At 74.0% G+C, this 54,449-nt stretch carries 56 protein-coding genes and 1 pseudogene (1 of these 57 cut by a window edge); 28 read left to right on the top strand and 29 right to left on the bottom strand.

Annotated features, from left to right (window positions below; translation table 11 throughout):
• Nucleotides 1-172: 172 nt before the first annotated feature.
• Nucleotides 173-724, bottom strand: a complete 552-nt coding sequence (locus AB0B33_RS42945; protein ID WP_360782878.1) for a helix-turn-helix domain-containing protein — start codon at nucleotides 722-724, stop codon at nucleotides 173-175.
• Nucleotides 725-823: 99 nt separating this feature from the next.
• On the opposite strand from AB0B33_RS42945, the gene AB0B33_RS42950 reads away from it, so the two are divergent.
• Nucleotides 824-1,708, top strand: a complete 885-nt coding sequence (locus AB0B33_RS42950; protein WP_360782881.1) for an NmrA family NAD(P)-binding protein — start codon at nucleotides 824-826, stop codon at nucleotides 1,706-1,708.
• A 22-nt stretch (nucleotides 1,709-1,730) separates the two neighbouring features.
• Nucleotides 1,731-2,180 carry an HIT family protein gene (locus AB0B33_RS42955; RefSeq protein ID WP_360782884.1) on the top strand — a complete coding sequence of 150 codons (450 nt, stop codon included), beginning with the start codon at nucleotides 1,731-1,733 and terminating at the stop codon, nucleotides 2,178-2,180.
• Here AB0B33_RS42955 and AB0B33_RS42960 read toward each other — a convergent pair.
• Entirely contained in the window at nucleotides 2,177-2,386 is a 210-nt protein-coding gene (locus tag AB0B33_RS42960; RefSeq protein ID WP_247024022.1) for a DUF2945 domain-containing protein, read from the bottom strand. The two genes, AB0B33_RS42955 and AB0B33_RS42960, sit on opposite strands and share 4 nt — an antisense overlap.
• Here AB0B33_RS42960 and AB0B33_RS42965 point away from each other — a divergent pair.
• Nucleotides 2,301-2,672, top strand: coding sequence for a DUF3140 domain-containing protein (locus AB0B33_RS42965; RefSeq protein WP_360782887.1), 372 nt, complete (start codon nucleotides 2,301-2,303; stop codon nucleotides 2,670-2,672). The genes AB0B33_RS42960 and AB0B33_RS42965 overlap by 86 nt on opposite strands.
• Here AB0B33_RS42965 and AB0B33_RS42970 read toward each other — a convergent pair.
• From AB0B33_RS42970 to AB0B33_RS42980, 3 genes are read right to left on the bottom strand one after another with little or no spacing between them, the layout of a single operon-like run.
• Nucleotides 2,555-3,781 carry an FAD-dependent monooxygenase gene (locus AB0B33_RS42970; protein ID WP_360782890.1) on the bottom strand — a complete coding sequence of 409 codons (1,227 nt, stop codon included), beginning with the start codon at nucleotides 3,779-3,781 and terminating at the stop codon, nucleotides 2,555-2,557. The two genes, AB0B33_RS42965 and AB0B33_RS42970, sit on opposite strands and share 118 nt — an antisense overlap.
• 31 nt (nucleotides 3,782-3,812) lie before the next feature.
• Entirely contained in the window at nucleotides 3,813-6,803 is a 2,991-nt protein-coding gene (locus tag AB0B33_RS42975; protein WP_360782892.1) for a BTAD domain-containing putative transcriptional regulator, read from the bottom strand.
• 52 nt (nucleotides 6,804-6,855) lie between these two features.
• Nucleotides 6,856-7,977, bottom strand: a complete 1,122-nt coding sequence (locus tag AB0B33_RS42980; protein WP_360782895.1) for an epoxide hydrolase family protein — start codon at nucleotides 7,975-7,977, stop codon at nucleotides 6,856-6,858.
• 62 nt (nucleotides 7,978-8,039) lie between these two features.
• Between AB0B33_RS42980 and AB0B33_RS42985 the strand changes: the two genes are divergently transcribed.
• On the top strand, nucleotides 8,040-9,008 hold the full coding sequence (locus AB0B33_RS42985) for a YafY family protein (RefSeq protein WP_360782898.1): 969 nt from the start codon (nucleotides 8,040-8,042) through the stop codon (nucleotides 9,006-9,008).
• Here the strand turns inward: AB0B33_RS42985 and AB0B33_RS42990 are convergent.
• A complete protein-coding gene (locus tag AB0B33_RS42990) occupies nucleotides 8,977-9,456 on the bottom strand; it encodes an SRPBCC family protein (RefSeq protein WP_360782900.1) in 480 nt (159 codons plus the stop codon). The genes AB0B33_RS42985 and AB0B33_RS42990 overlap by 32 nt on opposite strands.
• A gap of 1 nt (nucleotide 9,457) precedes the next feature.
• On the bottom strand, nucleotides 9,458-9,793 hold the full coding sequence (locus AB0B33_RS42995) for a metalloregulator ArsR/SmtB family transcription factor (protein ID WP_247024028.1): 336 nt from the start codon (nucleotides 9,791-9,793) through the stop codon (nucleotides 9,458-9,460).
• 125 nt (nucleotides 9,794-9,918) lie between these two features.
• On the opposite strand from AB0B33_RS42995, the gene AB0B33_RS43000 reads away from it, so the two are divergent.
• A complete protein-coding gene (locus tag AB0B33_RS43000; protein WP_360782905.1) occupies nucleotides 9,919-10,245 on the top strand; it encodes a hypothetical protein in 327 nt (108 codons plus the stop codon).
• Entirely contained in the window at nucleotides 10,242-10,856 is a 615-nt protein-coding gene (locus AB0B33_RS43005; protein ID WP_360782908.1) for an alpha/beta hydrolase, read from the top strand. Before AB0B33_RS43000 ends, AB0B33_RS43005 begins: the two co-directional genes overlap by 4 nt.
• Here AB0B33_RS43005 and AB0B33_RS43010 read toward each other — a convergent pair.
• Nucleotides 10,807-11,994, bottom strand: a complete 1,188-nt coding sequence (locus AB0B33_RS43010; protein WP_360782911.1) for an amidohydrolase — start codon at nucleotides 11,992-11,994, stop codon at nucleotides 10,807-10,809. The genes AB0B33_RS43005 and AB0B33_RS43010 overlap by 50 nt on opposite strands.
• A gap of 78 nt (nucleotides 11,995-12,072) precedes the next feature.
• Between AB0B33_RS43010 and AB0B33_RS43015 the strand changes: the two are divergent.
• Nucleotides 12,073-13,432: pseudogene (locus tag AB0B33_RS43015) on the top strand (ornithine decarboxylase).
• Here AB0B33_RS43015 and AB0B33_RS43020 read toward each other — a convergent pair.
• Together AB0B33_RS43020 and AB0B33_RS43025 are read right to left on the bottom strand one after the other, a co-directional pair.
• Nucleotides 13,429-13,908, bottom strand: coding sequence for a hemerythrin domain-containing protein (locus AB0B33_RS43020; protein ID WP_360782914.1), 480 nt, complete (start codon nucleotides 13,906-13,908; stop codon nucleotides 13,429-13,431). The pseudogene AB0B33_RS43015 and the gene AB0B33_RS43020 sit on opposite strands and share 4 nt — an antisense overlap.
• A gap of 8 nt (nucleotides 13,909-13,916) precedes the next feature.
• Nucleotides 13,917-14,282 (bottom strand): hypothetical protein, encoded by a 366-nt coding sequence (locus AB0B33_RS43025; RefSeq protein ID WP_360782917.1) that lies wholly within the window; start codon nucleotides 14,280-14,282, stop codon nucleotides 13,917-13,919.
• 98 nt (nucleotides 14,283-14,380) lie between these two features.
• Here AB0B33_RS43025 and AB0B33_RS43030 point away from each other — a divergent pair, with 98 nt between their 5' ends.
• Nucleotides 14,381-15,481, top strand: a complete 1,101-nt coding sequence (locus AB0B33_RS43030) for a glutamate--cysteine ligase (protein WP_360782920.1) — start codon at nucleotides 14,381-14,383, stop codon at nucleotides 15,479-15,481.
• Nucleotides 15,482-15,977: 496 nt separating this feature from the next.
• On the opposite strand, the gene AB0B33_RS43035 is transcribed toward AB0B33_RS43030, so the two are convergent.
• The gene (locus AB0B33_RS43035; RefSeq protein WP_360782923.1) at nucleotides 15,978-16,358 is read right to left on the bottom strand and encodes an STAS domain-containing protein; all 381 of its coding nucleotides are present in this window, start codon (nucleotides 16,356-16,358) and stop codon (nucleotides 15,978-15,980) included.
• Nucleotides 16,359-16,468: 110 nt separating this feature from the next.
• On the opposite strand from AB0B33_RS43035, the gene AB0B33_RS43040 reads away from it, so the two are divergent.
• Nucleotides 16,469-17,605 (top strand): glutamate--cysteine ligase, encoded by a 1,137-nt coding sequence (locus AB0B33_RS43040; protein ID WP_360782926.1) that lies wholly within the window; start codon nucleotides 16,469-16,471, stop codon nucleotides 17,603-17,605.
• Nucleotides 17,606-17,614: 9 nt separating this feature from the next.
• Nucleotides 17,615-18,616: an iron-containing redox enzyme family protein gene (locus AB0B33_RS43045; protein WP_360782929.1), complete on the top strand. Its 1,002-nt coding sequence runs from the start codon at nucleotides 17,615-17,617 to the stop codon at nucleotides 18,614-18,616.
• 6 nt (nucleotides 18,617-18,622) lie between these two features.
• Here the strand turns inward: AB0B33_RS43045 and AB0B33_RS43050 are convergent, their stop codons facing one another.
• On the bottom strand, nucleotides 18,623-18,826 hold the full coding sequence (locus AB0B33_RS43050) for a CDGSH iron-sulfur domain-containing protein (RefSeq protein WP_360782931.1): 204 nt from the start codon (nucleotides 18,824-18,826) through the stop codon (nucleotides 18,623-18,625).
• Complete coding sequence (locus AB0B33_RS43055; protein ID WP_360782934.1) at nucleotides 18,813-19,517, bottom strand: HemK2/MTQ2 family protein methyltransferase; 705 nt, start codon at nucleotides 19,515-19,517, stop codon at nucleotides 18,813-18,815. The genes AB0B33_RS43050 and AB0B33_RS43055 overlap by 14 nt, the downstream gene beginning before the upstream one ends.
• A 165-nt stretch (nucleotides 19,518-19,682) precedes the next feature.
• Here AB0B33_RS43055 and AB0B33_RS43060 point away from each other — a divergent pair, with 165 nt between their 5' ends.
• Entirely contained in the window at nucleotides 19,683-19,847 is a 165-nt protein-coding gene (locus AB0B33_RS43060) for a hypothetical protein (protein ID WP_247024038.1), read from the top strand.
• A gap of 56 nt (nucleotides 19,848-19,903) precedes the next feature.
• Here AB0B33_RS43060 and AB0B33_RS43065 read toward each other — a convergent pair whose 3' ends face one another.
• Entirely contained in the window at nucleotides 19,904-21,172 is a 1,269-nt protein-coding gene (locus AB0B33_RS43065; protein ID WP_360782937.1) for an ATP-grasp domain-containing protein, read from the bottom strand.
• Nucleotides 21,173-21,255: 83 nt separating this feature from the next.
• Between AB0B33_RS43065 and AB0B33_RS43070 the strand changes: the two genes are divergently transcribed.
• Nucleotides 21,256-22,758 carry an FAD-dependent oxidoreductase gene (locus AB0B33_RS43070; protein WP_360782940.1) on the top strand — a complete coding sequence of 501 codons (1,503 nt, stop codon included), beginning with the start codon at nucleotides 21,256-21,258 and terminating at the stop codon, nucleotides 22,756-22,758.
• 12 nt (nucleotides 22,759-22,770) lie between these two features.
• Here AB0B33_RS43070 and AB0B33_RS43075 read toward each other — a convergent pair whose 3' ends face one another.
• Both AB0B33_RS43075 and AB0B33_RS43080 read right to left on the bottom strand, forming a co-directional pair.
• Complete coding sequence (locus tag AB0B33_RS43075) at nucleotides 22,771-23,298, bottom strand: DUF1360 domain-containing protein (protein WP_360782943.1); 528 nt, start codon at nucleotides 23,296-23,298, stop codon at nucleotides 22,771-22,773.
• Nucleotides 23,295-23,741 carry an SDR family NAD(P)-dependent oxidoreductase gene (locus AB0B33_RS43080; protein ID WP_360782946.1) on the bottom strand — a complete coding sequence of 149 codons (447 nt, stop codon included), beginning with the start codon at nucleotides 23,739-23,741 and terminating at the stop codon, nucleotides 23,295-23,297. The genes AB0B33_RS43075 and AB0B33_RS43080 overlap by 4 nt, the downstream gene beginning before the upstream one ends.
• Nucleotides 23,742-23,832: 91 nt before the next feature.
• Between AB0B33_RS43080 and AB0B33_RS43085 the strand changes: the two genes are divergently transcribed.
• Nucleotides 23,833-24,846: a DNA topoisomerase IB gene (locus AB0B33_RS43085; RefSeq protein ID WP_360782949.1), complete on the top strand. Its 1,014-nt coding sequence runs from the start codon at nucleotides 23,833-23,835 to the stop codon at nucleotides 24,844-24,846.
• Nucleotides 24,847-24,982: 136 nt separating this feature from the next.
• The gene (locus AB0B33_RS43090; protein WP_247024043.1) at nucleotides 24,983-25,321 is read left to right on the top strand and encodes a hypothetical protein; all 339 of its coding nucleotides are present in this window, start codon (nucleotides 24,983-24,985) and stop codon (nucleotides 25,319-25,321) included.
• Between the two features lie 183 nt (nucleotides 25,322-25,504).
• Here the strand turns inward: AB0B33_RS43090 and AB0B33_RS43095 are convergent, their stop codons facing one another.
• Both AB0B33_RS43095 and AB0B33_RS43100 read right to left on the bottom strand, forming a co-directional pair.
• On the bottom strand, nucleotides 25,505-25,885 hold the full coding sequence (locus tag AB0B33_RS43095; RefSeq protein ID WP_360782952.1) for a VOC family protein: 381 nt from the start codon (nucleotides 25,883-25,885) through the stop codon (nucleotides 25,505-25,507).
• A gap of 4 nt (nucleotides 25,886-25,889) precedes the next feature.
• A complete protein-coding gene (locus AB0B33_RS43100) occupies nucleotides 25,890-26,906 on the bottom strand; it encodes a YihY/virulence factor BrkB family protein (RefSeq protein WP_360782955.1) in 1,017 nt (338 codons plus the stop codon).
• 52 nt (nucleotides 26,907-26,958) lie between these two features.
• Between AB0B33_RS43100 and AB0B33_RS43105 the strand changes: the two genes are divergently transcribed.
• Nucleotides 26,959-27,426 carry an SRPBCC family protein gene (locus tag AB0B33_RS43105; RefSeq protein WP_247024046.1) on the top strand — a complete coding sequence of 156 codons (468 nt, stop codon included), beginning with the start codon at nucleotides 26,959-26,961 and terminating at the stop codon, nucleotides 27,424-27,426.
• Nucleotides 27,427-27,435: 9 nt separating this feature from the next.
• On the opposite strand, the gene AB0B33_RS43110 is transcribed toward AB0B33_RS43105, so the two are convergent.
• From AB0B33_RS43110 to AB0B33_RS43135, 6 genes are all read right to left on the bottom strand, one after another.
• Complete coding sequence (locus AB0B33_RS43110; RefSeq protein WP_360782959.1) at nucleotides 27,436-29,028, bottom strand: NAD(P)/FAD-dependent oxidoreductase; 1,593 nt, start codon at nucleotides 29,026-29,028, stop codon at nucleotides 27,436-27,438.
• Nucleotides 29,029-29,043: 15 nt separating this feature from the next.
• A complete protein-coding gene (locus AB0B33_RS43115) occupies nucleotides 29,044-30,117 on the bottom strand; it encodes an NAD-dependent epimerase/dehydratase family protein (protein ID WP_360782962.1) in 1,074 nt (357 codons plus the stop codon).
• A 34-nt stretch (nucleotides 30,118-30,151) separates the two neighbouring features.
• Nucleotides 30,152-32,176 carry a CocE/NonD family hydrolase gene (locus AB0B33_RS43120; protein ID WP_360782965.1) on the bottom strand — a complete coding sequence of 675 codons (2,025 nt, stop codon included), beginning with the start codon at nucleotides 32,174-32,176 and terminating at the stop codon, nucleotides 30,152-30,154.
• Between the two features lie 20 nt (nucleotides 32,177-32,196).
• Nucleotides 32,197-33,387, bottom strand: coding sequence for a zinc-dependent alcohol dehydrogenase (locus AB0B33_RS43125; RefSeq protein WP_360782968.1), 1,191 nt, complete (start codon nucleotides 33,385-33,387; stop codon nucleotides 32,197-32,199).
• 67 nt (nucleotides 33,388-33,454) lie between these two features.
• Nucleotides 33,455-34,450, bottom strand: coding sequence for an inorganic phosphate transporter (locus AB0B33_RS43130; protein WP_247024051.1), 996 nt, complete (start codon nucleotides 34,448-34,450; stop codon nucleotides 33,455-33,457).
• The gene (locus AB0B33_RS43135) at nucleotides 34,451-35,065 is read right to left on the bottom strand and encodes a DUF47 family protein (RefSeq protein WP_247024052.1); all 615 of its coding nucleotides are present in this window, start codon (nucleotides 35,063-35,065) and stop codon (nucleotides 34,451-34,453) included.
• 84 nt (nucleotides 35,066-35,149) lie between these two features.
• Between AB0B33_RS43135 and AB0B33_RS43140 the strand changes: the two genes are divergently transcribed.
• Nucleotides 35,150-36,091, top strand: a complete 942-nt coding sequence (locus tag AB0B33_RS43140; RefSeq protein ID WP_360782972.1) for a glycosyltransferase — start codon at nucleotides 35,150-35,152, stop codon at nucleotides 36,089-36,091.
• Between the two features lie 23 nt (nucleotides 36,092-36,114).
• On the top strand, nucleotides 36,115-37,323 hold the full coding sequence (locus AB0B33_RS43145) for a glycosyltransferase family 1 protein (protein WP_360782975.1): 1,209 nt from the start codon (nucleotides 36,115-36,117) through the stop codon (nucleotides 37,321-37,323).
• Nucleotides 37,324-37,384: 61 nt separating this feature from the next.
• Here the strand turns inward: AB0B33_RS43145 and AB0B33_RS43150 are convergent, their stop codons facing one another.
• From AB0B33_RS43150 to AB0B33_RS43160, 3 genes are read right to left on the bottom strand one after another with little or no spacing between them, the layout of a single operon-like run.
• Nucleotides 37,385-38,275 carry a glycosyltransferase gene (locus tag AB0B33_RS43150; protein WP_360782978.1) on the bottom strand — a complete coding sequence of 297 codons (891 nt, stop codon included), beginning with the start codon at nucleotides 38,273-38,275 and terminating at the stop codon, nucleotides 37,385-37,387.
• Nucleotides 38,254-39,120, bottom strand: coding sequence for a glycosyltransferase family 2 protein (locus AB0B33_RS43155; protein WP_360782981.1), 867 nt, complete (start codon nucleotides 39,118-39,120; stop codon nucleotides 38,254-38,256). Before AB0B33_RS43155 ends, AB0B33_RS43150 begins: the two co-directional genes overlap by 22 nt.
• The gene (locus tag AB0B33_RS43160; protein WP_360782984.1) at nucleotides 39,117-39,968 is read right to left on the bottom strand and encodes a polysaccharide pyruvyl transferase family protein; all 852 of its coding nucleotides are present in this window, start codon (nucleotides 39,966-39,968) and stop codon (nucleotides 39,117-39,119) included. Before AB0B33_RS43160 ends, AB0B33_RS43155 begins: the two co-directional genes overlap by 4 nt.
• 72 nt (nucleotides 39,969-40,040) lie before the next feature.
• Between AB0B33_RS43160 and AB0B33_RS43165 the strand changes: the two genes are divergently transcribed.
• From AB0B33_RS43165 to AB0B33_RS43200, 8 genes are all read left to right on the top strand, one after another.
• Nucleotides 40,041-41,006, top strand: a complete 966-nt coding sequence (locus AB0B33_RS43165) for a UDP-glucuronic acid decarboxylase family protein (protein WP_360782987.1) — start codon at nucleotides 40,041-40,043, stop codon at nucleotides 41,004-41,006.
• 111 nt (nucleotides 41,007-41,117) lie between these two features.
• A complete protein-coding gene (locus AB0B33_RS43170) occupies nucleotides 41,118-42,785 on the top strand; it encodes a carbamoyltransferase C-terminal domain-containing protein (RefSeq protein ID WP_360782990.1) in 1,668 nt (555 codons plus the stop codon).
• On the top strand, nucleotides 42,785-43,345 hold the full coding sequence (locus AB0B33_RS43175) for an SIS domain-containing protein (RefSeq protein WP_360782993.1): 561 nt from the start codon (nucleotides 42,785-42,787) through the stop codon (nucleotides 43,343-43,345). Before AB0B33_RS43170 ends, AB0B33_RS43175 begins: the two co-directional genes overlap by 1 nt.
• Nucleotides 43,342-44,709 (top strand): PfkB family carbohydrate kinase, encoded by a 1,368-nt coding sequence (locus AB0B33_RS43180; RefSeq protein WP_360782996.1) that lies wholly within the window; start codon nucleotides 43,342-43,344, stop codon nucleotides 44,707-44,709. Before AB0B33_RS43175 ends, AB0B33_RS43180 begins: the two co-directional genes overlap by 4 nt.
• Before the next feature lie 25 nt (nucleotides 44,710-44,734).
• Nucleotides 44,735-45,421, top strand: coding sequence for an SDR family oxidoreductase (locus AB0B33_RS43185; RefSeq protein ID WP_360782999.1), 687 nt, complete (start codon nucleotides 44,735-44,737; stop codon nucleotides 45,419-45,421).
• Nucleotides 45,412-46,362, top strand: a complete 951-nt coding sequence (locus AB0B33_RS43190; RefSeq protein ID WP_360783002.1) for a glycosyltransferase family 9 protein — start codon at nucleotides 45,412-45,414, stop codon at nucleotides 46,360-46,362. Before AB0B33_RS43185 ends, AB0B33_RS43190 begins: the two co-directional genes overlap by 10 nt.
• Nucleotides 46,355-47,671: a UDP-glucose/GDP-mannose dehydrogenase family protein gene (locus AB0B33_RS43195; protein WP_360783004.1), complete on the top strand. Its 1,317-nt coding sequence runs from the start codon at nucleotides 46,355-46,357 to the stop codon at nucleotides 47,669-47,671. Before AB0B33_RS43190 ends, AB0B33_RS43195 begins: the two co-directional genes overlap by 8 nt.
• A gap of 75 nt (nucleotides 47,672-47,746) precedes the next feature.
• A complete protein-coding gene (locus tag AB0B33_RS43200) occupies nucleotides 47,747-47,926 on the top strand; it encodes a hypothetical protein (RefSeq protein WP_360783007.1) in 180 nt (59 codons plus the stop codon).
• A gap of 6 nt (nucleotides 47,927-47,932) precedes the next feature.
• Here AB0B33_RS43200 and AB0B33_RS43205 read toward each other — a convergent pair whose 3' ends face one another.
• Both AB0B33_RS43205 and AB0B33_RS43210 read right to left on the bottom strand, forming a co-directional pair.
• A complete protein-coding gene (locus AB0B33_RS43205; RefSeq protein ID WP_360783010.1) occupies nucleotides 47,933-49,204 on the bottom strand; it encodes an FUSC family protein in 1,272 nt (423 codons plus the stop codon).
• A 272-nt stretch (nucleotides 49,205-49,476) separates the two neighbouring features.
• Entirely contained in the window at nucleotides 49,477-50,814 is a 1,338-nt protein-coding gene (locus AB0B33_RS43210) for an aldehyde dehydrogenase family protein (protein WP_360783013.1), read from the bottom strand.
• Nucleotides 50,815-50,903: 89 nt separating this feature from the next.
• On the opposite strand from AB0B33_RS43210, the gene AB0B33_RS43215 reads away from it, so the two are divergent.
• The 3 genes from AB0B33_RS43215 to AB0B33_RS43225 all read left to right on the top strand — a co-directional run.
• Entirely contained in the window at nucleotides 50,904-52,382 is a 1,479-nt protein-coding gene (locus AB0B33_RS43215) for an HAD-IIIA family hydrolase (RefSeq protein WP_360783016.1), read from the top strand.
• Entirely contained in the window at nucleotides 52,379-53,404 is a 1,026-nt protein-coding gene (locus tag AB0B33_RS43220; RefSeq protein WP_360783019.1) for a glycosyltransferase family 9 protein, read from the top strand. The genes AB0B33_RS43215 and AB0B33_RS43220 overlap by 4 nt, the downstream gene beginning before the upstream one ends.
• 316 nt (nucleotides 53,405-53,720) lie before the next feature.
• Nucleotides 53,721-54,449, top strand: the 5' portion of a protein-coding gene (locus tag AB0B33_RS43225; RefSeq protein WP_360783022.1) for an SDR family oxidoreductase. It continues 96 nt past the right edge of the window; the window shows 729 of its 825 coding nt (coding positions 1-729); it begins with the start codon at nucleotides 53,721-53,723; its stop codon lies beyond the right edge, outside the window.

Raw genomic sequence — 54,449 nt, forward strand, 5'->3', positions numbered from 1 at the left:
CACTCCCCGCACCTCCCCCAGACCACGAGCAGCAAACCCCCGCCACTCAGCCGACCGGGCTGATCCCCCGCACCGCCAACGCCAACAAGCGATGCGCCCCGCCCACCGAACCGCAGGCAAGCAACCCACTCCCCGCACCTCCCCCAGACCACGAGCAGCAAACCCCCGCCACTCAACCGACCGGGCTGATCCCCCGCACCGCCAACGCCAACAAGCGATGCGCCTCGCCTGCCGGGTCGCGGTGGTTCTCCGTGGCCAGCACGATTCCGGTGACCAGTGCGATCAGGTCCGCGATCGTCACCTCCGGTCCGACCACCCCCGCCTCGGCCGCGCGCCGGACCAGGGGGGCGCCGGCCGCGGTCATCGTCGCCGAGCAGGCGTGGGCGTGCTCCGCCGCGGTGTCGTCGCGGACCAGCGCGGTCGCCAAGCCGCGGGCGGTCGCCGCGTAGGTCGTCAAGGCGGCGAGCCAGTCGAGCAGGGCGGCACGGGGATCGGCCGCTCCGGCCAGCTCGCGGGCCTGCGCGGCCAGTGCGTCGACCTGGCCGTGGAAGACCGCTTCCAGCAGCGCCCGCCGGCTCGGGAAGTGGCGGCGCACGGTCGCCGAGCCGACGCCGGCGGTGCGGGCGATCTGCTCCAGCGACGCGTCCGCGCCGTGCGCGGCGACCTCGGCCTCGGCGACTTCGAGGATGCGCGCGTAGTTGCGGCGGGCGTCGGACCGCGGCACGGACCACCTCCTGGACGTAAGTGGCGGGGGCCGCCACTTCACGGCTAGTGTAGCGACCAGGAAGTGGCGGGCCCCGCCACTTATCGCCGAAGGAGTTCCATGTCCCCCGTTCTGGTCACCGGCGCCACCGGCAAGCAAGGCGGCGCCACCGCCCGCGCCCTCCTGAAGGCCGGGATCCCCGTGCGGGCACTGGTCCGCGACCCCGCCCGCGCCCAGGCGATCCGCGAGCTCGGTGCCGAGCTCGTCGTCGGCGACCTCCACGACCCCGATTCCCTTCGCCCGGCCGTGAAAGGCGTGCGGGGCGTGTTTTCCGTGCAGATGCCGGACCTGGCCGACCTCGACGGCGATGCCGAGTGGGTCCAGGGCCGCAACCTCGTCGACGCCGCGCGCGAAGCGGGCGTGCCGCAGTTCGTGCACACGTCGGTGTCCGGGGCCGGACAGCACCGGTCCGTGCCCGGCTGGGCCGAGGGCCGCTGGACCTCGATGGAGCACTACCTCGAAACGAAGTCCGCGCTGCAGGACCGCGTCCGCGACGCCGGGTTCGAGCACTGGACGCTGCTCAAGCCGGGGTTCTTCATGGAGAACTTCCTGCCGCCGTCGTTCCTGCTGCCCCGCGGGCGGCTCGTGACGACCATCAAGCCCGGCACGGAACTCGCGCTGGTCGCGGTGGCCGACATCGGCGCCGCGGCCGCCGCGGCGTTCACCGATCCGGCGCGCTTCCACCGCGTCGAGCTGGAACTCGCGAGCGAACTCATGACCATGACCGACGTCGCCGCGATCCTGTCCCGCGCGCTGGGCGTCGAACTGACCGCGCCGGACATGACCGCCGAGGAAGCCGTGGCCGCCGGGGCGCCCGCGTTCGCCGTGCGGCACGAATGGCAGAACGAGGTCGGCCACCCCGCGCGGCCCGAGTTCGCCCGCGCCCTCGGCATCCCGCTGACGCGGTTCGCCGACTGGGCGGGGAAGCACCTGACAGCGCGATGATCACCCGGCTAGGGTCACCCCCATGGGTGAACTCAAGCGGATGCCGGCGACCACCGACGGCGGCAAGTGCATCTTCTGCGCCATCGCCACCGGCGGCGCCCCGGCGGCGTTCGTGCACGAGGACGACGACTTCGTCGCCGTCGTCGACCTGCGGCCGGTCACCACCGGGCACCTGCTCGTCCTGCCCCGCGCGCACCACGCGGACCTGGCCTCGCTGCCCGCCGAGACGGGCGGCCGCCTGTTCGCCGTCGCGCACACGCTGGCCGCGGCGCTGCGCCGGACCGATCTGCCGTGCGAGGGCATCAACCTCTTCCTGGCCGACGGCAAGGCCGCGGGCCAGGAAATCCCCCACGTCCACCTGCACGTGATCCCCCGCCACGCCGGCGACGGGTTCGTCATGGACGCCGACTGGCGGGTGCGGACCCGCGAGGAGCTGACCGAGGTCGCGGCCAAGGTCAAGGCCGCGCTTTAGGCCTTGTGCAGCTTGTCCGGGTGGTGCACGGCGGTCTTCCCGGTCTTTTCGCTCTTCACCAGGTACTGCGGCTCGTCCGGCGACGCCTTCACGTCCCGCTTGCCGGCGTGCGTGTCCTCGGTGATCTTCTCCTCGACCGTCCCGACCGAACTCTGGTTGCCCGCGTCCCACCGCACGCGGTCGCCCTTCTTGAAGTCCTCGCTCATCGGACACCTCCTGCCGCGGCGAGTACCCGCGATCTTGCCGGGTACCCGTCCGGAAGGGCGGAAGATCATCGCGATCCTCGAAACCAGGGAAGACGACCTCGACGGGGGCGACCTCACCGAGACGCGCAAGGTCGTCGGTTGCGTGCACCGGCACCTGGCGGCATTCGCTCATGAACTGGGGGCACGATCCGCTGAAGCGCTGAACTCCTTCAGCACCAAGGCGTTCGCCGCCTCGCGGATCGGGCGGGCCATCTGCTCCAGCACCCGGTTGCGGCCCGGCAGATAGGGTATCAGCTTGATCATCCGGGTGTTGATCCACGCGAACGCCCGCGACTGCGGGATGATCCCCCGCAGCGCCGACTTCGCCAGTGCCTGGTTCTTCTCGATGAACGGCCGCATTTCCGCCTCGTAGCGGGACAACGCCGAAGTGAAGTCGTCCGAGGCAGCCAGCTCGCCCGCCAAGACGTACGCGCCGGCCAGCGCCAAGCTCGTGCCCTGGCCCGAAGCCGGGGACGCGCAGTAGCCCGCGTCGCCGAGCAGTGTCACCCGGCCGGTGGACAGGCGGTCCATGACGATCTGGCACACCGGGTCGAAGTAGAAGTCTCCCGCCTCGCGCATCGCTTCGAGCAGCGGCGAAACCTCCCAGCCCAGACCCTCGAACTGGCCGGCCACCAGGTCCTTCTGGGCCTCGACGTCGCGCCGGTCGTAGGTCAGCGGCGGGGCGCTGAACCAGAACGCCGCCTTGGCGTCGTCGGCGCGGGCCGTGCTGTAGACGTTGACCATCTTGCCCGGGGCCGCCGAGTGCAGCAGCTCCCAGCGGTCCAGCTCGAACGTGTTGGGCACCGTCGAGATCGAGATGTAGGCGTCGAACCGGCGCAGGAAGTCCTCCTCCGGGCCGAACGCGAGCGCGCGGACGCCGGAGTGCAGGCCGTCGGCGCCGACCACCAGGTCGAACTTCCGCGGGGCGCCGTGGGCGAACGTCACCTCGACGCCGTCGGGGCGCTGGTCGAGCCCGGTGATCCAGTCGCCGAAGACGTACTCGGTGTGCTCGCGGGTCGCGTCGTAGAGGATCTTCGCCAGGTCGCCGCGGAGGATCTCCGTGTCGTCGCCGTGGCGGAAGCCGAACGTGTCGGCGTCGAGGGTGGCGATCTGCTTGCCGCGCTTGTCCACGAACGCCGCGCCCCGCATGTCGGTGCTCGCCGCGTGCACCTCGTCCAGCAGCCCCATCCGGCGGACGACGTCGACGGCGACGCCGCGGATGTCGACCTTGTAGCCACCTTCGCGCAGGCTCGGGGCCCGCTCGACGACCGTGGCGCGGAAGCCGTGGCGGTGCAGCCAGAAGGCGAGGGCGGGGCCGGCGACGCTGGCGCCGGAGATCAGGATGTTCTTCGTCATGCCCCGCAGCTTGGGCGCGGCCGCTCACCGTTCACGAACCGAGCGCGAACCGCCGCTGACCGAGCTCGTGGATGGCCTGGTCAGGGGGCATTTCCCGGCCGCGGCCGAAGGCCTTGGCGTAGGCATCGCCGCCGATCCGCGCCCGGACGCGGGCCGCGACACCCTCGACGTCGGCGTCCCCGGCGACCGGCGCGCCGCGCAGCCCGACCGCCACGCCGAGCAGGAACGCCGCACGCTCGTCCTGTTCGCGCCCGGCGAGCACCCCGGCCAGCCCTTCGATCGCCTGGGCCGCGCCGGGCAGGTTCGCGTGCTCGAGCGCGGTCGCGAGCGCCTCCTGGTGCAGTTCGGTCGCCAGGTCGAGGTCGCCGTCGGCCGCCGCGGTCCAGCCGAAGCCGGTGTGGAGCCGGATGCGCGTCTCGCCGCCGGTCACCGGGCCGGTCGTCAGGCCGAGCGCCGCGGTGTACCAGCGGCGGGCCGCGGCCAGGTCACCCGCGCGGCGCGCGACTTCGCCCAGCCCGCCGCGCGCCCGGGCGAGGGTCAGGGGTGTGCCGCGCGCCTGCTCGGCGGCGGCTTCGTAGTCGGCCTTGGCGGCTTCGGCGTCGCCCGCGCGCAGCACGCCGTCGGCGCGGCGGCAGAGCAGGTCGGCCGCGTCTTCGAAGGCACCGAGCTCGCCGGCCAGCCGGACGGACTCGTCCATCAGCTCGCGGAACCGGGCGTGGTCGCCGCGCCAGTCCGCGAACTCGGCGAGCTTCTCCAGCGCGCTCGCCGCGCCCCAGCGGTCGCCGAGCGCCCGGAACCCGGTCAGCGACGCGGAAAAGTGCGCCTCGGCGTCGGCGACCCGGCCACCGTACTGCGCGCCGAGGCCGTCGCCGATCCGCGCGAACGCCCGCGACCAGGGGTCCGGGCCGATCAGCGCGGCGAGCCGTTCGCCCTCCTTCGCCTTGGGGCGCGCGGAAAAGGCCCACAACAGGAAGAGGTACGGGTGCCGCAGCGGCCCGTCCAGCTGTTGCACGATCGGCTCGATCCCGGTGTCGGTGCCGGAGGCGTGGATGAGGCAGAGGACGTACTCCTCGGCGAGCCCCGGCGGCGGTTCGGGGCCGACGGCGGCGAGCACGGCGTCCGCGAACGGCGCCGCCTCGCTGCGCAGGCCGCGCAGCCACCAGTACCAGGACAGCGCCGCGATCAGCCGCAGGGCGAGTTCCGGGGCCGCGGCCGCACTCCAGCGCAGGGCCGCGTGCAGCTCGGCGTGCTCGGCGGTCAGCCGCTCCAACGCGGCCAGCTGGTCGGCGCCGCGCAGCTGCGGTTCGGCCGCGCGGGCGAGGTCGAGGAAGTACGCGGCGTGCGCGGCCCGCACGTCTTCCCCCTGCTCGGCGCAGAAGGCGCGGATGGTCTCCAGCATCCGGTAGCGGCCGCCGCCGAACTCGACGAAGGACTTCTCGACGAGGCCGGCGAGCACGTCGTCGGCGTCCGGGACGGCGCAGACCCGTTCCACGGCGTCCCGCCGCGCACCACCGGCGAACACCGAGAACCGGCCGGCGAGCCGCTGTTCGCCCGGGTCGAGCAGGTCCCAGCTCCACTCGACGACACCTCGCAGAGTCCGGTGCCGCGGCTCGGCGGTCCGTTCGCCGCGCGAGAGCAGGCCGAACCGGTCACCGAGCCGGGCCGCGACGTCGGCGGCGGTCAACGTCCGGAGCCGGGCGGCGGCGAGTTCGATCGCCAGCGGCAGGCCGTCGAGGGCGGCGCAGATCCGCGTCACGGCGTCGCTGTCGGGGGCTTCGCCGGGAGCGACGGCCGCGGCCCGCTCGGTGAACAGCCGCGCGGCGGCGACGGCGGGCAGGGCGCCGACCGGGACCAGCGTCTCGCCGGTCAGGCCCAGCGCTTCGCGGCTGGTGGCCAGCACGCGCACGCCGGGAGCGGCCCCGAGCAGCCGCCGGACCAGCCGCGCGGCATCGGCGACGACGTGTTCGCAGTTGTCGAGGACGAGCAGCAGCGACCGGTCGGCGAGCCCGGCGGTCAGGCGGTCGGCGGGATCCGCGGGCGCACCCGGCGCCAGGACACCCTGTTCACGCAGCCCCAGCGCGACGAGGACAGCGGGTGCGACCTCGGTCGTCGTGGCCAATTCGACGAAGCAGACATCGCCGGCTTCGCGGGTCGCGGCTTCGACGGCGAGCCTCGTCTTGCCCGCCCCGCCGGGCCCGGTGAGCGTGACGAGCCGTGCCGAACCGAGCGCCGCGCGGAGCCGGTCGAGCTCGCCGCGGCCGACGAACCCGGTGAGCGGCACCGGAACCCGGCGCGCGGGCGTCCCGCGCAGGACGGCCGTGTGCGCGTCGGCGAGCTCGGGTGACGGGTCGGCGCCCAGTTCGTCGGCGAGGCGCTCGCGGACTTCGGCGAACGCGGAGAGCGCTTCGGCGGACCGGCCGCTGCCGTGCAGGGCACGCACGAGCTGGGCGGCGAGCCGTTCACGCAGCGGGTGTTCGCGGACGAGTTCCCGGAGTTCGGCGACGAGCCCGTCGTGTTGCCCGAGCGCGAGCGCCGCGTCGACGCGGTCCTCGGTCGCGGCCAGCCGCAGCTCGGCGAGCCGGGCCGCGCGCGGCGCGTCGGCGAGCCCGTCGAGCGCGGGACCCCGCCAGAGCGCCAGCGCCTCGGTGAAGAGCGCGAGTTTCGCTTCCGGCCCGGCGGTTTCCCGCGCCTGCGCGGTGAGCCGCTCGAAGCGGTGCAGGTCGACGTCCTGCGGGTCGACGGCGAGCCGGTACCCGGCGGGGGTGAACTCGACGAGCCCGTCCGGCGCGCCGCCGTCCTTGAGGCGCTTGCGCAGCCGCGAGACCTGGGACTGCAGCGCCTCGGCGGCCCCCTCGGGCGGGTGGTCGCCGTGCAGGCCGTCGATCAGCCGTTCGGCACCGACGATCCGTCCGGCGTCGAGCGCGAGCAGGGCGAGCAGGCCGCGCAACTGCGGCCCGCCGAGCGCGACGGGTGTCCCATCGGGACGGTGGGCTTCGACCGGCCCGAGGATGGCGAACTGCACACCGCCGATTCTGGCCCACGCACGACCCGCGCGGCGAGGGGCGCGCGGACGTTCACCGCAGGCCGCGGAAGAACGCGCGGATGTCGGCCACCAGCAGCTCCGGCTCCTCCAGCGCGGCGAAGTGGCCACCCGTGGCGAACTCCGACCAGTGCGCGATCTTCTCCTCCGGGTCCATGATCCGCCGGACCACCGGCGAGGCGTCGAACACCGCCCAGCCCGCCGGGACGGCCGACGGCGTCAGCCAGCCGTGCCCGGAATGCGCGGCCTCGTAGAGGAACCGGGCCGCGGTCGCGCCGCCGCGGGTGAACCAGTAGAGGCTCACGTTCGTCAGGAGCCGGTCGCGGTCGACGCCGTCGCCGGTCCACGCCTGGAACTTCTCCGCGATCCAGGCCAGCTGCCCGACCGGGGAGTCGGTGAGCGCGGCGGCGATCGTCTCCGGTTTGTGCGACTGCAGGTCCAGGTAACCGCGGCCGGCTTTCCACGCCTCGCGGGCGGTGTCCAATTCGGACTGTTCGGCCGCGGACAGGTTTTCCGGCACCGGAAGCTGCTCCCCCGCCAGCGCGATCGTCCCGCGGTCGCTGTTGACGTGGGTGCCGATGACGCGCTCCGGGTACAGCGAGGCGAGCCGCCCGGTGATGCCCGCGCCGATGTCGCCGCCCTGCGCGGCGAAGCGGTCGTAGCCGAGCCGCGTCATCAGCTCCGCGAACGCGTCCGTCGTGCGGGCCGGCTCCCAGCCGGGTCCGCTCAGCGGCGTCGAAAACCCGAACCCGGGCAACGACGGGACGACGACGTGGAAGGCGTCCGGGCCCGCCTCGGCCAGCGGGCCGACGACGTCGAGGAACTCGGCGACCGAGCTGGGGTAGCCGTGGGTGAGCAGCAGCGGGACGGCGTCGGCGCGCGGCGACCGGACGTGCAGGAAGTGGATGGTCTGCCCGTCGATCTCGGTCGTGAACTGCGGGAACGCGTTCAGCGCCGCCTCCTGCGCGCGCCAGTCGAAGCCGTCCCGCCAGTACTCGGCCAGCTCCCGGACGACCGCGGTGGGGATGCCGCGGGACCAGTCCGGCTCGTCGCCGGGCACCGGGTCGGCGAACCGCGCGTCGGTGAGGCGCCGGTGCAGGCCGGCCAGCTCGGCCTGCGGGATCTCGATGCGGAAGGAGCGGATTTCGTTCGTCATGCCCAGGACGCTACGAACCATTGCGGAAGACTTCCTTCCGCGATTCATGGGAGGCTCGGGAAATGTTGCAGACCTCCGCCCGCCTGCTCCGGCTGCTCTCGCTGCTCGAAACGCGGCGCGACTGGACCGGCGCGGACCTCGCCGAGCGGCTCGGCATCACCGCGCGCACCGTCCGCACCGACGTGGGCAAGCTGCGCGAGCTCGGCTACCCGGTCGAGGCCGCTCCCGGCGTCCAGGGCGGGTACCGGCTCGGCGCCGGCGCGCAACTCCCGCCGCTGCTGCTGGACGACGACGAAGCGGTCGCCGTCGCGGTCGGCCTCCGCACCGCGACCGGTGTGGCCGGCATCGCCGAGACGTCGGTGCGCGCCCTCGCCAAGCTGGAGCAGGTCCTGCCGTCCCGGCTGCGGCACCGCGTCCAGGCCTTGCAGGCGGCGACGGTCTCGGTGCCCGGCGTGGGCCCGGCCGTCGACGCCGACGTGCTGACCGCGATCTCGGCGGCCATCCGGGCGAGCGAGCGGCTGCGCTTCGACTACACGAGCCACCTGCGCGAGCCGAGCCGCCGCGACGTCGAGCCGCACCGGCTGGTCAGCTGGGGACGGCGCTGGTACCTGGTCGCCTGGGACACCACCCGCGACGACTGGCGCACGTTCCGCGTCGACCGCATGACGCCGAAGGTGCCGAACGGGCCGCGCTTCACCCCGCGCGAGCCGCCCGAGGGCGACGTGGCGCGGTTCGTCCAGCACAGCGTGGGCGCGGCGACGTGGCGCTTCCACGCCCGGGTCCGGCTGCACGCACCGGCCGGCCACGTGCGCGCCCGGCTGCCGATCGCGGTCGACGTGACGCCGGAGGGCCCGGACCGCTGCGTCGCCGAGGTCGGCTCCGACAACGCGCAGATGCTCGGGCTGTACCTGGGCCTGCTCGAAGTGGACTTCGAGGTGCTGGACGCCCCGGAACTCGCCGCGGAACTGGCGAAGACGGGCGAGCGGTTCCTGCGGGCCGCTAACGCAGGGAGTCCGCCAGCTCCTGGATGAGCACGAACTGCTCCCGGACGCCGACCTCCATGCCCGACTGGTGGATCAAGTCCCGCAGTTCCTTGCTGCCGGTCACGGTCAGCAGGCTCAGCAGCGTGCGGTCGCCCTCGAGCGCGGTGAAGGTGACGGTGTTGAGCGGCCCGTCCACCGCGTCGAGGGGCACGCCCGGCAGCTCGAACACCTCGGTGTAGACGAGTCGCTCGCCGGGCACGATCTCGCGGTATTCGCCGTGGAAGCCGACTTCAGTGCCCTCGTCGGTCTTCAGGACGTACCGCCAGCGGCCGCCGGGGCGCAGGTCCAGCTCGACTTCGGCGGTGGTCCCCCGCTGCCCGCTCCACCACCGCCGCACCAGCTCGGGCGTGGTCCACACGCGGTAGACGAGGTGCTTGGGCGCGTCGAACTCGCGCGTGATGAGGATCTGGTCGTCGGCCGGGAGGGTGATCTCCACGTCAGTGCTCCTGTTCCTTGAGTTCTTCGAGGACGTCGTCGATCAGGTCGAACCGCTCGGACCAGGTCCGCTCGTACTGCCGGACCCAGTCGTGGATCGGCTTGAGCGCGGGCCCGTTGAGCCGGTAGAGCCGCTGGCGGCCGTCGCCGCGCACGTCCACCGCACCCACCTCCCGCAGCACCCGGAGGTGCTTCGACACCTGCGGCTGGGCCAGGCCCAGCAGGTCCACGAGGTCGCCGACCGACCGCTCACCGCCCCGCAGGACGTCGAGGATCTGCCGCCGCCGGGGTTCGGCGACCGCGTTGAAGGTGTCGGTCGTCGTCGCTGCTCGGGCCACGCGAGTCATCATATGCCGATATGGGTATGCGTCAAGCCTCGGCCACCACCCGGCCGCGGCGGCCGGGCCGACGTTGACTCCCGGCCGCGCTCGGGTACCCCGGTGCGAACGGAAAGGAGTACGTGGTGGTCAGTGCCCAGGCGAAGATCAAGATGGCGCTCCTGCGGGCGTCGGGCCAGAAACGGTTCTACGACAACGCGTCGGCGCTGCACCACCGCCTGCCCCGGCACCAGAAGAAGTCGATGGCCCGGCCGCCGCGCCGGGTCCGGCGGCGGTGCTCGGTGGAGCAGCACGAGGTGAACGGCTTCCCCTGCTTCACCTTCCGGCCGCGCGGTGGTGCCCCGAGCGACCTGCACGTCCTGCACCTGCACGGCGGCGGGTACGTCGAGCAGGTCGAGAAGCGCCACTGGCGGTACGCCGCCGACCTGGTGCGCGGCTCGGCTGCGCGGTGACGCTGCCGGTGTACCCGCTGGTGCGGCACCACGACCACACGGCGACGATCCCGGTGGTGCAAGCGGCCTACGACGGCATCGAGGCCGAGCGCGTCGTGGTCTCCGGCGACTCCGCGGGCGGGGCACTCGCCCTGGCGATCGCCCAGGACCTGCGCACGGCCGGGCGGCCGCAGCCCGAACGGCTGGTCCTGTACTCGCCGTGGCTGGAAGTGCTGCTGGAAGACCCGGTCTCGGTGCTGCTCGACGAGACCGACCCGATGCTCGGTATCGCCGGGCTGCGAGAGGCGGGCCTGGTGTATGCGGAGGGCGGCGACCCGCGCGATCCGCGGATCAGCCCGATCCACCCCGACCTCAGTGGCCTCCCGCCGATCACGCTGTTCATCGGGACGCGGGACGTCCTGCTGCCGGACTGCCGCCGGTTCCGGTCCCGGGCGCGGGAAGCCGGGACGGAGCTGGACTACCGCGAGTACCCCGGCATGTTCCACAACTGGCTGATGCAGGCCATCCCGGAAGGCGTCGAAGCGATGAACCACGTGGAGCGGCTTCTGCGCCGCCGGCCGGTCAGCGCCCGTTCCGCGCCAGGTCGCGGAAGCAGTCCCACGCCCGGCTGACCAAGGCCGGGTGGGTACGCAGGTCGATCGCCGTGCGGGCCAGCGCCGCCGCCGAGGCGAGCATCGCCGCCCGGCCGCGGGGGCTCGCCGCCGCGGCCGCGAACTCCGGGGTGTGGTCCGAGTTCTCCTCCGCCGTGATCGCGACGAACGGGTGGATCGCCGGGACGCGCACGCTCACGTTGCCGACGTCCGACGAGCCCAGGTACACGCCCGGGGCCGGCGGGGTCGCGTGGATCCCGCACGCCGCCAGGTGCTCGGTGAACCGCTCCGACAGCACCGGGTTGTCGCGGAAGTGCGCGTAGCCGCGGCCGGCGCGTTCGACGTCCACCTTCGCGCCCGTCGCCAGCGCCGCGCCCTGCGCACCCGCCGTCACGTCGTCGACCAGGCGGTCCAGCGCGTCGGTCGTCAGCGCCCGGAGGCCGAAGCGCCCCTCGGCCCGGTCCGGGACGATGTTCGTCGCCTCGCCGCCGTGCGTGATGATGCCCTGGATGTGCGAGCCCGCGGGCAGGCGCTGGCGCAACGCGGACATCGCGCCGAACGCCTGGATCAGCGCGGCCAGGGCGTCGACGCCCGCCTCCGGGTCGCCGGTCGGGTGCGCGGCGCGGCCGTGGAAGGTCACCTTCAGCTCCACCTGCGCGGTCAGCGGGGCCCACGACCACGAGTGGACGCCGGGGTGGACCATCAGCGCCGCGTCGACGTCGTCGAAGACACCGGCTTCGGCCAGCGCGACCTTGCCACCGCCGCGTTCTTCGGCGGGGCAGCCCACCACGAGCAGCGAACCCGGGCTGTCCGCGAGGACGTCCTTCGCCGCCAGCGCGGCGCCGAGCCCGGCCGCGGCGATGAGGTTGTGCCCGCAGGCGTGCCCGAGGCCGGGCAGCGCGTCGTACTCGAGCAGCAGCGCGACGCACGGCCGCCCGCTGCCGGCCCGCGCGGTGAACGCCGTCGGCAGCCCCGCGGTCCCCGTCTCCACCGCGAAGCCGTCGCCGGCCAGCTCCCGCGTCAGGCGTTCTGCGGCGGCGTGCTCCTCATAGGACAGTTCGGGGTGCTCGTGCAGCGCGGTGGCGACCGCCCACAGCCGTTCCCCCAGCCCCTCGACCCGCTCGTCCGCCCGCTCGTGCAGCTCCTCGTGCCACTCCATGCCCACCGGAATACCCTTACCACGCCCGGTCGACACCAGAGGGTGTTTCGCCCGGCGGATCGCGGTTACCCGCCCGCGATGGACCACAGCCGAGCTCCGGTGCTCGACGCGCTGCGCGCCTACCACCACGCGGGGTACGTCCCGTTCAACGCCCCCGGCCACAAGCAGGGACGGGGCATCGACCCGCGGGTGCCGGCCGTCGTCGGCGCCGACGTGTTCAAGTCCGACGTCATCGCGCTCAACGGCCTCGACGACCGGCTGATGCGCCAGAGCGTCCTGGCCGACGCGCAGGCGCTGATGGCCGACGCGGTCGGCGCCGAGCACACGTTCTTCTCGACGTGCGGCAGCTCCCTTTCGGTGAAGAGCGCGATGCTCGCCGTCGCCGGACCACAGGGCTGGGGCTGAGCCACCCGCCGGGCGTGCGGGAGTTCGCCGAAGCGTACGAGCGCGACCCCGAGGTCAAGGGTGCGCTGATGGTGACCCGACCGACTACGGCACCTGCGGCGACATCCGCGCGGTCGCCGGTTTCTGCCACGAGCGCGGGATCCCGCTCGTGGTGGACGAGGCGTGGGGCGCGCACCTGCCCTTCCACGACGACCTGCCGCCGTGGGGGATGTTCGCGGGCGCCGACGTGTGCGTGACGAGCGTGCACAAGATGGGTGCCGCGGTCGAGCAGAGCTCGGTGTTCCACCTCCGCGGCGACCGCGTCGACCCGGCCGTGCTCAAGGCGCGTGAGGATCTCCTCGGCACGACCAGCGCCAGTTCCCTGGTGTACGCGGGCCTCGACGGCTGGCGGCGGCAGATGGCCGAGCAGGGCGAGCAGCTGCTCGCCGGGGCCCTCCGCCCGGTGACGTCGGTGCGCCGCCGGCTGGCCGAGCTGGGCCTCACCGTGCTGCACGACGAATTCCTCGGCCCGGACCTCGCCGACTCGGTCGACCCGCTGAAGGTCGTCCTCGACCTCGCCCCGCTCGGCATCAGCGGCTACCAGGCGGCGGACTGGCTCCGCGAGGAGCAGCGCGTGACCGTCGGCCTGTCCGACCATCGCCGGATCGTGGCCCAGTTCACCCACGCGGATGACGAGGAGACGGCGAGCACGCTCATCGAGGCGATCGGGGCGCTGCTCGAGTCTGCGCCCTCGTTCGAGAAGCCGCCGAAGGTGGACATCCCGTCACCTGAGGAGCTGGAGCTGGAAACGGCGATGCTGCCGCGCGACGCGTTCTTCGGGCCGGCCGAGCAGGTGCCCGTGGCCGAGGCGCCGGGCCGTGTCGCGGCGGAGATGATCACGCCGTACCCGCCTGGTGCGCCTGGGGTTCTGCCGGGCGAGGTGCTCACCAAGCCGGTCCTGGACTACCTCCGGAGCGGGTTGGGCGCGGGCATGGAGCTGCCCGACCCGGCCGACTCGACACTGGAGTCGGTCCGGGTCGTGGCTCGGAGCTAGGCCTTCGCGCTCTTCAGCTCCAACGGGTTCTTGGGCGCGGCGGACCGGGCGTCGATCATCCGCTGCCCCAGTTCCTGCAACCGCTTGCGCCCCATGGCCGAGCGGACCTCCGGGAACCACTCGTCCTCTTCCTCTTCGACGTGGTGGCGGACGTTTTCGGTCAGCACCGTGACCTTCGCGTCGAACGTCTCGTCCTTCGGGTCCATGCCGCGCAGCTCCGACAGCATCCACACCACGACGTGGTGCTCCTCCACGCTTTCCAGGACGTGGTCCTTCGTCTCCGGCACGGCTTCGCGCGCGGCCGGGTAGAAAATCTCCTCCTCGATGTACGCGTGGACCGTCAGCTCTTCGATGATCGAGTCGGCGATGCGGCGCTTCTCGCGGTACGCGTCCTCCCCCGCTTTTTCGAACTCCTTGAACAGCTTCTCCACGGTCTTGTGGTCGTTCTTGAGTAGCACGATCGCGTCGGTCGACATCGGTGTCCTCACGGTGTGGCCAGGTCGCGCAGGGCGACCTGGGAGTTTTCCAGTTCCTTCGTCATGAGCAGCGCGACGGTCCCGGCGTGCGCCAGCGCCCGCCCGACCTCGCCCACCGAGTCCCACGCCGCTTCGGTGTCGCCGCCGCCGTGGCGGACCACCTGGCCGGAGAGCAGACCGTCCTCCAGCCGTCCTTGCAGGGCGGGCAGGAGGTGGGTGAGGTCGTCGGCCAGCAGCCGCAGGGCGCCGAGGACGCGGTACAGCTCGGCCGGCGGGACGAGGTGGCCGTCGCCGACGCGGTGGGACAGCCGGCGCACGGTCGCGCCGGCGTCGGCGGCCAGCAGCGACGGCGGCACAGCGGCGCTGGAGTTCATGACCACCCGGATACCCTCCGTGCCGCCCGGAAAACGCCGTTTGCGCGATCGGCGCCACGGGTACTCGCCGGAACTCCCGACCCCCCAGGAGAACACCGGTGAACGAACCGACCGGCGAGGTGCTGACGTTCGGCGTCGAAGAGGAGTTCTTCGTCGTCGATCGCCGCGGTCAGCTGTCCCAGGCCGGCGACGACGTCGTCGACGCCGCCGAAGCGACCGCCGACGACCAAGGCGACCTGCAGCACGAATTGACGCGGTCGCAGGCCGAAGCCGCGACCGGCGTCTGCCGCACTCACGCCGAAGCCCTGCGCCAGCTGCGCGGCCTGCGCGCCGACCTCTCCGGCGCCGCACGACGGCGCGGCGTCCGGCTGCTGCCCGCCGGAGCGCCCCCACTGTCCGAAGCGGACTTGCCGACCATCACGCCGAACGCGCGCTACGAGCGGATGGCCGAGCACTTCGGTGCCACCGCGCGGACTTCGCTCACGTGCGGCTGCCACGTGCACGTCGCCATCCCGGACAAGGAAACCGGCGTCCAGGTGCTGAACGGGGTGCGCCCGTGGCTGCCGGCGCTGCTCACCATCACCGCGAACTCGGCGATCGCCGACGGCTACGACACCGGCTACAGCAGCTGGCGCTACCAGCAGTGGAGCCGCTGGCCCTCGGCCGGGCCGCCACCGCGGTTCGCCTCGCTCGACGAGTACGAAAGCATCGTGGACGCGTGGCTGCGCGCGGGTTCGATCCTCGACCGCGGGATGATCTACTGGGACGTCCGGCTGTCGGAGAAGCAGCCGACACTCGAATTCCGCATCGCCGACGTCGCCGCGACGCCCGAAGAAGCGGTGCTGCTGGCGGTGCTGGCCCGCGGCCTGGTCGCGACCGCGCTGGCCGGCGGCGTTCCCCCGGCGCCGTTGCCGAACGAGGTGCTGCGCGCCCAGCTCTGGCGGGCGTCGCGGGAGGGCGTCACCGGCTGCTGCCCGCACCCGGACAACGGAGATCTGGCTCCGGCGAAGAGCGTGCTCGACGACTTGGTGGCGCGAACGGCCCCGGCCCTGGAAGCGGCCGGCGACCTCGACTTCGCACGGGACGGCATCGCGCGCCTGGTCGCGGAAGGCGGCGGCGCCGATCGGCAGCGGCGCCGCTTCGCGGACCGGGAACGCGGAGAAGACGTGGTGGACCTGCTGGCCGAGGGCGGCCGCTAGACACGCGGCCGCTCACCCGGGCCGGCACGGCCGGACCGGGTCGGCGGCCGCTCACTCAGGTCGGCTGCACCAGGTTGGCGGCCGCCGACGTGCGGCCGCTCATGCAGATCGGCTGTACCAGGGCGGCTCGGCCAGACCCCGCGACCGCTCACTCAGATCGGCCACACCAGGCCGGCTCGGCCAGACCCCGCGACCGCTCACTCAGGTCGGCTGCACCAGGTTGGCGGGGCCCAGACCCGCAGTCACTCAATTGGGTCGGCGAGGCCGTGCCGGGTCGGCGGCCGCTCACTCAGGTTGGCTGCACCAGGTCGGCGACACCCGCTCCCGCAGCCGCTCACCCGGTTCGGCGCGGCCGGACCGGGTCGGCGGCCGCTAGCTCAAGATCGGCGGCACCGGGTCGGCCAGGCCCGCGGCCGCTCACTCAAATCGGCTGCACCAAGTCGGCGACACCCGGTCCCGCAGCCGCCCATCCAGGTCGAGCCGGAACCGGTCGTGGCTAACCCTGCAGGCGGTCGAGCAGTTCGAGCGCGCGGATCGCCGCGTGGGAGCGGCCGGGGTCGAAGACGAGGTGCACGCCGGCTTCGGCGGCTTGCTCCGCCGTCCGCACCAACGCGCGAAGCCCGGCGGCGCCGAGGAAGTGCACCTCACCCAGGTCGACGCGCAGCACCCCGGGGCACGCGCGGAGGTGCTCGTCGAGCGTGGCTTCCAGGCGGGACACAGTGCAGAGGTCGATGTCGCCCGCCACCTCCACGACGATCGCGTCGGGGGTGCGCCACCGGGTGCGGCCGGTGAGTCCGTCGGCGGGAGCGCGCGGCGATGGCAGCCGGTGCGCCGGCAGTTCGGTTCCCGCCGCGCGGTGCTGCTCGTCAATGGTCATTGTCCTGGATTACCCGTTGCCGGTTCGCGGCGAAACAAACCCCGGGTCCGGAGGCGTTTCCGCGCCCGGATCGGGTATCCAGGCCAGGCGTCGCCCGGAAGGAGCCCGCCATGGCCGACGGCCCGCCCACGATGGGCGTCGAAGAAGAGTTCCTGCTCGTCAACCCGCGCACCGGACACGCGTCGCCGTGCGCGGAACAGGTGCTGGCCCGCCACCGCCACCACGGCCCGCTGCCCGACGGGGCCCGGGTGCACCGCGAGCTGCGGCTCACCCAGATCGAGGCCGCCACCGGCGTCTGCACCACCGCGGACGAGCTGCGGTACCAGCTGACGGCCGCCCGGCGGGTGCTGGCCGGGGCTGCCGCGGCCGAAGACTGCGCGCTCCTGGCCACCGGGACCCCGATCGGGCCCGGCCCCGCCACGCCGCCGCCCGCGAGCGAGGGCCGCTACGCCGACATCGACGAAGCCTACGGTGCGGTGGTCGCCGACTACGAAGCCTGCGGGTGCCACGTCCACGTCGGGGTGCCCGATCCCGACACCGCGGTCGCGGTCGTCAACCACGTCGGCCGGTGGCTGCCCACGCTGCTCGCGCTCTCCGCCAACTCGCCGTTCGACCACGGGCGCGACACGGGTTACCACAGCTGGCGGGTGGTCCTGCAGTCCCGCTTCCCCGGCTTCGGCGTCGCGCCGCACGCGCGTGACCACGCCGAGTACCGCCGGACCGTCGGCACGCTCGTCGAGTGCGGGGCGCTCGTCGACCCGGACCAGACGTTCTGGCTGGCCCGCCCGTCCGGCCGGTTCCCGACCGTGGAGTTCCGGGTCGCCGACACCGCGCTGACCGTCGACCACGCCGTGCTGCAGGCCCTGCTGAGCCGCGCGCTGGTGCAGCGCGCGCTGGCCGACCTCGGCCGCGGGCGCGAAGCGGAACCGCTGTCGCCGCAGGTGGCCGCGGCCGCGGTGTGGGCCGCGGCGCGCCACGGTCTCACCGGGCAGCTCGTCGACGTCGCCGGCCGGACGCGCCGGCCCGCGTGGGCGCTGGTGGAGCAGCTGCTGGCGCACGTCCGGGAGCCCCTGGCCGAGAGCGGCGACCTGGCCGAGGTCCAAGCGCTCGTCGCGGTGCTGCGCGCCGACGGCACCGGGTCCGTGCGGCAACGCGCGGTGGCCGGACGCGGCGGTCCGGAGGTCGCGGTCGGGTGGCTCACCGCGCTGACCGTCCCGCCGGCGCTTGGAACGCTGCGCACGGGGTAGCCGGGAGCCATGACGACCACCACCACCGCGGCGGCCACCCTGCCATCCGCCCGCGGCCCGCTCTCCGAGTCGGTGCTGGGGACCCTGCTGCGCGAACAGCCGCGCGCGGACCTCGGCTTCGACGCGCTCGTGGCCGCCGACCCGCTCGGCGACGACGTCCAGCTGGCCCTGCACCTGTGCTACGAACTGCACTACCAGGGCCTGCCCGGGGTGTCGGCCGACTGGGAGTGGGACCCCGAGCTGCTGCGCCTGCGCGGCGCGCTGGAGGCCCGCTTCCTCGCCGCCCTGCGCGAAAACGTGCCGGGAGGCGAGGACGTCGCCGCCGAACTCGACGCCCTGCTGGTCGAGCCGGTCGACGCGGAAGGCGTTTCGCACTTCCTCCGCGACCACGGTGACTGGACGCAGGTGAAGGAGTACTTCGTCCACCGTTCGGTCTACCACCACAAGGAAGCCGACCCGCACGCGTGGGTGATCCCGCGCCTGCGCGGCCGGGCCAAGGCCGCCCTGGTGGCGGTGGAGTTCGACGAGTTCGGCGGCGGCCGCGCGGAACTGATGCACGCGCGGCTGTACACGGACCTGCTGCGCGCGGCCGGCCTCCCGGACGGCTACCTGGAGCTCATCGACCACGCCCCCGCCGCGATGCTGGCCGTGGTCAACATGATGTCGCTGTTCGGCTTGCACCGCTCGTTGCGCGGCGCGCTGTGCGGGCACTTCGCCGCGGCCGAGATCACCACCGGGCCGTCCGCGCACCGGATGGACCAGGCCCTGCGCCGCCTCGGCGCCCCGGAAGCGTGCCGCTTCTTCTACACCGAGCACATCGAAGCCGACGCGGTCCACGAACAGGTGATGCGCCACGACGTCCTCGGCGACCTGCTCGCCCAGGAACCCGAACTGGCCGCCGACGTCGTGTTCGGCATCCAGGCCACCGAGTTCCTCGAGGGCCGGTTCGGGGCGCACGTCCTGGAGTCCTGGCGGGCGGGGAAGTCTTCCCTGCTGGTCCCGCTGGCCTGACCGGCTTCAGTCCTTGCCGCGCACCCGTTTGCGGTGGCTGGTGTCGCAGAACGGGAACCGCTTGCTCCGGCGGCACGCGCACACCGCCACCACGAACCGGTCGGAGCGCACGGCTTCGCCGTCCGGGGTGGTCAGCTCGACCGGGCCCTCCACCAGCACCGGGCCGCCGGGGACCACCGTCACCCGGCGCGGGCGGTCAGCGGACGGCACGCAGCACCACCAGTTCCTCCGTCCGCTGGCCGGGTGCGATCAGGCCGGCCGCTTCGAGGAACTCCGTCCGTCCGGAAAGGACCGGCCCGAACGGGATCCGCGCACGCCGGTCCACCGACGTCCGCAAGCCCTGCGCGGCCAGCATTTCCCACGACTTGTCCACATCGGACAGTGCGGATTGGACGAGGAGCAACGTGCCACCGGGACGCAGGAGCGTGCCCGCCGCCGCGCACAGCGGGTCCAGGACCGCGCGCCCGTCCGGCCCGGCGTCCCAGCCGCGGGTGGCGCGGACCGTCGCGGCCGGAGCCGGGACGTACGGCGGGTTCGCGACCACGACGTCGAACGGGCCCCGGCTCAGCGCCGTCGCCAGGTCTCCCCGGCACGGGCGCACCGCGGCTTGGCGGACCAGCGCGTTGAGCCGGGCCGAAGCCAGCGCGCGGCGCGAAAGGTCCACGGCCAGCACGGTTCTCGCGCCGCGACGGGCCAGTGCGATCGCCTGCGCGCCGGTGCCGGTGCACAGGTCGAGGGCCCGTGCGCCGGGCGTGATGGCCAGGTCGGCGATCGCGGCCGCGAGCAGGGCGGTGTCCTCCTGCGGGCGGTAGACGCCGGGCAGGCGCAGCAATCGCGGCGCGGTGAGGACGGTCCGGGCGGCCAAGGGGCCCGGGCGGACGGGTTCCGCCGACGTGGTCATCTCGGTCTCCTTCGCTCGCCGCGGGCCCGGCGCGCTCGCCGGCGGACAACCGCGTCGCCCCCGGCTACCCGGCGAAGATCGCCGCAAACCGATCGGCCCCAGGCGGTTGGGGCGGGCCCGCGGGGGTATCCGGTCCGCAAAGGACCACGAAAGAGGAGACCCACGATGACGTCCGAGAACCGCACGCAGCACCCCACCGAGCCCGCCGGCGGACCCCGCGGCGACGACCCGCACGGGGACACGCCGGAAGCGCAGCGCGAAACCCTCCGTGGTGAGCAGGGAACGTCGGGCGGTGACGAGCACGACGACACCGACCCCCAGTCGGGCTGACCCGTGAACCGAAGGGGACTTCCCGCGCGCTGTGCGGGAAGTCCCCTTCTTCGCGCTTACTCGAACTCGAACGGCAGCGCGTCCACGCAGGCCTGGTACTTCTCGGCCATCTCGTGCTCGGTGTGCGCCGCGATGAACAGCTGCGCCAGTTCGAAGCTGTAGCTGTCCTGCTCCGGCAGGTCCGAAAGCCGCTGCCCCGCCTCGGGCACGATCGTGATCTGCGTGCCGTCGATGCGCTCCTCGACCGCCGCGACCTCCGCCGGCGTCGGCACGCGCGTCACGACGCCGTCGGAGAACCGGCGCAGGTACCACTTGCCGGCGATCTGGTACCTGCCCTTGGTGGCCCGGCGGCCCGGGTCCTGGCCGAGGCCGAGCCGCACCATGATCTCGTGGTTGGCGACGCCGTCGACGAACTCGAACAGCTCGGCGTGCGACTGGGAGTGCCGCGGGTTGATCTCGAGCAGCGCCACCTGGCCCGACTCGGGGTCGCAGAAGAATTCGATGCTGAAGGTGCCGTTGTCGAAGCCGAGCTGTCTCATCACGCGCTCGGCGACGTCCCGCATCCGCCGCACCGGCTCCTCGCCCAGCTGGGACGGGTACTGGTGGCGCAGGAACGACGAGCTGTCCGGGTAGTTGACCGAGTCGAGGGCGCCGTAGACGGTGACCTCGCCGCGGTACACGTACCCTTCGACGGCCGCCTGGACGCCGTGCAGCGCCTCTTCGGCCAGGCACGCCGCGCCGCCGACATCGGCGATCTCCGGCGGCAGCTGCACCTGGTCGAGCACGTAGCCGAACGGCTCCCCCACCCGCCCGACGCCGTCCCGGATCTCGGCGACCGCGTCGGCGAATTCGGCTTCGTTCTCCGCCTTGAAGGCCAGCTCCGAGGAGAACGACTTGACCGGCTTGAGCCACATCGGGAACCCGACACCCGCCGGCGGCGACGGGCGTTCGCCGTCGAGGTCGACGATGCCGAAGCCGGGCAGCTCGTCGATCACCTTCCGCTGTTCCAGGCGGCTCCAGTACTTGTGCTCGCACTTGAGCACCGCCTCCAGCGACACGCTGGGCAGGTCGTACCGGGCGCACAGGATCGGCACGAGGGTCGCCGCCGGGAAGTCCCAGTAGCTGACGATGGCGCCGACGTCGCCGTCGAAGGCGTCCAGTTCGTGTTGCGCGGTCTTCAGCAGCGCTTCGAAGTCGATGTCCCCGTGCTGCAGTTCCTCGGGGGTCAGCAGGCCGTGGAACTCGTAGCTCCCCGCCCACGGCAGGCGCTCCAGCACCCGCTGGTTCTCTTCGTCCAGGCCGATCACGAAGATGTTGATACCCATGCCTTTTGAGCTACCCGGCCCCGATTCCCCGAAACGGGGCCGGATGGCCGGTTTGACCGCCGCGCCAGCGGGCACCCGCACGCATGACTGCCCTGCCCGAACCGCTTTCGCTGTGGGTCGAGACCGCGCCCGCCCCCGACCGCACCGGCGTCCCGGTGCCGGAATCCGCCGACGTGGCGGTGCTCGGCGCGGGCATCGCCGGCCTCACGACGGCGCTGCTGCTCGCGCGGGCGGGCCGCTCGGTCGTCGTGCTGGAAGCCCACCGCGTCGCCGCCGGGGTTTCCGGCCACACCACGGCGAAGGTGAGCGCGCAGCACGGCGCGAAGTACGCGGACCTGAAGTCCCGCCACGGCGCCGGAGCCGCGCGGACCTACGCCGCGGCCCAGACGGCGGCCACCGAGTGGATCGCCGCCACGTCGGCCGAACTCGGGATCGACTGCGGGTTCACCCGCGCCGACAGCTACGTCTACACCACGCGCGGGAAGACCGTGGACTCGCTGAAGCGGGAAGCCGACGCGGCCGACGCGGCCGGGCTGCCGGCGTCGTTCACCGAGGACGTCGCGCTCGACGTGCCCGCGCTCGGCGCCGTCCGCACCACCGGGCAGGCGCACTTCCACCCGCGCCGCTGGCTGCTCGGGCTGGCCGCCGAGGTCGAGCGGGCCGGCGGCACCGTCGTCGAGAACGCCCGCGCGACCGCGGTGCACGGGCAGACCGTCCGGACCTCGCGCGGCGACGTCGCGGCGGGCGAAGTCGTCGTCGCCACCCACTACCCCGTGCTCGACCGCGGTCTCTACTTCGCCCGGCTCGAACCGGTGCGCGACCTCGTCGTCGCGGGCCCGGCGGCCGGGAACGCCCCGCCGGCGGGCATGTTCCTCGACGCCGACACGCACCACTCCGTGCGCGGCCACACCGAGCAGGGCACGCCGATGGTGATCGCGGGCGGCGAGCACTACCGCGTGGGCGCGCACGTCCACGTCGAACGCCGGTACCAGCGGCTGGCGGCCTGGGCGGACGAGCACGCCGGCCTGCACCGCGTGACCCACCGGTGGTCCGCGCACGATCTGTCCACTGTGGACCTGCTGCCGTACGTCGGGCGCTACCTGCCGGGGACGAAGAACCTGTGGGTGGCCACCGGGTTCGGCCAGTGGGGCATGACCGGCGGTACGGCGGCCGGGCACGTGCTGGCCGCGCGGATCCTCGGCGAGGAGCACCCGGCCGCGGACCTGTTCGACCCCAACCGCTTCGACCCGCGTTCGGCGCTCAGCCTCGCCCAGGACAACCTCACGGTGGCGAAGTACCTGGTCGGCGACCACGTGGCGGCGCTGTGGCGGTCGGAGAAGCTCGACGACCTCCGGCCCGGCGAGGCCGAAGTCGTGCGCGTGGGCGGCGAGCTCATCGCCGCTCACCGCGACGAAGCCGGCCGGCTGCACACCGTCGGCGCGCACTGCACCCACCTCGGCTGCCTGGTTTCCTTCAACGACGCGGAACGGACGTGGGACTGCCCCTGCCACGGCTCCCGCTTCGGCGTCGACGGCGAAGTCGTGCAAGGCCCCGCGGTCCGTCCGCTGCGGCGCGGGCCCGACTGAGCGGGACCCCGGCTAACCGGAGGCGAGCTTCTTGCCCGCGTCGTACAGCAGGTGCAGGGCATCGGCGACGCCGACGGCGGTCAGCACCGTCGCCACCAGCCGGGTCGGCCGCGGCGCCACGACCAGGCCGGCGGCCAAGCCGGTGCCGATCCACACGTCCAGGCAGAACGGGCACGAGACGAGCTCGCCCACGGCGTGTCCGGCGTGGCCCTTCGCCGGCACGGACTCGTTCAGCTCGTCTTCGCCCGCCGGCTCTTCGTACTTCGTGAACGGCGCGCGCAGCGGGCTGGTGATCGCCGCCTTGGCGAGCATGCGGCTGGCCTTGAACGTCGCCGTGCCCAGCAGGACCGTGTCACCGGCGCCGAAACGGCGGGGCAGGCGCGCACCGGTGACGCGGCCGAGCACGGCCAGGGTGCCGGCGAAGACACCGAAGACACCCATCGCGCCGAGGTAGCCGGCCAGCGGCCGGTCGGCCTCCCCGGCGTAATCGCGCTGAACCTGCTTCGCCTTCGCCACCGCGGCGTCTTTCACGGCACTCATCCCTCCGCCGATCCGGGCCGCATCATCTTGCCCTGCTGCTTGGCTTCGACTTCGTCCGGCAGCACCCGGGAGGCCGCGGACTGAAGCTTGTTCTTCGCCGCACCGGGCACGACCTTGCCCTCGCCTGCCCTCAGGGCTTCGAACCCCGCTTCGGCGATCTCGTGGCCGCGGCCGACGCCCGCGTTGACGGCCGGTGCCTCGACCGGGCGGCCGGCCACGTGCCGGACGAGTTCTCCGACCCCGGCCGCGTCGGCGAGGTCGGTCCGGACCGCCTCGACCCGGGCGCCGCAGGCGCGGACCTCGTCGGCGGCCGCGGACGACTCGGCATCCTCGGCGGCGAGCAGAAGGTCGGAATCGTGCCGGGCCGACTGCTTCGCCGGCTCGAGCCCGATCTCGTCGGACGCGCCGGTGACGACGGCCCATGGCTTGGTTGCGGTGGTCATCCCCGCTCCTTCCGGTGCTTTCGCGGTGCGTACCCACCCCGCTGGCCGGCAATCGTGGTTTCGCGGTACACCGGGCGGGTACTTCGCGGCGATGGGACGTACCCGACTCCGGCGCAGCGATCTGCGCGGCCCCGGCATCCGGCGGATCCGCCGCGGCCGGGGGTTCTCCTACGCGCACCCCGACGGTTCACCGGTCACCGACGGGGAGCTGCTGGCGCGGATCAAGGACCTCGTCATCCCGCCGGCCTGGCGGGACGTGTGGATCTGCCCGCACCCGAACGGGCACGTCCAGGCGGTCGGCACCGACGACGCCGGGCGGCGCCAGTACCTCTACCACGACCAGTGGCGGCGTGACCGGGACGAGGAGAAGCACGACCGCGTCCTGGCGATGGCCCGGCGGCTGCCCGGGTGGCGGGAGTCGGTGGAGGCCGACCTGGCCGGGCGCGGCCTGACCAGGAAGCGGGTCCTGGCGGCGGCGCTGCGCATGCTCGACCGGGGGATCTTCCGCACCGGCGGCGAGGAGTACGCGGAGGAGAACGGCACCCACGGCGTCGCGACGCTGCTGCGGGCGCACGCGGCCGTCCGCGGCGACGAATGCCGCTTCTGCTACGTCGCCAAGGGCGGTCTCGACCGCGAGGTGGCGATCCGCGACGCGGCGCTGGCCTCGGTGGTGAAGTCGCTTCTCCGCAGCCGGTCCGGGAGCGACCGGCTGCTCGCCTACCGCGAGGGCGGCACCTGGCACGAGGTGCACGCGGCCGACATCAACGAGCGGTTCAAGGAGCTGGCCGGCCACGACTGCTCGGCCAAGGACCTGCGCACGTGGACGGCGACGGTCCTGGCGGCGGCCGCGTTCGCCGCGGCCGACCCGCCGACGTCCGAGACCGCCCGCAAACGCGCGGAGGCCGGGGTGATGCGGGAGGTCTCCCGGGCTCTCGGCAACACGCCCGCGGTCTGCCGGGCGTCCTATGTGGACCCCCGGCTGGTGGCGGCGTACCGCGACGAGCGCACCATCGCACCGGCGTTGAAGCGGGCGGCCCGGCTGGAGGGTGACGACGCGCGCGCGGTGCTGGAGAAGGCGTGCGCGCGGCTGCTCAAAGCATCGTGAGATTGGAAGTCACTCTTACGGGGAAAACGATCAGGGTGCGGACGTCCGGTGAGCGCCAGGAGGCACGGTGAGTGAACGGCAATCCATCCGAACGTGTACTGGCCCGCGGACACGCCCGTCCGGGACCCTGAGGACGATGACTTCCGACTCCTCACCTGTGCGCTGGCGCGCCTCGATCGGCCTCGCCGTCGGCGGCGACGGCCCGGTGTCGAGCATCGTCGAATCCGAGCACGGCAGCGAGGGTTCGGCGCGGGAGTGGATCGAACGAAAGCTCCCCGGCACCCGCTTCCCGGCGTGGATCCCGGCGGCCCGCCGGGCGGACGGCGTGGAGCTGTTCGGCCGGGTGGCCCGAGGACACGTCGTGACCGGGCGGCTGGTGCCGACCTGGGAATCCGACTCGGGTGCGGCGGTGTGGCACGCGGACCGCGCGGGCGACCACGTGCAGTGGCGCCGCTGCGCGGCCGAGGACCGCTGACCGGGCGGCCAGAAGCGCCGCGGACGCAGCCTCATCGAGCACTTGGTCGAGGGTGGCCGCAACGCCTGCCTCGCCGACGACGGGGTGCACCCCGCGTCGAACCGGCTCCGCCCGGACCGCCGACGTCATGAACGAGTCGTTCACCTCGCCGGACGTCATGAACGACTCGTTCATGACGTCCGCTCAAGCCGTACCCAGCTCCTTGCGCAGCAAGCAGAACTCGTTGCCCTCCGGGTCCTGCAGCACCACCCACGACTCCGTGCCGTCCTGCCCGACGTCCGCCGGGCGCGCGCCCAGCGCCAGCAGCCGCTCCAGCTCCGCTTCCTGGTCGCCGCCCACCGGGTTCACGTCCACGTGCAGCGGCAGCTTGCCGCGGCGGGGGTCGTCCGTGCGGGCCAGCACCAGCGTCGGGGGTCCGTCGCCCAGTGCGGCACCGGGCAGGCCCAGCTCGAGGCCGTCCGGCTCGTGCCCGATCACCTCGTAGCCGAGCACCGCGCACCAGAACTCCGCCAGCCGGTCGGGGTCGTGGCAGTCGAGCACCAGTCCGGTGATCCGGGCGGCCATCCGGTCAGCTCCGTTCCGTTTCGCGCGCGACGTCCGCGGCTTCGTCCTCGTCCATCGCCTTGGTGTCCCGCGGCGGCAGGAAGGGCTCCTCCTGGTCTTCCTCGCGCCCCGCTTCGATGCTGCGGCCGCGGGCCAGTTCGGCGTCGAGCTCGGCGCCCAGCAGCACGGCCAGGTTCGAGATCCACAACCATACAAGGAACACGATCACGCCCGCCAGCGAACCGTAAGTCTTGTTGTACGAACCGAAGTTGGCGACGTACAGCGCGAACCCGGCCGACGCCAGCACCCACAGCAGCACCGCCAGCAGGCCGCCCGGGGTCAGCCACTTGAAGCCCGGCTGCCGCACGTTCGGGCCCACCCAGTACAGCAGCGCGAACGCCACGCTGACCAGCAGCGCGATCACCGGCCACTTCGCGATCTCCCACACCAGCACCCCGGTCGAGCCGAGCCCGATCAGGTCGCCCAGCCGGCGCGCCACCGACCCGGTGGCCACCACGCCCAGCGCGCACAGCGCCAGCAGCACGACGATCCCGATCGTCAGCAGCACCCGGATCGGGACGACCTTCCACACCGGCCGGCCTTCCGGCATGCCGTAGATCGCGTTCGACGCCCGCATGAACGCGCCCACGTACCCGGACGCCGACCACAGCGCGCCGAGCAGGCCGATGATCGCCAGCGGCCCGGCCAGGCCGCGCGAGCCCGCCAGCTCCTTGATCGCGCCGATCAGGACGTCCTTGCCCTGGCCCGGGACGACCTGGCCGACGTTGTCGATCACGGCCTGGATCTTGTCCGGGCCGAGCAGGCCGAGCAGCGCCGTGAGCACGATGACGCCGGGGAACAGCGACAGCACGCCGTAGTAGGTCAGCGCGGCGGCCCAGTCGGTCAGGTTGTCGCGCCCGAACTGCTTGACCGTGCGCTTGAGGACCGCGCCCCACGAGCGCTTGGACAGCTCCCCCGGTCCTTCGGGTTCTCTCTCACGCCTGGCCACCATCGCCACCTCCTGCTCGGTCGGCGGTGGCATACCCCGTCCGGCACTGGGTATTCCCCTTTCGTCCCGACGACCAGGAGGAACCGTGACCGAGGTCAGCCGCGTGATCGACGTACCGCCCGATGCCGTGTTCGACGTCCTCGCCGACGGCTGGCTCTACGCCGGCTGGGTGGTCGGCAGCTCGCACATCCGCGACGTCGACCCCGGGTGGCCCGCGGTGGGCTCCCGGATCCACCACAGCGTGGGCCCGTGGCCGGTGCACATCCAGGACGTCACGGTGGTGCGGGCGGTCGAGCCGGGCCTGTCGCTGTCGCTGGAGGCGCACGGCTGGCCGCTCGGCGCGGCGGCGGTCGGGCTGACGCTCGTCCCGCACGGCGAGGGAGCGACGCTGGTCCGGATGACCGAGCACATCGTCCGCGGTATCGGGAAGGTGCTGCCGGCCGCGGTGCAGGCGCTCGTCGTCAAGCCGCGCAACACCGAGTCCCTGGCCCGCCTCGCGGACCTGGCCACCGGCAAGCACGCCCGCGCGCGGGACGGCCACCCGCGCCCGTAGTGCGCGGGTTCAGCTGTAGATGGCTCGGTGGGCGGCCCGGATCACCGCCGCGTAGCCGCCGCCGAGGCGGCCGGCGCGGGCCAGCGCCGCGCGGGCCGCGTTGGCGCCCGGGCCGCCGTGGACCGCGCCGCCCGGGTGGGCCGACGCGCCCGCCAGGAACAGCCGGTCCACCGGGGTGTCCGCCCGGCCCGTGCCCGGCACCGGCCGGAAGAACAGCTGCTGGTGGATCGCCGTCGTGCCGGCGTTGATCGCGCCGCCGACCAGCCCCGGGTTGCGCCCGGCCAGCTCGACCGGACCCTGCAGGTACCGCGCCTTGATCAGCCCGGTGAACCCCGGGGCGTTGGCTTCGATCGTCTCTTCGATCCGCTTCGCCCGCCGCTCCAGCGCCGAGCGGTTCTCCATCGTGCCGCGCGGCACGTGCGTGTACGCCCACGCCGACTCGGTGCCCGCCGGCGAGCGCGTCGGGTCGGTCGTGGTCATCTGGCCCAGCAGCAGGAACGGGCGGCGCGGGGTCCGGCCGCGGGCCAGCTCGCCGCCGAACGCCGCGAGCCCGTCGAGGTCTGTGCCGAGGTGGATCGTGCCCGCGCCGCGCGCGGCTTCGTTCGTCCACGGGATCGGGCCCGACAGCGCCCAGTCCACTTTGACCGTCCCGCTGTCCCATTCGAACTTGCCGAGGTCCTCGACCAGCCGCGGGGGCAGCCACCGCTCGCCCACCAGCTCGCGGTACAGCACCGGCGCCGGTATGTCGGCGAGCACGGCCTTGCGCGCCCGGACCGGGTCGCCGGCGGCGTCGCGCACGCCCAGCGCGCGCCCGTCACCGACGAGGACCTCCCGCACCGGACGTCCACAGTGGACTTGACCGCCACGGGACTCCAGCCGCCGGACCAGCGCCGCGACCAGTTCGCCCGCCCCGCCTTCGGGGACCGGGTAGCCCTCGTCCTGCCCGATCATCGCGAGCAGCCAGCCGAACACCGCGCTGCCCGCGTTGTCGACGGAAAGGTCGCTGTGCGCGGAGTTCCCCGCCACGAGCAGCTTCGCGCCCTCCCCGGTGAACAGCTCGTCGCCGAACCGGCGGGCCGGCAGCGTCAGCATGCGCGCCAGGCGCAGCGCGTCCCCGGTCCCGGTGCGGCGCAGCAGCTTCAGCGCCGGGCGCACCGGCGGGAACGGCGTGAACAGCGCGTTCAGCAGCGGCTCGCGGATCTCCCGCCACTGCTCGAACAGGCCGCGCCACGCGTCGCCGTCGCCCGGGGCGAACTCGTCGACCGAGGCGGCCGTGCGGTCGAGGTCGCGCGAGAGCACAACGCACCGGTCGTCGGGCAGCACGTGCGCCAGGACGTCGGGGGCGTGCCGCCAGCGCAGGCCGTGCTCGGCCAGCCGCAGGCCCTTGATCACCGGTGACACCGCCGAGAGCGGGTAGAACGCGCTGAAGAGGTCGTTGCGGAAGCCCGGCTCGGTGACCTCGGCGGTGCGGACCGAGCCGCCCGGGTGGTCGGTCGCCTCCAGCACCAGGACCGACCAGCCGGCGTCGGCCAGGACGTTCGCCGCCACCAGCCCGTTGTGCCCGGCGCCGAGCACCACCGCGTCGAAGGCTTCCGTACTCACTGGCCCTCCTGGAGTTCAGGCTTGCGACTGGTGACTCGGCCCGACCCGGGTGAGCGAGCGGAGCCGGGCCAGTACCCCGGAGCCGCGCGGCGGGGCCAGGGGCGGGCTCGCCGCCCCCGCCCCCGAGCGCAGCCCGGCGACCAGTTCGGCGATCGCGGACGCGGCATCGTACCGAGGTTGCCAGCCCAGGACGGTCTCCGCCACCGTGGTGCCGGCGAGCGCGGCGCGGTCGGCGAGTTCCAGCCAGCCGGGGTGCACCGGGAGCACGCCGCCGGCCCAGGCCGCGAGGACGGCCGCGCTGGCGAGTGGTTTCGGCACCGGGAGACGGGGACCACCGAGGACGGCGGCCAGCTCATCGGCGTCGAGCACCCCGGGCGCGGCCAGGTTGACCGGGCCGGTGAACCCCTGGCCGAGAATCAACCGGATCGCCTCGGCGACGTCGTCGGTGTGCACGGCCTGGGCGCGCAGGTCGTGCCAAAGCGGAACCGGCAGCCGCCGTCCGCCGACGAGCCGCGCGGGCACCACCGGGTCGAGCAGCCAGCGGGCGAACTCGCCGGCCGCGCGCCGCTGCAGGATCGCGCACGGCCGGAGCCGGGCCACGCCGACCTCCGGGTGCTGCGCCTCGAACCGGTCCAGCCGCGACTCGAGCGCGGCCTTGCCGCGGCTGTAGGCACTGCGGGCGATCCCCGTGCACGGGTGGTCCTCGCCGACCTTCTCCCAGCGCGGCGCGGGCCCGTAGGCAGCCACCGAGGACGCGACGACCAGGTGCGGCACCCCGGCGGCCGCCACCGCGGCGAGCACGTGCCGGGTGCCGTCGTCGTTGGTGCGCGACATCGGCGGTTCGCCGCGCCGCGGCGAGATGGCCCACGCCAGGTGCACGACGGCGTCCGCGCCCTCGAACAGCGTGGTCAGCTCTTCCTCGGCGCCGGGGCCGCCGACGTCGAGCGCGTGCCAGCTCGCCGAGCGGTACGGCTCGGCCGCCGGGTCGGGCAGGCGCCGCGCGAGCCCGGCCACGTCGTGGCCGGGCTCGAGGGCGGCCAGCAAGGCCGTTCCGACGTTCCCGGTGGCTCCGGTGATCACGATCCGCACGCAGGTGGCGTACCCCGTGTGGCCCCCGCGAAACTCAGACCAGGTCGCGGGGGATCCGCCGGTGCCAGTTGCGCGAGACGACCCGGCGGGCCCCTTCGTAGCCGTCGAGCCGCGCATCGATGACGAATTCGGTGTCCGTGCAGGACACGCGGGTGTGCGTCTCGCTGCGCGCCACCCACTCGCCGCGGGCGAAGGTCACGTCCCACGCGGTCTCCGCCACCGGCGAGCAGAAGTCGTCGGCGACCCACGTGTAGCGCTCCCGGACGTCCCGGGTGACTTCCAGGTCGAGGTCGTCGAAGCGGACGGTCCCGGCGTCCTTCACGATGTCGAGCGCGGAGTGGTAGTCCACCAGGTCGCGCGAGACGGTCCAGCGCTGCTCCCCCGGCGTCAGCGCGGTCACCGGCATCGGCGGCGCGCCCTCCGGCGGCCCGAACGGCCGGGCGGGCAGCTCGTCCGGCTCGGCGACCGGCCGGACCGGCAGCTCCAGCGCGCTGTGTCCGGTGTGGACGGACAGCAGCACGGGCGTCGGCGGCGGCCACGCCAGCGGCCAGTACGAAGTGGACAGTGAGAGCCGGATCCGGTGCCCGGCCGGGAAAGCCTGCGCGACGGCGTTCAGCTCGATCTCGACCGCGCACCGCTCCCCCGGCTCCAGCGGCGCCGGCTCGTCGTGGCCGTCGCGGTGGGTCAGGTTGAGCAGCCCGTAGGTGACGCGGGTGGCGCGCCCGTCCGGTGCGACGTCGGAGAGCCGCGCCGCGACCATCGCGACCGGCTGATCGGCCGACACCTCCAGCCGCACGACCGGCGAGCCGAGGATTTCGCACCGCTCGGTGAGCACGTCGGTGTCGAAGACGAGCGACCCGCCGTCCTCTTCGCGCTGGTCGTAGGGCAGGTCCGGCGGGGCGCTGTAGGACGCCCACTTCCCGGAGAACTGCCCGACCGACAGCGGCGAAGACACCGTCAGGGGTTCGTCCTCGACGGTCGCCCCCGGCCGCGCGAGGCGGTGCGGGGCGAGCGGCAGCCGCTGGAGCTGGACGTGCGGCGACGGCCAGGTGGCCTCGCCGACCCAGCGGCCGGGCCGGTCCTCGTAGGACGTCGAGGGCGGGACGCTCTCCTGCAGCCACGTCCGCAGCATCGGCCCGTCCATGGCATCGTTCTCCTCGCCGCGGAGCCAGTGGTCCCACCACTTCACGACTTCCTGGAGGTACCCGATCGCCGGCCCTGGCTCGCCGAGGTGCGGGTACTTGTGCGACCACGGCCCGATCAGCCCCCGCCGCGGCACGTCGAGGTGCGCCAGCAGCCGGATGACGGCGTTGGAATAGCCGTCGGCCCAGCCGCTCGAGGCCAGCACCGGCACCTGGACGTCGGTGTAGTTCTCCGACACCGAGGCGTGCCGCCAGTAGTCGTCGCGGCGCTGGTGGCCGAGCCAGTTCTCGATCCACAGGCTGCAGTTTTCCAGGCGCTCCAACCACATTTCGCGCCACCGGTCACCGACGACGGCCGGATCGGGCGGCAGCGTGGCGTAGGCGAACATCGTGCCGGACTCGGCGACGTTGTCCGAAAGCAGGCAGCCGCCCATGTAGTGCATGTCGTCGGCGAACCGGTCGTCGGTGAACGACGAGATCACGATGGCGCGCAGGCTCGGCGGCTTCCGCGCGGCGACCTGGAGCGCGGCGAACGCGCCCCAGGAGATCCCCATCATCCCCGTGTCGCCGGTGCACCACGGCTGCGCGGCGATCCACGCCAGGACGTCCTCGGCGTCGAGCTGCTCGCGTTCGAGGTACTCGTCGGCCAGGATCCCCTCGGACTCGCCGGTGCCGCGGATGTCCACCCGCACGCAGGCGTACCCGTGCCCGGCGAGGTAGGGGTGGTGGATCGAATCCCGCGGCGCGGTGAGGTCCCGCTTGCGGTAGGGGATGTACTCGAGGATCGCCGGCACCGGTTCGGCGTCCGACGAGACCGGCCGCCAGATGCGGGCGGACAGGACGGTCCCGTCGGACGCGGGGATCCGGACGTGGTCCTCGACGGTGATTTCGTGCGGCAGCGAGGTGACGGCTCGCAAAGGTCGATTCCCTCCCGGGGTTACGCGTTGGGCTGCAACAGGATCTTCTGGGCGCCGTCGAGCTTCTTCTGGAAGATGTCGTACGCGCGCGGGGCTTCGGCCAGCGGCAGCTTGTGGGTGGCGAAGCCTTCGACGCCGAGCGGGTCGCCGTCGCCGGTGAGCACCGGCATGATGTCGTCGAGCCAGTGCCGGACGTTGGCCTGCCCCATCCGCAGCTGCACCTGCTTGTCGAACAGCTCCATCATCGGCATCGGGTCGACCATCCCGCCGTAGACGCCCGACAGCGAAATCGTGCCGCCGCGCCGGACGCTGTCGATGGCGGCGTAGAGCACGCTCAGCCGGTCGATGCCGGCCTTCTCGGTGACCTTGGCGCCGATCGCCTGCGGGAGCAGGTTGACCAGGTTGTGCGCGAGCTTCCCGACCGGGGCGCCGTGCGCTTCCATGCCGACGGCGTCGATCACGGAGTCGGCACCGCGGCCGTTCGTCAGCTGGCGGATGCTGTCGCCGATGTCCTTGTGGTCACGGGTGTCGAGCGCGGTGGCCCCGTGTTCGCGAGCACGCGCGAGCCGCTCGGGCACGAGGTCGACGCCGATCACCTGGGCCGCCCCGCGGTGCCGGGCGATCCGGGCGCACATCTGCCCGATCGGCCCGAGCCCGAAGACGACCACGGTCCCGTCGGCGGGGACGTTCGCGTACTCGACGGCCTGCCAGGCGGTCGGGACGACGTCGGAGAGGTAGACGAACCGCTCGTCCGGCGGGCCGTCCGGCACCTTGATCGGGCCGTACTGGGCCTGCGGCACGCGCAGGTACTCGGCCTGGCCACCGGGGACCTGGCCGTAGAGCCGGGTGTAGCCGAGCAGCGCGGCGCCCTTGCCCTGCTCCGTGACCTGCGTGGTTTCGCACTGCGACTGCAGGCCGCGGTCGCACATCCAGCAGTGCCCGCAGGAGATGTTGAACGGGATCACCACGCGGTCGCCGGGCTTGATGTGCTTGACGTCGGCCCCGACCTCCTCGACGACGCCCATGGGCTCGTGGCCGAGGATGTCGCCTTCGGTCATGAACGCGCCCAGGACTTCGTAGAGGTGCAGGTCGGAACCGCAGATGCCGGTCGACGTCACCCGGATGACGGCGTCGGTCGACTCCTCGATCTTCGGGTCCGGCACCTCTTCGACGCGGACGTCGCGTTTGCCGTGCCAGGTCACTGCCTTCATGGCTCTCCCTTTCCGCGTGCGGGTGTCGGTCCCCGGTTTCCCGCACGCGGAGCGGGCAAACGCCCGCTCAGGTGAGCGCGTCCGCCACCAGGTACACCGCGGCCGCCACCGCCGCTGCGGCCGGGAACGTCAGGACCCAGCCCAGGACGATGTCCCGCGCGATCCCCCACCGCACCGCCGAGAGCCGCCGGGTCGCGCCGACCCCCATGATGGCCGCCGTGATCACGTGCGTCGTCGAGATCGGGGCCTTCACCGCGAACGCCGTCACGTACAGCACCGACGACGCCACCGACTCCGCCACGAAGCCGTGCGGCGGGTCCAGCGGGAAGACCCGGCGGCCCAGCGTCCGCATGATCCGCAGGCCACCCGAATAGGTGCCCAGCGACAAGGCCGCGGCACACACCAGGGTCACCCACAGCGGGACCGCGAACGTCGTCTGCTGCCCGGCCGCCACCAGGGCCAGCACGATCACGCCCATGCCCTTCTGGGCGTCCTGCAGGCCGTGGCCGAGTGCGAGCGCCGAGGCCGAGACGATCTGGAAGCGGCGGAACACCCGGCCGCTGCGGTGCGGGTTCGCCCGGCGCAGCAGCCACAGCGCCGCGACCATCGCCGCGTACCCCAGGATCAGCCCGAGCAGCGGCGAAGCCACCATCGGGATCAGCACCTTCTCCGCGATCCCCGCCCAGTGCACGGTGCTCGCCGCCGCCAGCGCCGCGCCGACCATGCCGCCGATCAGCGAGTGCGAGGACGACGACGGGAGGCCGAAGTACCAGGTGACCAGGTTCCAGGTGATCGCGCCGAGCAGCGCGGCGAAGACCACGGTGAGCGCGTCCGGGCCGGCCGGGACGTCGATGATGCCCTTGGCGACCGTCGCGGCGATCCCGGTCGACAGCAGCGCGCCGGCCAGGTTCATCACCGCCGCCAGCACCAGCGCGGCCCGCAGGGTCAGCGCCCGGGTCGACACCGCGCTGGCGATCGCGTTCGCGGCGTCGTGGAAGCCGTTGGTGTAGTCGAAGACGAGCGTCAGCACGATCACCGTGACCAGGGCGGCGGTCCCCGTCACTCAGGACTCCTTGACCGCGATGGTCTGCACCACGTCGGCCACGTGCTCGAAGGCGTCGGCGGCCAGCTCGAACTGCTCGACGACCTCCTTGGTCTTCAGCACCTCGAGGGCGTCCCCGCCCGGCTCGAACAGGTGGGCCAGGATCCGCCGGTAGATGCGGTCGGCCTCGTTCTCGAGCTCGTTGACCTCGATCCAGTACGGCTCGAGGTCGCCGACCTTCGCCAGCCCCGGCATCGACGACGCGGTCAGCTCCGCGCACCGGCACAGCACGCGGACCAGCACGTCCGTGCCCGGCGGGAACGCGTCCACCCGGTACAGCACCGCCAGGTCGGCCGCGGTGTCCAGGAAGTCGAGCACGTCGTCGAGCTTGCCGGCGAGCGCCTGGATGTCCTCGCGGTCGAACGGCGTCACGAACGAGCTGTTCAGCTCCACCATGATCGTGTGCGTCAGCTCGTCACCCTGGTGCTCGACCTCGTGCAGGCGCTTGGCGAGCGCTTCGCGGTCCTCGGGCCGGGCCGCCACCAGGTCCCGCAGCAACGCACTCCCGGTCACCAGATTTCTCGCGGCCTCGGTGAGCAGGTCGAAGAACCGGGTGCCCCGTGGGGTGAACCGCATGGGTGGAGATCCCTTCGTCGGCGTCCGGCCGGGTACCGCGGTGGCCTGACGTTTAACCGGTCGTGTCCGGGAAACCAGGAGGACATGACCGATCCCGGCTCCCGGCGCCTGAGGGTACTGCTCTGGCACGTCCACGGCTCGTGGACCGACGCTTTCGTCCGCGGCCGCCACGAGTACCTCCTGCCGGTGGCCCCCGGCGGTACGCCGTGGGGCTTGGGCAAGGCGGGCCGGGACTGGCCGTCGGTGACCGAGGTCCCGCTGGACCGGCTGGCCGGGGCCGAGCCCGACGTCGTCGTGCTGCAGCGCCCGGAGGAGCTGGACTTCGCCGCCCGGCTGGGCGTGCCGTCCGTCTACGTGGAACACAACGCGCCCCGGCCGTACGCCGCGTCCAGCGAGCACCCCCTGGCCGGGCGCTCGGACATCACGGTCGCGCACGTGACCCACTTCAACGCGGCGATGTGGGACTGCGGCCGCGCGCCGGTCACCGTCGTGCCGCACGGCATCCCCGACCCCGGCGCGCGCTACACCGGCGAACTCGCCGCGGGCGTGTCGATGATCAACGAGCCGGTGCGCCGCCGTCGCGTCACGGGCGCGGACCTGCTCGGCACGCTCGCCGAGGCCGGCCCGGTCGACGTGTTCGGCATGGGCACCGAGGAGCTCGCCCCGCCCCTGCACGGGCGGGGCGACGTCCCGGCCCCCGCGCTGCACGACGAGATCGCGCGCCGCCGCGTCTTCCTGCACACCGCCCGCTGGACGTCGCTGGGACTGTCCCTTCTGGAGGCGATGCACCTGGCGATGCCGGTCGTCGTCTTCGCCGCCACGGAGGCACCGGCCGCGGTGCCCGCCGACGCGGGGGTGCTCTCCACCGACGTCTCGGTGCTGGCCCGGGGTTTCCGCGAGCTGCTGCACGAACCCGACTTCGCCGCACTGGCCGGCAAGAACGCTCGCGAGCACGCGCTGAAGCACCACGGGCTCGGCGCCTTCCTCACCACTTGGGACCACCTCCTCGCCGAGACGGCCCGCTGAACCCCGAAGGGAACGCCGCACCGATGAAGATCGCGATGGTGTCCGAACACGCCAATCCCCTGGCCGCGCTGGGGGAAGCCGACGCCGGTGGCCAGAACGTGCACGTGGCGGAGCTCTCGGCCGCGCTGACCCGCGCCGGCCACGACGTCACCGTCTACACGCGCCGGGAGAGCCTCGACGAGCCGCCCGAGGTCGGGACCGCGCAGGGCTTCCGGGTCGTGCACGTGCCCGCCGGGCCGCCGCGCAAGGAGCCGAAGGACCGGCTGCTGCCCTACATGGGCGAATTCGGCAGTTTCCTGCGTGACCGGTGGTCGGCCGACCGGCCGGACCTGGCGCACGCGCACTTCTGGATGTCGGGCGTCGCCACCGCGCTCGCGGCGAGCGCGACCGGCACCCCGGTCGCGCAGACGTTCCACGCGCTGGGCGTGGTCAAGAAGCGCTACCAGGGCGACCGGGACACCAGCCCCGCGGACCGGATCCGGCTGGAGCGGATCATCGGCCGCCAGGCCGGGCGCGTGGTCGCGACCTGCTCGGACGAGGTGTTCGAGCTGTCCCGGATCGGCGTGCCGCGGGCCCGGATCTCGATCGTCCCCTGCGGCGTCGACCTCGACCGGTTCACCGTGGACGGCCCGATCGCGCGCCGCCGCGCGCAGCACCGGCTGGTCACCGTCGGGCGGCTGGTTCCGCGCAAGGGGTTCGACACGGCGATCACCGCGCTCGCGCAGCTGCCGGACACCGAGCTCGTCATCGCCGGCGGCCCCGAGCGCGGCCGGCTGTCCCAGGACCCGGAGGCACGGCGGCTGCGCGAGCTCGCGGACCGGCTCGGTGTCGGCGAGCGCGTCCGCTGGGCGGGGCAGGTGTCCCGGGAGAACATGCCCGCGCTGCTGCGCTCGGCCGACGCCGTCGTCTGCGCGCCGTGGTACGAGCCGTTCGGGATCGTCCCGCTGGAAGCGATGGCGTGCGGCATCCCGGTGGTGGCGACCGCGGTCGGCGGGCTGACCGACACCGTGGTCGACGGCGTCACGGGGTTGCTGGTCCGCCCGCACTCGCCGAAGGAGCTCGCGTCCCGCGTCCGCCGGCTGCTCGACGACCCGGCGCTGTGCCACGCGTACGGGACCGCGGGCCACGACCGCGCGGTGGCCCGTTATTCGTGGGACCGCGTCGCCGCCGACACGCTGCGGGCCTACCACAAGCTCGTCCCCCAAACCGCCGTCACCGCCGGGGCCCGCTGACCCCAAGCCGTGAGTGCCCCATCGAGAGAACTGAAGGCCCTCGATGGGGCACTCACGGCGTTCAGCCCACGTAGCGGCGGGCCTTCGAGGCGCGTTGGGGCGCTTCCAGCAGGCGCAGGCCGTGCTCGACGTGGGCCGGGACCACCTGCCGTTGCGCGAGCACCCACGGCAGGCCGCGGAGCACGTCCAGGAGCGCCGCCGCCGTAGCGCGGTCGCGAGGTGCCGTGCGCAGGACGTCCCGGCCGCGGCGGAAGACGGCGGGCCAGGGACGGCGGAGCAAGAGCGTCCACAGCGTGTTGCGGATGCCGAGCCGGCGGCGGTGCCTCGGGTCGCGCAGCTTCGACGGCGCGTGGTGGATCACGACGTCCTCCGCCCAGCACATCCACCAGCCGCGCGCGGCGAGGTCCAGCGCGAACAGCTCCTCCTCGCCGCCGAGCCACATCCGCGGCGAGAAGCCGCCGACCTCGCGGAACGCGCTGACGCGGACCGCCGTCAGCCCGGCCATGACGCCGAGCAGCGCCGGGCCGGGCAGCCAGTCCGGGCCGGGCACCGGCGACTCGCGCAGCTCCGGTGTGATCGGGTCCTCGGCCAGGCCCGGCTCGACCAGGCACCGCCCGGTCACCGAGCCGAGGCCCGGGTGGGCGTCCAGGAGGTCCGCCGCGCGGGTGAGCGCGCCCGGCTGCCAGGTGGTGTCGTCGTCGCAGAACGCGACGTACGGCGTCGTGACCTCTTCGACGGCGACGTTCCTGGCCACCGCGCCGAGGTTCTCCGCCAGCCGGAACAGCCGGACACCGGGGAACTCGCGGGCGACCATGTCGGCCGTGCCGTCCGCGGACCCGTTGTCCGCGACGAAGATCGGCGCGCCGTCCGGCAGGGAAGTCATGTGCGCCAGGGTTTCCCGCAGCTGCGAGCACCGGTTGCACGTGATGATCACGACCGAGATCCGCGCCATTCGGCAGTCCTTTCCAAGGTCCGGGCCTGGTGTTCGACGTGGGCGGGCAGCACGCGCCGGTAGCTCAGCGCCCGCGGCAGCCGGGCCACCGCGCCGAGCACGGCGCGGGGTGCCGTGACCAGCGTCCGCGCGACCTCCCGGCGGCAGACGCGCGGCGGGCGGCGCAGCACGGCGATGAGCAGCCGGTTGCGCAGTTCGGCGCGGCGGCGCCACGACGACGGCGGCCGCGACCGCGACGGGTGGTGGTGGGCGCGCAGGCGCCCGACGTAGCAGACTTCCCAGCCGTGCGCGGCCAGGTCGTAGGCCAGCAGCTGCTCTTCCGCACCGAAGTGCAGCAGCGGGCTGAAGCCGCCGGCCTGCAGGTACGCCGTGCGCCGCACGATCGCCGAGCAGGCGAGGAACCCGAGGACCAGCGGCCCGGGCGCGCCCTCGGGGTGCCCCAGCGGGCTGCGTTCCATCTCCGGTGTCACCGGGTCGTCCCGGTCTTCCGGGCCGACCAGGGTGCGGGCGGCCAGCAGGCCGGTCCGCGGGTGCTCGTCGAAGATCCGTTCCGCTTCGGACAACGCGTCCGGTGCCCACCACGAATCGTCGTCGCTGAAGGCCACGTAGGGTGTTTCGGCCACGAGGACGCCGAGCGTGCGGGCGGCGGCTCCGAGGTTGCGCGGCAGCCGGATCACCCGCACGTCCGGGTACCGCCCGGCGACCTCGGCCGTGTCGTCCGCGGACGCGTTGTCCAGCACGACGACCGGCGGCGCCGGGTCCAGTGCGGACAGGCGGTCCAGGGTGCGGGCCAGTTCGGCGGCACGGTCGCGGGTGGCGATGACGACGGTCGTGCGCGCGCTCACCGCTGCCCCACCAGCGCGTCGACGAAGCCCGTCAGCGACGGGACGGGGGGCTCGACCGAAGCCCGGCCCGACAGGCACCACGCCAGCCGGGCGTCGAGCAGATCGGTGTCGCCGGCGTCCTCGGCCGCGACCACCGGCCAGTCCAGCGCCGCGGCCTGCGCGCTCACCTTCCCGCCGCCGGCCACCGGGTCGACGGCGACCACCGGCACCCCCGCCTTCAGCCCGAGCACCAGCCCGTGCAGCCGCGTGGACACCACCGCGTCCATGGTGGACAACGCCGAGACGAACTGGTCCGGGGTGGCGCACCGCTCCCAGTCGTCGTGCGCCAGGCGGGTGTCCAGGGGCACGCGGGCGCAGTCGAGGCCGGCGAGCCAGCCGGTCAGCGCCGCGTGGACCTCGTCGTGGCGGCCCGCGCTCCCGTACTCCGGCTGGTGCGGCGCGAGGACCACGCCGAGCACCGGGGTCTTGGCGACGGACGCGGCCAGCGAGAGGTCCGCGGTTTCGCCGTCGTCGCGCGGGAGGACCCGGTCGAACCCGGTCACCGCCGGGTCGTCCGGGTCGGGCACGGACACGCCGACGGCGATCCGGCGGCAGTTCGCGTACCGCTCGTGCAGCGAGCGCACCTGCGGCCCGTGCACCGGGCCGCAGGCGAACACGACGTGCGTGTAGTCCGACGGCGGCGCGTCCGGCAGGTGCCGGGCCCCGGGGCGGAAGCCGGGGCTCCACGCGACGTCGTAGTCGATGCCCGCCTCCGCCAGCGCGGTGCCGGCCGCGCGCAGGCTCAAGACGTCCCCCGCGGTCGCTTCGCCGTGCAGGAAACTGGCCCATCCGGTGAGCAGAACTCGCATGGTCCCCGGCGTACCCGCTCGGGGTGGCCTTACACGGGTTTGCCGCCCTCGCCGCCGGGTAGCCGCCCCGGCATGACGAATCCGGGAGTGACCAGGCGGTTCGAGCGCGCGGTGGTGACCGGGGGTGCCGGCTTCGTCGGCGCGCACCTGTGCGAGCTGCTGCTCGCCGAGGGCCTCGAAGTGCTCGCCGTGGACAACCTCGCGACGTCCTCGGCGGACACCCTGACCGGGCTGCGCCGCCACGAGCGGTTCCGGTTCCTGCGCCACGACGTCACCCACCCGATGCCGCTGCCCGGCCGGGCGGACGTCGTCTTCCACCTGGCTTCGGCCGCGTCGCCGCGCGACTACCTGGCCCTGCCGATCGAGACGCTGCGCGCGGGTTCGCACGGCACCGAGAACGCCCTCGAACTGGCCCGCCGCGACGAAGCCCGGTTCGTGCTCGCCTCCACCAGCGAGGTCTACGGCGATCCCCTCGAACACCCGCAGCGCGAGCGGTACTGGGGCAACGTCAACCCGATCGGGCCGCGCAGCGTCTACGACGAAGCCAAGCGGTACGCCGAAGCGCTGACCGCCGCCTACCGCCGGGTGCACGGCGTCGACACCGGCATCGCGCGGATCTTCAACACCTACGGCCCCGGCATGCGCGCCCACGACGGCCGGATGATCCCGGCGTTCATCGGCCAGGCGCTCGCGGGCGAACCGATCACGGTCACCGGGACGGGCGAGCAGACCCGGTCCATCTGCTACGTCGAGGACACCGTCCGCGGCCTGCTGGAGCTCGCGCGCTCCGGGCACCCCGGGCCGGTCAACCTCGGCAACCCGCACGAGCTGACCGTGCGCCAGGTCGCCGAGCGGATCAAGGAGATCACCGGGTCCGGCTCCCCCGTCGAGGAGGTCGACGCGGTCGTCGACGACCCGCAGCGCCGGTGCCCCGACATCTCGCTCGCGCGGGACGTCCTCGGCTGGGAACCGAAGGTCGACGCGGACGACGGTCTGCGCCGCACGACGGCGTGGTTCCGGCGGGCACCGCTGCGCTGAGTAGCGACGCCCAGGGCTTTTGCCCGCGATCGTTTATGGGTGACTTCGCCGGGTAGCGCTATAGGCGAACGCGGACGGGAAAGTCCGCACCGGAATGCCAGAGGCAGGTCGATGCGCATCCTCGGGATCAACGCCGTCTTCCACGACCCGGCCGCCGCACTGGTGGTGGACGGCGAGATCGTCGCCGCGGCCGAAGAAGAACGCTTCAGCCGCCGCAAGCACGGCAAGCAGGCGGTCCCCTTCTCCACCTGGGAGCAGCCCGCCGAAGCCGCGGCCTGGTGCCTCGCCCGTGCGGGACTGTCCGCGAAGGACCTCGACGCGGTCGGCTACTCCTACGACCCCGCCCTGGTCGAACCGGGCCTGCCCGGGCACGACCCGAGCGGCGAGGAACTGCGGACGGAGTTCGCCCGGCGGGCGCCGCTGTTCCTGAAGTCCGCGTTGCCCGGGCTCGACCCCGGGATCGTCCGGTTCGTCCGGCACCACGTGGCGCACGCCGCCTCGGCCGCGCTCGCCGCGCCGTTTGGCGACTGCGCCGTGCTCGTCGCCGACGGCCGCGGCGAAAGCACCTCCCACCTGGCCGGCGAGTACCGCGACGGGCGGTTCAAAGAGCTTGCGGCGCAACGGCTCCCGCACTCGCTCGGCCTGCTCTACGAAGACCTCACCGAGCACCTCGGCTTCGCCCGGTCCAGTGACGAGTACAAGGTCATGGCCCTGGCTTCCTACGGCAAGCCCCAGTTCGCCGACGCGCTGCGCGAGCACGTCCACGTCACCGGCGACGGCGGGTTCCACGCCCACGGCGTGGACCTGGCGGCGCTGGCCCCGCGCCGCGAGGCCGGCCAAGAACCGGGTCCCCGGCACGCCGACCTCGCCGCGAGCGTCCAAAAGGTCCTCGAGGACGTCCTGCTGGAGCTGGCGGACTGGCTGCACGAGCGCACCGGGCAGCGCGACTTGGCGCTGGCGGGCGGGATCGCGCTCAACTGCGTCGCCAACACCCGCCTGCACGCCGAAGGCCCGTTCGACCGGATCTGGGTGCAGCCCGCGGCCGGCGACTCGGGCACCGCGCTCGGCGCGGCCCTGCAGCTGGCCGCCGACGCCGGCGAACGCGGTGCGCCCATGGGCGACGCCGGGCTCGGTCGCGAGTGGACGGACGAGGAGCTCGAGGAAATCCTCGTCACCGCGAAACTGCCCTACGAACGGCCGGACGACGTCGCCGAGACGGTGGCCGAGGCGCTGGCGAACGACGAGGTGATCGCCTGGTTCCAGGCCCGCGCCGAGTTCGGGCCGCGGGCGCTCGGGCACCGGTCGCTGCTGGCCCACCCGGGCCGCGAGGCGAACCTGGAGCGCCTCAACGACGTCAAGGGGCGCGAACAGTTCCGCCCGGTGGCGCCGATGGTGCGGGCCGAGCGGGCGGGCGAGATCTTCCGCCGGGGACCGCTGCCCAGCCCGTACATGCTGTTCGTGCACGACGTCGCGGCGGACTGGCGGGACCGCATCCCGGCCGTCACGCACGTCGACGGCACGGCCCGCGTGCAGACCGTCGAAGACCGCGGAAACCCCGTGCTGGCGAGGATGCTGGCCGGGTTCGAGCGGCGGACCGGCCTGCCGGTCGTCATCAACACCAGTCTCAACACCGCGGGCCGGCCGATGGTCGACTCGCCCCGCGACGCGCTCGAGTGCTTCGGCTCGGCGCCGATCGACCTGCTGGCGCTGGGGCCGTTCGTGCTCCGCCGCCCGACCCGGACCGGCGCGGCGTCGCCGGCGAAGAAGGAGGTGCTGTGATGGAAGACCACCTCGCCGCGCTGGCCGAGGCCGCCCGGCGGACCCGCGGATCCGCGCCCAAGATCACCGCGTGGGGCCGGCACCTCGCCGGTGTGTTCGCCGCGGGCGGGCGGTTGCTCGCCTGCGGCAACGGCGGCAGTGCCGCCGAAGCCCAGCACCTGACCGGCGAGCTGGTCGGCCGGTTCCGCGGCGAGCGGCGGCCGCTGTCGGCCATCGCGCTGCACGCGGACACCTCCGCGACCACGGCCATCGTCAACGACTACGGCGACCACGAGGTCTTCGCCCGCCAGGTGCACGCGCACGGGCGGCCGGGTGACGTGCTGGTCTGCCTTTCGACCAGCGGCACCAGCCAGAACGTCGTCGCCGCCGCGAAGGCCGCGCACGAGCTGGGCGTGACGGCCTGGGCGCTGACCGGGCCCGCCCCGAACCCGCTCGCCGCGTTGTGCGACGACGCCGTGACGGTCGAGGCGCCCACCGTGGCCACCGTCCAGGAGATGCACCTCGTGCTGGTGCACGGCCTGTGCGCGGCGCTCGACGACGCGCTCGGGGTGACCGCGTGAAGCCACTGGTCGTCCTCGGCGACACCCTGCTGGACGTCGACGCCGAGGGGACCGCCGAGCGGCTGTGCCCGGAGGCGCCGGTGCCGGTGGTCGACCTGACCGCGCGGCGCCGCCGCCCCGGTGGCGCCGGGCTGGCCGCGCTGCTGGCGGCCCGTTCGGCGGCCGAGGTCGTGCTGGTCACGCCGGTCGGCGACGACGAAGGCGGGCACGCCCTCACCGGGCTGCTGGAACCGGACGTCACCGTGCTGCCGCTGCCGCTGCGCGGCACGACGGTGTGCAAGACCCGGGTCCGCGCGGGCGGGCAGTCGTTGCTGCGCCTGGATTCCGGCGACGGCACCGCGACCACCGGCCCGCTGCCCGGCCCGGTCCGCGAAGCGCTCGACGAAGCGGGGGCGATCCTCGTCGCCGACTACGGGCGCGGCTTGACGCGCAACCCGCACGTCCGGCGGATCCTGCGCGACCGGGCCGAGCACGTCCCGGTGGTCTGGGACCCGCACCCGCGCGGCGCCCAGCCGGTGCCGGGCAGCGCCCTGGTCACACCGAACCTCGCCGAGGCGCGCGCGGTGCTCGCCGGGCACGAGGACCCGGCCGAGCTCGCCAAGCTGCTGCGCGGGCACTGGCACGCGGCCGCCGTAGCGGTCACCGTCGGGGCCCGCGGCGCCGTGCTCGCCGACGGGCTCGGGGAGACCGCCGTCCCGATCCCCGCCGCGGCACGGCCCCCGGGCCATCCCGCTCCGGACACGTGCGGCGCGGGCGACCGCTTCGCCGCCGCGGCCACCGCGGCCCTGCTCGGCGGCGCGGACGTCACCGAAGCCGTGAAGACGGCGGTCGAAGCGGCCGCGCGGTTCGTCGCCGCGGGCGGTGCGACGGCACTGTCCACGAACGACGGTCCGGTCGCCGAACCGCAGCCGTCGAGCGACGCTTTCGGCTTGGCTTCCCGGGTGCGCGAGAACGGCGGCCGCCTGATCGCCACCGGCGGCTGCTTCGACCTGCTGCACCCCGGGCACGTCAGCCTGCTGCGGCAGGCCCGCGCCCTCGGCGACGCCCTGGTCGTCTGCCTCAATTCCGACGCGTCGGTCCGGGCCCTCAAGGGTCCCGGCCGGCCGCTGGTGCGGGACCGCGACCGGGCCCGCCTGCTCACCGCCCTGTCCTTTGTGGACGCGGTGGCCGTGTTCGACGAAGACTCCCCCGCCGCGGTGCTCGACCGGCTGCGCCCGCACGTGTGGGTCAAGGGCGGCGACTACGCGGCCGCCGACCTGCCCGAACGCGCGGTCGTCGAACGGCACGGCGGCGAGGTCGTCCTCGTCCCGACCGTGCCCGGCTACTCGACGTCCCGGCTGGTCGCCGCCGCGGCCACCGCCTGAAATCCCCGATCCCCGAAGGAGTGCGATGCGACCCCTCGGCAACGTCCTGATCACCGGTGGCGCCTCCGGCCTCGGCGCCGCCACCGTCGACGCCGTCCGCAAGGCGGGCGGCACCCCCTACGTCCTCGACCGCGTCCGCCCCGAGGACCCGGCCGAATACGTCGAAGCCGACCTGACCGACACCGCCGCGACCGAAGCGGCCGTGCGGGAAATCGCCGAGCGCGCGGGTGGTCTCGACGGCGTCTTCACCGCCGCCGGCACCGACGCCTGCGGCCCGCTCGGCTCGGTGTCCACAGCGGACTGGGAGCGGGTGGTGAAGGTGAACCTGCTCGGCACCGCCGCCGTCGTCCGCGCGGCGCTCCCCCACCTGGAACGGTCGCACGGCACGGTCGTCACCGTGGCGTCCACGCTGGGCATCAAGGCGGTGAGCGACGCGACCGCCTACTGCGCCTCGAAGTTCGGCGTGGTCGGCTTCACCCGCGCGCTGGCCGCGGAACTGGCCGGGCGGGTCGGCGTCACGCTGCTGATCCCCGGCGGGATGTGGACGCACTTCTTCGACGACCGCACCGACCAGTACAAGCCGCCGCCGGACGCGAAGCTCAACCAGCCCGAGCACGTCGCCGACACCGTCGTCTTCGCGCTCCGGCAGCCACCCGGTTCGGAAGTCCGCGAGCTGGTCGTCTGCGGGTCCGAGGAGGGATCGTGGCCGTGAGCCCCGCGGTCCTCGTGCTGCGCGCGCTCGGCCTCGGCGACCTGCTGACGGCGGTGCCCGCGCTGCGGGCGCTGCGGGCGGCGCACCCGGACGACCGGCTGGTGCTGGCCGCGCCAGAGGCCCTGCGCGATCTGGTGGCGCTGATCGACGCGGTCGACGAGCTGCTGCCGACGCCGGGTCTCGGGGAGCTCGCATGGCCGGGACCGCCGCCGAAGCTCGCGGTGAACCTGCACGGCAGCGGCCCGGAGAGCGTCCACGACCTGCTGCAGGCCGACCCGGCCGAGCTGCTGACCCACCACCACCCCGACTTCCCCGACGTGCCCGGCCTCGAGTGGCGCGACGACGTGCACGAGGTCGACCGCTGGTGCCGGCTCGTCGAGTACGCCCACCTCCCGGCGGACCGCTCGGCCCTGCGCCTGCCGGTGCCGCCCGGGCCCGGCCCCGCCCCGGACGCCGTCGTGGTGCACCCCGGCGCGGCGTTCCCCGCCCGGCGCTGGCCGCCGGAGCGGTTCGCCGTCGTCGTCCGGGCGCTCGCCGCGGCGGGACACCGCGTCGTGCTGACCGGAAGCTCGGGGGAACGGGACCTGTGCCGGTCGATCGCCGGGCGGGCCGGGCTCGTCGACGACGTCGTGCTGGCCGGGCGGACCGGCCTGGCGGACCTGGCCGCGCTGGTGGCCGGGGCCGCGCTGGTCGTCTGCGGCGACACCGGCGTCGGGCACCTCGCGACCGCGTTCGGCACGCCTTCGGTGCTGCTGTTCGGGCCGACCCCGCCGCGGCTGTGGGGGCCACCGCCGGACGCGCGCCAGCACGTCGTGCTCTGGGCCGGGAACGTCGGCGACCCGCACGGCGAGGAGCCCGACGGCGGGCTGCTCCTGCTCGGCGAGGAACGCGTGCTCGCCGCCACGCGCGCGGCGCTCGAAGCGCGAGTGGCGCATGGCTGAGCACATCGGGATCGTCGGCGCGGGCTACGTCGGCCTGACGAGCGCCGCGTGCTTCGCGCGGCTGGGGCACCGGGTGACCTGCGTGGACACCGACGAGTCCAAAGTGGACGAGCTGCGCCGCGGCGTCGTGTCGATCGCGGAACCCGGGCTCGCCGAGCTGGTCGCCCAGGGCCTCGGCGACGGGACGCTGACCTTCACCACCGCCCAGGCCGAGCTCCACGGCGCCGGCCTGGTGTTCCTGTGCCTGCCCACGCCGCCGGGCGAAGGCGGGCGCCCCGACCTCGGCGTCCTCGAACGGGTCGTCCCGCAGCTCGGGCGCCTGCTGCGGCCCGGCTGCGTGGTGGTCACCAAGTCGACGGTGCCGGTCGGGACCGCGGCGCGGCTGCCCGGCCTGCTGGGCCGCGGCGACCTGCCGGTGGCCGCCAACCCCGAGTTCCTCCGCGAAGGCCACGCCGTCGAGGACTTCCTGCACCCGGACCGGGTGGTGGTCGGCACCGACCCGCCGGGTTCGGCGGCGGCCGTGCGCGTGGCGCGGCTGTACGAGCCGGCCGGCGCCCCGGTCGTCACCACCGACTCGGCCAGCGCGGAACTGGCGAAGTACGCGAGCAACGCGTTCCTCGCGGTGAAGCTGTCCTATGTGAACGTCCTCGCCGAACTGTGCGAGCTCTTCGGCGCCGACGTCCGCGAGGTCGCCCGCACGATGGGCCTGGACGCGCGGATCGGCCCGGAGTTCCTCGCCCCCGGCCCCGGCTGGGGCGGCTCGTGCCTGCCGAAGGACACCTCGGCGCTGCTGCACGCGGCCGAGGCGGCGGGCGTCGACTTCGGCATCCTGCGCGACGCGGTCCGCGTCAACGCCCGCCAGCGCGCCCGGGTCGTCCGGGCGGTCCGGCAGGCGGTGACCGGCTCGGCGGCGAGTTCGCTCGCCGGCGCCCGCATCGGCCTGCTGGGCCTGGCGTTCAAGGCGGGCACCGGCGACCTGCGCGACTCCCCCGCGCTGGCGGTGGCCGAGGACCTGGCCCGCGCGGGCGCCGAACTCACCGCGCACGACCCCGCCGTCGCCCGTGTGCCCGGGACAAGCGCGGTCCAGGTGGTCGACGACCCGTACCTGGTGGCCAAGGACGCCGCGGCGCTGGTCGTGCTCACCGAATGGCCGGAGTTCCGCGACCTCGACTGGGCGCGGCTGGCGGCGTCGGCCGCGCGGCCGATCGTCGTGGACACCCGCAACCTGCTCGACCCGGTCGCCCTCGCCGCCGCCGGGGTCACCCACATCGGTGTCGGTACCCGGCGGAGCCTTACTCCGTTCGAGTGACGTCGTTGCTCCTGACGAGTGTGGCCGCCGTCACGGGGTAACCGCCTGGCACCATCGATCCCGTCAGGGGGCCCCATGCCGAACCGAGTCCTGATCAGCCGCGACAGCAAGCCGATCCCGTGCGAGGAGTGCGGCCTGCCCAGCCTGCACGTGGCCCGGCTGGTGTCCGGCGACGGGGCGCTGCTGGGCCAGACGATGGTGTGCACGGCGTGCCGTCGTCACCGTGCGGAGGCGGAGGCCGTCGCGGTGCACTGACCGCCGTCAGCGGTCTTCCAGCTTCTCCACCAGCAGGCGCGCGGGCAGGATCAGCGCGCCGAGCCCCAGCCGGGCCGGCACCCCGTCGTCCTCGGCGGTGACCAGGCGCCGTTCCAGCTTGTGCAGCAGCGCCCGGCATTCGTCGAGTTCGACGGGTTCCCCGACCGCGGCCACGGCCTGGACAGCCCCGGCGAGGGTGTGCACGAGGTCCGCGAGGTCGTCCCGCGCGTCCGGCCACGGGTAGGCGAAGGGGTGCTCCTGCCGCGCCGAAGTCGTCCGCACGGCGGCGATGAGCTGCGCGAGCGGCGGCCACAGGGCGATGAGCGTCCGCAACGGACGTTCGTGGTGCGCCCCGGCGGTCGGCCGGCCCCGGCGCAGGTTGAGCCGCCGCCCTTCCCGCGTCCACCCGGCCGCGTCTTCGGCGGCGAGGACCTGGCTCTTGGCGTCGTCCGCCCGGGAGAGCAGGGAATCGACACCGTCGGGCTCGTCGCGGCGGATGAGGTCGGACGTCGCTTCCAGGAGCCCGGCCAGCGCTGTCGCGAGCCGCCGGGCGGCACTGGCCAGGCGTTCGCCGTAGAGCGGCGGGAAGATCAGCGTGTTGACGGCCACCCCGATGGCGGCCCCCAGCGCGGTTTCCAGCAGCCGGTCGCCGAGCAGCACCGGCTCGGTGGCGGTGCCGTAGGACACGACGAGCATGCCGGTGACCCCGACCCACACCCCGGAGTCCCCGAACCGCCGCCAGCTCCCGGCGAGCAACCCGGCGAAGACGACCACCGCGAGCGCCACGGCCTGCCACGGGATGAGCTGCCCCGCGACGGCGGCGAGCAGCACACCGGTGGCCACGGAACCGACCTGCTGAACCCAGCCGCGAAGGGACCGGTAGACGGTCGCCTCGACGAGGAAGACGGCGGCGTAGGGAGCGAGAAAGGGTTGCGGCAGTTCGAGAACCAGGGTGGCGAGCAGCCAGGCGCCGGTGGCGGCGAGGGTGGCTTTGGCGCTCTGCACGAGAACCCGCCGTTCCCGCCCGGGGACGCGAACGGCACGGGCGAGCCAGCCGAGCGGGGTGCGGTCGCGCCGTTCGTCGTCGGGCGTGGGCCCGGTGGTCCCGAGCGCGACGGTGAGGTGGCGTTTGAACCTGAGCCGCCGGCCGGGAAGTGCGGCCGCGGAACCACCCCGATCCGGGGCCACCGCACCGCGCCGCTGGTCCCGCCCGCCGGGATCCGCCGAGCCCTCGCCATCCGCGGACACGCCCGAGCCCGGCCGCCCATCGCCGTCCACGGACCCACGCGACACCGCTGACCCCCGCCGACCGGGAGGCGCGGCCGCGGAACCACCCCGATCCAGGGCCACCGCACCGCGCCGCTGGTCCCCCGCCGAGCTACCACCGTTCGCCGACACGCCCGAGCCCGACTGCCCATCGCCGTCCATGGACCCGTGCGACGCCGCTGATCCGCCGCCGCTCGCCGACCCGGCGTGAGCCGTGCGGGCGTCGCCGTTCGCCGCGGACCGGCGAGCGCCCTCCACCGATACCTCGTCTTCGCGCCGGTCGGTCATCCCGGCGGCGCCACGTGCACCAGCTTCGTCTGGGTCATCTCGTCGAGCAGCTCCGGGCCGTACCCGTACCCGTTGCCGCTCCGCCCCCGCGGATGCGCCGCCCCACCAGGTGCACCGCCGAAGACGTTGTTGACCTTCACCGTCCCGGCCGGCAGCTCGCGCCACGCGCGCTGGGCGTGCGCCATCGACGCCGTCAGCACCGTCGCCGCCAGGCCGTACTCGCCCTTCGCCGCTTCGGCCAGGCCGTGCTCGAAGCTCGGCACCACCTGGACCGGCGCCACCGGCCCGAACGTCTCCTCCGTCATCACCCGCAACTCCGAGCCGCACCCGCTGAGCACCGTGGCCGGGTAGTGCGCGCCCGGGCCGTCGGGGACCGCTCCCCCGGTCAGCACCCGTGCGCCCCGCGCGGTCGCGTCCGCGACGTGCGAGTGGACGTGGTCGCGGTGCCGCCGGTCCACCAGCGGCGCGAGCGTCCGCGACTCCGCCTCCTTCACCAGCGCGTCCAGGAACGCCGGAGCCACCGCTTCGTGGACGTAGATCCGTTCCACCGCAACGCAGATCTGCCCCGAGTTGGCGAACGCCCCCAGCGCCGCCTGGCCCGCCGCCCACGCGGGGTCGACGTCCGCGTCGATCAGCAGCGGGTCGTTGCCGCCGTTCTCCAGCAGTGTCTTCGCGCCCGTCGCGGCCGCGCTCGCGGCGATCGAGCGGCCGGTCGCCGTGCTGCCGACGTGCGCCACCACGTCGACGTCGTCGCGCATCGCCAGGATCGCGCCGACTCCGCCGTCGCCCTGGACGGTCTGCAGCACGCCGCCCGGGAGCACGCCGATGAGCAGCTCGCCGAGCAGCTGCCCGGTGTGCGGCGCGCGCTCGCTCGGCTTGTGCACCACCGTGTTCCCGGTGACCAGCGCCGCGCCGAGCAGCCCGCACGCGACCGCCACCGGGTCGTTCCACGGCGTCAACGCGACGACGACCCCGCGCGGCTCCGGCACCATCAGGTCCGTCGCGCCCGGGTCGCCGTGCAGGCTGCGGCCGCGGTGGACCGGCCCGAGCTCGGCGTACTGGTCGAGGGTGCCGGCTCCGGCCAGCACGCCTTCGCGCGCTTCGTCGCGCGGCCGCCCGGTTTCCGCTTCGTTCGCCTTCGCCAGCTCGTCGGCCTGGGCCCGCAAGCGCTCCGCCGCCGTGTGCAGCAGCGCGCCGCGCTCGGCGGCCGGCGTCCGCGCCCACGCGGCCCGGGTCTCGTTCGCCAGTGCCAGCGCGGCGTCGATCTCGTCTTCGCCCGCGACCGGCACGCTGCCGACCACGCTGCCATCGGCCGGGTTCCGGATCTCGATCATCCGCACCTCCTCCGTGTCCCCGCCCGGATACCCGCGGGCGCGCGATCGACACGCCGTTTGACCGCCCGGCCGCCGGGTAGCCCGCTGCGGTGACCGCATCGCTCGACTACACCGTGGTGATCCCCACGACCGGCCGGGAAAGCCTCAAACCGCTGCTGGAAACCCTGCTCGGCGGCGAAGGTCCGCACCCGGCGGAGGTCCTCGTCGTCGACGACCGCCCCGCCGGGCCCGAGCTGGACGTCCCCGGCGGCGTCCGCGTGCTCCGCTCCGGCGGGCGCGGCCCCGCGGCGGCCCGCAACCTCGGCTGGCGCACCGCCGGGAGCGAGTGGATCGCCTTCGTCGACGACGACGTCGTGCTCGCCCCGGACTGGCCCCGGCAGCTGGCCGAAGACCTGCTGCCGCTGCCGTCCGGAGTGGCCGCGTCCCAGGGCCGGATCACCGTGCCGTTGCCGGCGGACCGCCGTCCGGCCGACGACGAACGCGGCACCGCCGGCCTCGAGCACGCGTGGTGGATCACCGCCGACATGGCCTACCGCCGCGCTGCTCTGGCCGAGGTCGGCGGCTTCGACGAACGCTTCCCCCGCGCCTTCCGCGAGGACTCCGATCTCGCGCTGCGCGTCGCCGAGGCCGGGCACCGGATCGGCCGGGGCGAGCGGCTGACCACGCACCCGGCTCGCCGCGCGGGGTTCTTCTACAGCCTGAAAGCCCAGCGCGGCAACGCCGACAACGCGTTGATGCGCCACAAGCACGGCGTGCACTGGCGTCAGCGCACCGGCGCAGGACCCGGCCGGCTGGGGCGGCACGCACTGTCCACAGTGGCCGGCCTGGCCGCGCTCGCGCTGCCTTTCGCGCACCGGCGCGGGAAAGCCGTCCTCGCCGCCGGGATCTGGGCGGGGCTGACGGCCGAGTTCGCCGCCCGCCGGATCCGGCCGGGCCCGCGCACGCCCGGCGAAGTCGCGCGCATGGTCGTCACCAGCGCCCTGATCCCGCCCGCCGCGTGTTACCACCGGCTGCGCGGGGAGATCGCGGCGCGGCGCCCACGGCCGCCGGCCGCCGTCCTGTTCGACCGCGACGACACGCTGATCGTCGACGTCCCGTACCTCGCCGACCCGGACGGCGTCCGCCCGGTGCCCGGCGCCGTCGAGCTGGTGCGGAAGCTGCGGGAAAGCGGGATCCCGGTGGGGATCGTGAGCAACCAGTCGGGTGTCGCGAAAGGACTGATCACCCCCGACCGGCTCGCGGCCGTGAACGCCCGTGTCGAGGAGCTCTTCGGGCCGTTCGGCACCTGGCAGGTCTGCGTCCACGACGACGGCGACGGCTGCGACTGCCGCAAGCCCCGCCCCGGCATGGTGCTGCGCGCCGCCGGCGAGCTCGGCGTCGACCCGGCGGCCTGCGTGGTCATCGGCGACACCGGCGCCGACGTCGACGCCGCCCTCGCCGCCGGTGCCCGCGCGGTGCTGGTGCCCACCGCCCGCACGCTCGAACCGGAGATCGCCCGGGCCCGCCGGCACGCCGCCGTCGCCCGCGACCTCGCCGAAGCGCTGCGAGTGGCCGGGATCGCCCGATGACCCGGGTGCTCGTCGCCCGCCAGGACAACCTGGGGGACGTCCTGCTCGCCGGGCCTTGCGTCCGCGCGGTGGCCGCGCACGCGTCGCACGTGACGCTGCTGACCGGCCCGCACGGCCGCGCGGCGGGCGAACTCCTGCCCGGGGTCGACGAGGTGCTCACGTGGCGGGCGCCGTGGATCGACCCCGACCCGCCCCCGGTGACCGCGGCGGACACCGGCGCGTTCGTGGAGCTGGCCAGGTCCCGGCGGTTCGACCGGGCGCTGGTCCTGACGTCGTTCCACCAGTCGCCGCTGCCGCTGGCGCTGCTGCTGCGGCAGGCGGGCGTGCCGTGGATCGGCGCGATTTCCGAGGACTACCCGGGCAGCCTCCTCGACCTGCGCCACCACGTCGACGGCGATCCCCCGGAGCCCGAGCGCATGATGTCGCTGGCGGGGGCGGCGGGCTGCACGCTGCCACCGGACGACGACGGCGCCCTGGCGTTGCGCCGCCCCTTGCCGGAGGTGACCGAGCTGACCGGCGGCGGCCCGTACGTGGTGGTGCACCCGGCCGCGTCCGTGCCGGCCCGGCAGCCGTCGGCGGCGTGGAGCCACCGGCTGGTGCGCGCGCTGGTCGCCGACGGGCACCGCGTACTGGTGACGGGCGCGCCCGCGGAACGCCACCTGACGCGCGCCGTGGCCGGCACGTCGGCGGTCGACCTCGGCGGCCGGACGTCGCTGCCCGAGCTGGCCGCGGTGCTGTCCGGAGCGCGGGCCGTGGTGGCACCCAACACGGGCCCCGCCCACCTCGCCGCCGCGGCGGGCACACCGGTGGTGTCGTTGTTCGCACCGGTGGTCCCGTCGGCCCGCTGGGCCCCCTACGGCGTCCCGGCGGTGGTGCTCGGCGACCAGCACGCCCCGTGCCGCGACAGCCGTGCCCGCGTCTGCCCGGTCCCGGGCCACCCGTGCCTCGAGGAGATCGACCCGGCCGACGTCTGCCGCGCGGTGACCGCCCTCATCCAGCCGGCGGCGATTTCTCAGCGGTAGCGGGGAAAGCGGTGACCGCCGGCGGCATCCGGCGGTCACCTGTCCGGGGGCGCGTCAGCCGCCGATCTCCTCGCTGACGCCGCTCGGTCCCTCGTACGTGCGGTCCGGCAGCCCGCGCACGACGCCCGACGTGTCCTCGTCCGCACCGTCTCCTCACGTCCGGGAACCGCGCGATTACCCGGCCCGGCCCCGGACACACGCGCCGGACGGCACGATGATTTTTCGTCTCGGACACCGCGGCCGGTCGTCGTGACGACGCGGTTTAGGGCCCCGGCGACGTGGTAGCCGCCCGGCAACGCGTCGAAAGGAGAAACCCGTGCCCACTCCGGCGCCCTTGCCCGCCGAAGCCGCCTCGCCGCGGCGGGCCGTTGTCACCGGGGCCGACTCCGGGATCGGCCGTGCCGTCGCGGTGGCCCTCGCCCTCGGCGGCCTCGACGTGGGCATCACCTACCGCGAGGACGCCGAAGGTGCCGAAAAGACCGCCGCCGAGGTCCGGTCGCACGGCGTCGCCGCCCACGTCCGGCACCTCGACCTCACCCGGCTCCCCGAAGCCGCCGACGTCATCGACGCCATGGCAGCCGACCTCGGCGGGATCGACGTCCTCGTCAACTGCGCCGGCACCGGGAGCAGTCAGCGCGCGCTGGAGCTGGACTACCGGAAATGGCGCGAGGTCCTGGACGTCGACCTGGACGGGGTCTTCCTCCTCTCCCAGAGGGCGGCGCGCCACATGGCCGACGCCGGCCGCGGAGGCCGGATCATCACCATCACCAGCGTCCACGAACACGTGCCCCGCGTCGGTGCCGCGCCCTACTGCGCCGCCAAGGCCGGGGCCGGGGCGCTCACCCAGGTGCTCGCGCTGGAGCTGGCCGAGCACGGCATCACCGTCAACTCCGTGGCGCCCGGCGAAATCTCCACGCCGATGACCGGGCAGACCGACGCTGACCCGCGCGAGCAGGAGCGGCCCGGTATCCCGCTCGGACGCACCGGGCACGCCCGCGAAGTCGCCGCCGCGGTCGCGTTCCTGGCCAGTCCCGCCGCCGGTTAC

This window comes from Amycolatopsis sp. NPDC049159, assembly GCF_040648295.1.
GTDB lineage: Bacteria > Actinomycetota > Actinomycetes > Mycobacteriales > Pseudonocardiaceae > Amycolatopsis > Amycolatopsis pretoriensis_A.

Bases quoted from the DNA above. Each gene is read 5' to 3' on its own strand.
- AB0B33_RS42950 (WP_360782881.1), top strand. From the start codon at position 824: ATGTCCCCCGTTCTGGTCACCGGCGCCACCGGCAAGCAAGGCGGCGCC.
- AB0B33_RS42955 (WP_360782884.1), top strand. From the start codon at position 1,731: ATGGGTGAACTCAAGCGGATGCCGGCGACCACCGACGGCGGCAAGTGC.
- AB0B33_RS42960 (WP_247024022.1), bottom strand. From the start codon at position 2,386: ATGAGCGAGGACTTCAAGAAGGGCGACCGCGTGCGGTGGGACGCGGGC.
- AB0B33_RS42970 (WP_360782890.1), bottom strand. From the start codon at position 3,781: ATGACGAAGAACATCCTGATCTCCGGCGCCAGCGTCGCCGGCCCCGCC.
- AB0B33_RS42980 (WP_360782895.1), bottom strand. From the start codon at position 7,977: ATGACGAACGAAATCCGCTCCTTCCGCATCGAGATCCCGCAGGCCGAG.
- AB0B33_RS42985 (WP_360782898.1), top strand. From the start codon at position 8,040: ATGTTGCAGACCTCCGCCCGCCTGCTCCGGCTGCTCTCGCTGCTCGAA.
- AB0B33_RS43010 (WP_360782911.1), bottom strand. From the start codon at position 11,994: ATGGAGTGGCACGAGGAGCTGCACGAGCGGGCGGACGAGCGGGTCGAG.
- AB0B33_RS43020 (WP_360782914.1), bottom strand. From the start codon at position 13,908: ATGTCGACCGACGCGATCGTGCTACTCAAGAACGACCACAAGACCGTG.
- AB0B33_RS43025 (WP_360782917.1), bottom strand. From the start codon at position 14,282: ATGAACTCCAGCGCCGCTGTGCCGCCGTCGCTGCTGGCCGCCGACGCC.
- AB0B33_RS43035 (WP_360782923.1), bottom strand. From the start codon at position 16,358: ATGACCATTGACGAGCAGCACCGCGCGGCGGGAACCGAACTGCCGGCG.
- AB0B33_RS43040 (WP_360782926.1), top strand. From the start codon at position 16,469: ATGGCCGACGGCCCGCCCACGATGGGCGTCGAAGAAGAGTTCCTGCTC.
- AB0B33_RS43045 (WP_360782929.1), top strand. From the start codon at position 17,615: ATGACGACCACCACCACCGCGGCGGCCACCCTGCCATCCGCCCGCGGC.
- AB0B33_RS43055 (WP_360782934.1), bottom strand. From the start codon at position 19,517: ATGACCACGTCGGCGGAACCCGTCCGCCCGGGCCCCTTGGCCGCCCGG.
- AB0B33_RS43060 (WP_247024038.1), top strand. From the start codon at position 19,683: ATGACGTCCGAGAACCGCACGCAGCACCCCACCGAGCCCGCCGGCGGA.
- AB0B33_RS43065 (WP_360782937.1), bottom strand. From the start codon at position 21,172: ATGGGTATCAACATCTTCGTGATCGGCCTGGACGAAGAGAACCAGCGG.
- AB0B33_RS43070 (WP_360782940.1), top strand. From the start codon at position 21,256: ATGACTGCCCTGCCCGAACCGCTTTCGCTGTGGGTCGAGACCGCGCCC.
- AB0B33_RS43075 (WP_360782943.1), bottom strand. From the start codon at position 23,298: ATGAGTGCCGTGAAAGACGCCGCGGTGGCGAAGGCGAAGCAGGTTCAG.
- AB0B33_RS43080 (WP_360782946.1), bottom strand. From the start codon at position 23,741: ATGACCACCGCAACCAAGCCATGGGCCGTCGTCACCGGCGCGTCCGAC.
- AB0B33_RS43085 (WP_360782949.1), top strand. From the start codon at position 23,833: ATGGGACGTACCCGACTCCGGCGCAGCGATCTGCGCGGCCCCGGCATC.
- AB0B33_RS43090 (WP_247024043.1), top strand. From the start codon at position 24,983: ATGACTTCCGACTCCTCACCTGTGCGCTGGCGCGCCTCGATCGGCCTC.
- AB0B33_RS43095 (WP_360782952.1), bottom strand. From the start codon at position 25,885: ATGGCCGCCCGGATCACCGGACTGGTGCTCGACTGCCACGACCCCGAC.
- AB0B33_RS43100 (WP_360782955.1), bottom strand. From the start codon at position 26,906: ATGCCACCGCCGACCGAGCAGGAGGTGGCGATGGTGGCCAGGCGTGAG.
- AB0B33_RS43125 (WP_360782968.1), bottom strand. From the start codon at position 33,387: ATGAAGGCAGTGACCTGGCACGGCAAACGCGACGTCCGCGTCGAAGAG.
- AB0B33_RS43135 (WP_247024052.1), bottom strand. From the start codon at position 35,065: ATGCGGTTCACCCCACGGGGCACCCGGTTCTTCGACCTGCTCACCGAG.
- AB0B33_RS43140 (WP_360782972.1), top strand. From the start codon at position 35,150: ATGACCGATCCCGGCTCCCGGCGCCTGAGGGTACTGCTCTGGCACGTC.
- AB0B33_RS43145 (WP_360782975.1), top strand. From the start codon at position 36,115: ATGAAGATCGCGATGGTGTCCGAACACGCCAATCCCCTGGCCGCGCTG.
- AB0B33_RS43150 (WP_360782978.1), bottom strand. From the start codon at position 38,275: ATGGCGCGGATCTCGGTCGTGATCATCACGTGCAACCGGTGCTCGCAG.
- AB0B33_RS43160 (WP_360782984.1), bottom strand. From the start codon at position 39,968: ATGCGAGTTCTGCTCACCGGATGGGCCAGTTTCCTGCACGGCGAAGCG.
- AB0B33_RS43165 (WP_360782987.1), top strand. From the start codon at position 40,041: ATGACGAATCCGGGAGTGACCAGGCGGTTCGAGCGCGCGGTGGTGACC.
- AB0B33_RS43170 (WP_360782990.1), top strand. From the start codon at position 41,118: ATGCGCATCCTCGGGATCAACGCCGTCTTCCACGACCCGGCCGCCGCA.
- AB0B33_RS43175 (WP_360782993.1), top strand. From the start codon at position 42,785: ATGGAAGACCACCTCGCCGCGCTGGCCGAGGCCGCCCGGCGGACCCGC.
- AB0B33_RS43185 (WP_360782999.1), top strand. From the start codon at position 44,735: ATGCGACCCCTCGGCAACGTCCTGATCACCGGTGGCGCCTCCGGCCTC.
- AB0B33_RS43195 (WP_360783004.1), top strand. From the start codon at position 46,355: ATGGCTGAGCACATCGGGATCGTCGGCGCGGGCTACGTCGGCCTGACG.
- AB0B33_RS43200 (WP_360783007.1), top strand. From the start codon at position 47,747: ATGCCGAACCGAGTCCTGATCAGCCGCGACAGCAAGCCGATCCCGTGC.
- AB0B33_RS43210 (WP_360783013.1), bottom strand. From the start codon at position 50,814: ATGATCGAGATCCGGAACCCGGCCGATGGCAGCGTGGTCGGCAGCGTG.
- AB0B33_RS43220 (WP_360783019.1), top strand. From the start codon at position 52,379: ATGACCCGGGTGCTCGTCGCCCGCCAGGACAACCTGGGGGACGTCCTG.